This window comes from Bacillus siamensis (assembly GCF_051628075.1).
Taxonomy (GTDB): Bacteria; Bacillota; Bacilli; order Bacillales; family Bacillaceae; genus Bacillus; species Bacillus siamensis.
The window spans coordinates 1,822,769-1,879,917 of sequence record NZ_CP155579.1 but is presented as its reverse complement, the minus strand read 5'-3'; the positions used below and the strand labels follow the sequence as shown (position 1 = coordinate 1,879,917).

The window sequence follows — 57,149 nt, the reverse complement described above, 5'->3', positions numbered from 1 at the left end:
CAATTATGCACAAAGCGGCGATTATTCCTTTTTCCAATCAAATACGTTTAAAACAACGAAAAAAATCACATTATATCATCAAGGAAAACTGATTTGGGGAACAGAACCCAATTAGTTAGCTTTAGGCGGACATCAGCAACACGATGTCCGCTTTTATGATCTTAAAAACAGCAATACAAAGAAGTTTACGTGTCGGATGAAACTCTGAAACAGTCTATAGGCCTGTACAAATGCACATATGGAGATATGACGAAAAAGGTCGTTGCGGCTGAATTGAAAAGCCCTTGTACATGTACGAGACCCATGTGTAGGGATTTTTTATTTTTGGATATACAATTTTCCCTTACTGGCTTATTTGGCAACGTTAATGGCATTGTGACCGAACCGCTGAATGATTTGGAAATCAAACTCACTGAAACAGTTTGTATATATCTGCATGTGTGCCGAATGAGGGCTGATGGATATCTCCGGCCTGATATTGACGCCTAGGCTATACCATAAGATTAGCAAGTACTTTGCTGACTTTATGTATCATGGGCTGCTTGAAGATCATAAATATTCTGAAATTTTTAGCGATCTCAAGAAAGCAAAGGAGTAGATATGACTCACTGAACATAGGATGTAGTATTCAATGTATGTATTTCACATTCGCCACTTTTATTCATTAAGGGGGAACAAGAGAATGAAAACTTATGACACATTTCCAAAACCAATTGGCGGCTATACCGTCGGCCGAACCCAGATGGATTTTGAGTACACGGCATCAGATCACTCAAAAAGAGAACTGACGGCGTTTGTGTACTATCCGTCCGACAGCAGCGAAGGGAAGACTACATCAACGTACATGTTTCCTGAAGTCTGCGAAATGCTTGATGAGCAGCCACTTCTCACTGCGTTGAAGGATGCTTACTCTATAGATATCAAGACCCAATGTTATGACGACCTTGCTCTCTCCGGGAAAGAAAAGCGTTATCCGGTGTTATTCTATGTTTGCGGCGGAGGCGGTTCTCCAGAATGGGGCACAGTGATCTGTTCAGACTTGGCAAGCATGGGATATGTTGTGGTAAGCATCGGCCATCAGAATAGCACGATGTATAAGCGTAAAGATGGGCGTCTGTTTAATATATCAAAGGATTTTTCGGATGTCATTTTGGCGTTTTCTGAAGATCCGGAAATGCTGGCGTTGGCTGGTAAGATGGAGATGCGGCCAGACGATGAAACAGCCATTGAAATGTGCCGTAACGTGCTTTCACTGCCGATACTTGACAAGTTAACAAAGTATAGTGAATTACAGGCGGAAGATGTAAGGTATGCAGCCGATTATCTTTACAAACTGGACTCTGGAGAGCTGAATTCCATCTTTAAGGACAGATTGCTGCTTGACATCGGCATGGGCATAGTCGGACATTCTTACGGAGGGCCTACGACGGCGATTGTTTGCCGGGACGACGACCGGTTCACCTGCGGGATTGGTCTGGATAGCGGTGCGTTCGGCCTTCTCGACAGCGACCTTAAAAAACCCTTTTTGCTGCTGTTTTGTGAACCGAACTATAACATGATTGCGATAATTGGCGCTAACAATAGCATGGAAACCTATTATTTCTCAGTTGATCGTGCTGCGCATTTAGATTACTGCGACATCGTGTTTACCAGTGTGAATGCGGAACTCAGAGGCGAACGGGATGCTATGGAGATGCGGAATCTTATTACAAACTATACGAAGAACTTTTTTGATCATTACATACTGCAAAAGGCTGCAAGTGTGGAAAGTCTAGCATACGATGGCGTGGAATTGATCAAGAAGACCGGCATCGAGTGACATAACCGATTAAAATACTCAAACCGAAAAACCTTTATGACCAATTTAAGGACGTAGAGGTTTTTTAATAGTACACTGCAAAAAGGGAGTGCTGTTAGAATGGATCGATTATATTCTCTTCATAATTTTTAGTTTACATAATATATATTCTAGGAAGTTAAATAAGGAGATGAATTACCTGTCTCATAAACTAAGTATACTTTAGTCAATGAGACAGAAAAGAAATGTATAGCAAAATAACCGCATATTCCGTTTGCGCTTATTATTATTCATCTGTCACGCACAAATTTAATTCCGGTTGATACAGCTGAATCAAACCTAACGCTGCAAAAGTAATTTTTATTATCCAATCAACACACAAATAAAAAATTCATGTCTGGTAATACTTTTTTACACTTTCCTTGCTCATTTTCGAAGATTTTTTGCACTGGCTCCCCACGCAGTGAAAGTATAACAGTTGTCAGCCTGAGCGCTGTTGCGAAATATAATTCAGCTCTGAGCCCCAGCTCCAAATATATTGAACCGCCAAGCGATTTCAAGTTAAATGACGAATGTTGAGTACAATACAATTACGATAGCGCTTCCATTTCATAATTTCAGGATGTTTCTATATTTACATGATAAATAAGCCGTCTTGAACAGACGGCTTTACAGCTTGTTATTTGCTTTGCTTACCTGCGGATGTGTGAGTGATCCGATACTGCACAGTTAAAAACTTCAGGCCGAACAGCCACATATGATGAATGGCCTTCAAGCTTGTTTCGCTCCGGGCCGCAATAAGAAATGTCTCTGCCAGAGGAAGATGGCATGCTCCCCATTTCGTCTGCAGATAAATCCCTTCATCACCCGCTCCGCTTTTTCGGCGTCTGCTCGTCAAAACAAGATTCTGCTTATGTGTATAAGGTTTTAAAATGCCCGTCATTTGGCCATACGGCAGCGGGAGAGAAATATTCATGTATCCCTCCCCTTTTGACCTGTACGCTGAATACAGCGCAGTAAAAACGGTTTCCTGCTTGTCATTTGTTCTGATCCACGCCCGGACATTTTTTCTGCCGTCTCTGTCAGAATCGACTCCTTTCATGCTAGAGTGCATGGTATACCAATCCGGATTCATTGACAGGTGGATCTGCCCCGCTCTTCTGCTGAACGGCTCGTACATGCGCGCGAACGGACGAAACCATCCGCTCCACGTCACTTTTGCCTTGATGTCATAATCGATTGTCTCTTCATAAAAGGAAATAACGGCCGGAGCCAGGTTTTCAGTTGAAAAGTCTTCAGAATGCAGTTCTCTCATCTGATCCTGAATGCCGGTATAATGGATTTCATTTGCTGCATGAATGTCAGTCAAAAAATCTTTGCCTATCGTTCCCTTCCCGTAAATTCGGCTGAACGTTCTTTCACTGTTCTCATCGAACGGTCTCGGATTTTCCAACCTCCATCCCGCCAAAGCCGGCAGAATAACGCCGAATGCATTGACGGCCCCGTGAATCCAAATCATCTGACTGATCGTGAGCGTTGCCGCCTCGCGGTAGACACCGAACGAATATATTAAAGAAAAAGCAATTGTAATCATTAACACAGCCGAAGAACTCCTGATCAAGAACCTGGCTGTTTTCACAGCAAACGGCGCCTTAAAGACGAGATACGCATTAACATACAGACCCGTCAGATACAGAGCGACAGCAATCACATCAAGTGTCTTTGAAAATGTAATCCCCAGGGCGATAAGGATCGGCGAAATCAGGAGGATGACCGTACTCAGCATGTAAAGAACGCGGTTCTCCCGCAGGATTCTGCCGAGCAATCCGTTAAAGATCGGAATGAGAAAAGCCGAATAGTGAAAGTGCACCGCCGTCAGCAGCACGATAAGCGGACCGAAATCCATGATAGGAATCTTAAGGATATATGCAAAAAACCAAAATCCGCCGCCGGCCAAATAAATGAAACCCATCATAACAGACATCTCTTCCGTTCTGTGGATATTTGTTTTCATGAGCCGCCATACAGCATACAGTGCAAGTCCAAGCGTATAAATGAGCCAGACAAAGGCAAAAAAGCTGAAGTCTGTAATCAGCGCAAGCACTGCACATAAAGCGGCAATGGGATAACTCCGTAATAGCACATTCTCTAAGGTCTTTGACGGCCGAAACGCAAAGCCGAATACAGCAGGAACGAAAAATAGTACGGATAATAAAACAAACGTCTCAGCAGCTGATAGATGCGGTGCTTCAGCCGCCGCAAAACCCAAAAAGCAAACCGCGCCTACCATGAGATGACGCTTCAGCATGTTTCTCCCTCTGTTTCCCGGAAAGTCCCCCGGTAAGAGAAAATTGTGCCGAGTATCCGGTTTTTCACGTGAACCTTTATGCTGAAACAATTCATTTCCTCATCATAAGACTCATAAACGGTTGAACTGCCGCACAGCCAAGCCGGAAGCGGGATTTTCTTTCCGCCTATCAGGAGCCACTGCTTTCCGGATGTAATAACAAGCCCTCCGTCTGAAGACGCTTCTAAATGCAGTTCAGACAGCAGGATGTGAGGTTTGCCGAAGTAATCAAGAATTCTGTTTTCCCGCTCGTCATATTCCATGACCGCATCAAAAAAACGTGTTTTACCTTTAAAGAAAAAGGTGCGGTTCCACTCCACACCATTTTGCCTGTTTTTGTTCTCAATGGTAAAAGGGATATCTGTTCCCCTCTCTGAGAAAAAACATCTGAAAAAAACGCCTGTCTTTAAAAGCATTCTGACAAACAACGAGCCTCCCTTAATTTCTGACATAACCCCTTCTCCGCAAAACGTGCGTGATCCGGCAAGCTTGTACCGTTTCTGCAGCATCGGATGCAGGAATTGATAATGAATAATCGCTTTTTCATACATTGAATCCGTCATTTCACTTCTCTCTCTTTCGTTTTGTATGCGCGGCGCTCGGCAGCAGGAATGTAAGAATCATACCCGCTATCGTAAGTAATCCTAATGGAATGGCGAATCCGCCGCCGGAATACAGCATTGCCGTTATACAAAAGAAGGCTGACTGTCCGGCGTGGATCAGCCGCTTTCTCCGCATAGGCAGCAGCCATAATATCCCTAATCCTGTCTTCAGCGCTCCTTTCACGATCTCTGCATCGGCACAGCCATCATGAAAACCTTGAAAAAACCAATACAAACTGAATACGAGACACATCAGGACATAGACAAACCCGAAACGGACTGATATCCTCGGATGTCGGCTTTGTTCTATCCAAAGCCGCAACGCATCAAAGCTCCATGCGGTAGCCCAGCCGAGCAGCGGACGAAATAAAAACCGGTCTATCCATCTTCCCGGCAGACCCCAGGCCGTTTCATATTGATATTGAGTCAAAAATGTGATATCCCCGTTATCCCGCTCTATATACCTCCAGTAGCCCCGGCCGTCTTTTATCAGAGACAGCGGATGATCAGATGCAAAAGCAAGCGCCGACACCCTTTCTGACGATTGAGGCCTTATGTCACCCATTGATTCACCCGTGCCGGACACCTTCAGCCCAAAACCGATTCGCGTTTCATATAGGAATCTCTGCGGTTCATCCGGTAACTTATGAAGATATGTAATGTGAGAAAAGCGCAGGTCCCATTCCTTATGAAGAACCGGGTTTTGCGTATATTCCCAAAGCGTTTCTATATCAGACGCCATATTGATTTCGACATATATCGGCTTCTGTTTCATACTCCCTCCTATCCCCTTCTTTTGTAAACAATTCCTATATTATCATAGGGATGTATGAAATTCCGCAATAAGATTTCAGGAATATAAGCCGGTTTTTAACATAAAAAAACCCTTCACATTAAACGTGAAGGGTTTCGTAAATGATATGCATATTCCTTAGTTGGCAGCCTTGTGTTCAGGGCTTGTACTTTCTTCTTCCGCCCATGTTTCAATATGCTTGAGTTCCGGAGTATTCTCAGCTTTAAATACGGGATCAAGTCCTTTTTTGCGCTGAGCGGCATAATCTTTATAGATCTTATAGGCTACATTACTCAGCAGCAAGATTGCCACTAAGTTAATGAGGGCTAAGAGACCCATGAACAAGTTTGCCATGTCCCAGACAATCTTGAAGTCAGCCAAACATCCGTATACCACCATCACTACGACGAATACGCGGTAAATATTAAGCCATGTTTTGCTTGTTTTAATAAATTCGATATTCGTTTCACCATAGTAGTAGTTGCCGACGACTGAGCTGAATGCGAATAAGAACATCGCAATTGCAATAAACGTCGGGGCCCAGCCTCCGAGATGGTGCTGCAGTGCGGCTTGTGTCACTTGGATTCCGTCGCCTTTAGGCGTAAAGCTGTACAATAAAATGATAAAAGCAGTCGATGTACAAACGATAAATGTATCAAAAAACACGCCGAGCGTCTGGATTAATCCCTGCTTAGCCGGATGCGATACGTGTGCAGCTGCTGCGGCATTCGGCGCGCTCCCCATACCCGCTTCGTTTGAAAACAGGCCGCGCTGCGCACCGATAATAATGATGCTTCCTAAGCTTCCGCCGACGATCTGCTCAAGACCAAACGCATTTTTCACAATCGTCATAAGCAATTCAGGTACCGCGGTAATATTCACAATTACAACATACAACGCGATCAGAATATACATACCCGCCATGACCGGAACGATAAATTGCGAAACGGATACAACACGTTTCAGCCCGCCGAATATAATGAAAGCTGTTAATACAGCTAAGATGATGGCGATAACTGTTTTATTCACATGGAAAGCCTCATCAAACGCGACAGAAATCGTATTTGACTGCACGGCATTAAAGATAAGTCCGAAAGAAACGGTAATCAATACGGCAAATAAAATACCGAGCCACCGGGCGCCGAGACCCTTCGCCATGTAATATGCCGGACCGCCGCGGAATTCATCGCCGGAGCGCACTTTATACAGCTGCGCCAAGGTACTTTCCACAAAGCTTGAAGCCATACCGACAATCGCTACGATCCACATCCAAAATACTGCGCCGGGACCGCCTGTTGCAATCGCCAGCGCGACACCGGTCAAGTTTCCGGTACCGACACGCGAAGCGGCCGAGATAAAGAATGCCTGCATTGAAGACACTCCTTTATTTCCTTGCGGCTTCTCCCCGACGATTCTAAACATTTCAATAAAGTATTCGAATTGAATGAAGCGAAAACGGAATGTAAAATACAATCCGATTCCTACTAAAATATAAACAAGATACTTCCAAATAAAATCATTTGGAACATTTATGATTTCACTGATGAAAGCCTCCATGTTTAACCTCCCTTTTACATATCTTTTACTGTCATTTTTGCTGCATATGTTAGATCTTTTAACACAACGGGTATTATTATATCACAACAACAGATGTTGAGAAGTTTTTTTAAGAAAATGTTTCGGTTTCTTCATCATGCTTATTGCTGGTATGCCCCGTTTCTTTATCCTGTAACCAGAAAAATGTTGTCACATCAGAAGAGTTTCGTGCATATCATAACAAATAGGCCTTTAAGAAAAAAAGAGATGAAAAGACAGACGGAATGGTATATACTTAACCAGCATAATAATTTTTTAAATTTAATAAATGTGTTTACTTTCAATTTGAATTAGGGTATTATAATAAAAATATTCAGACTTATGAAGGGAGGAGAACATTTGAAAAAAATCTTGGTTTTAAAAGCTTCTATTTTATTTTTAGCGATTGCAAGCTTTCATTTGCTCTCCATTCCCCATGCGTTTGATACTGCTCATCATTTTAAAGCCGTAGCCGATCAGCAGGAAATGCACGAAATGAAGGCCGGCCAAAATGCTGACGATGAGAAAAAATCGCTGACGGGCTCATTTATTTTGACGGCGCTTTTTGCCGCTTCTGTCTCACTGATCGTGATATCAGACAGAAAGCGCCCCGCTTCCCGGAGAAGACAGCGAAAGAAAAGCTTTTTAATCGCTAAATTTTATCAGTCCTCGTATTTCGATGAGCTTCATGTTCAACATCGCCTAACTATGTAACATAAAATGAGGAGGTTGTTCAACATGTTGTTTATCTTACGAATGGTGATTTTAGGCTTATTTTCATTCACTGCATTAAATTTATTTGTGTGGCAGGGAATTGAAGTCGTTCACGCTATCACGGACTTATTCGGCAGTCACGAGAGCTAATAAATAGCAAAACCTCCGCTTTAGGACCAATTGAGCGGAGGTTTTTTTTCATTTTATTTTATTTTTACTCTTAAACATCAGATGCGGGGATACGCCATACATCTGTGACCGGCCCTGTCTCATCTTCATCTGTAAAGAAGGAGCCGTTGCTGTATCGGTCATTAGCCCGCAAGGATTTCACGGAGGCTTCAATTCTCTCGCCTTTTTCGGTTTCCGCAGCGATCATGTCGGCTAAAGCGCACGCGAATACTCCGACAACACGATGCGGATTCTTTTTAAGCTCACGCAGCATGATGACACCGCGCTTAGCCCTTGATGTTCTTTCGAATTCAGAGAGATTCATCCGTTTGATGGCTCCCCGCTGTGTGACGAGGACAAGCGAATCTGTTTCATGCAGGATTTGTCCTGATACGACGGTATCACCGTCTTTTAAATTAATACCCTTTACGCCGGCCGCACGGGCTCCGACTACATTTACTTCATCTTCACCGAACCATAAGCCGTACCCGAGGCGGGTGGCGATAAACAGCTGGCAGCTGCCGTCTGTGACATGAACATCAATCAGCTCATCGTCCCCTTTAAGGTTAAGAGCAACAAGCGCTTTTGAGTAACGCTGTGCTTTGTAATGCGTCATTTCAGTTCTTTTCACCATACCGTTTTTCGTCATAAACAATAAATATGAAGATGGATCAAATTCTTTTACCGGTATAGCTTTTACGATGGTTTCGTCACGGTCCATCGTGGTGATGTTCGTGACGTGCTGCCCCATGTCTTTCCACCTGATATCAGGAAGCTGGTGAACCGGACAATATATATAGCTTCCCTTATTGGTAAAGAGCAGGAGCACATCCGTGGTATTCATTTCAAATTGGTGAATCAGCCTGTCCGTGTCCTTCATCCCGAAATCCTGGCCGTTGGAAGCAGCAAATGACCGCTGGCTTGTTCGTTTTACATAGCCGTCTTTCGTGACTGTCACATAGACGTCCTCCGAGGCAACCATAACTTCGAGATTGATTTTAATTTCTTCAATCTTCTCTTCAATGACCGACCGTCTGCTGTCAGCATAAGTCTTTTTCACTTTTTTCAGGCTACTGGTAATGACTTTTAACAGCTTTTTATCATCACTTAAAATGGCTTCAAGCTCCTGAATTTTCTTGCTGAGCTCTTCCGCTTCCTCTTTTAATGCCGTAATATCCGTATTTGTCAGACGATACAGCTGCAAAGATACGATCGCTTCCGCCTGAGGCTCCGTAAATGCGAATTTAGACATTAAGTTTTGTTTCGCATCTTTCTTGTCGCTGCTTGCCCGGATGACAGCAATGACCTCATCCAGCACAGACAGTGCCTTCATCAGTCCTTCAACGATATGGTGCCGCTCTTTTGCTTTTTGTAATTCAAAGACGGAGCGGTTTGTCACAACTTCCTTCTGGTGGGAAATATACGCATCCAGGATGGCCGTAAGACTCATCAGCATCGGCCGGCGGTTATGTATGGCGACCATATTAAAGTTATACGTTGTCTGCAGGTCAGTGTTTTTATATAAGAAATTCAAGATGCCTTTTGCATCGGCTTCTTTCTTTAACTCAACGACCACCCGCAATCCCGTGCGGTCCGTTTCATCCCGGACTTCAGAAATACCTTCAACTTTTTTGTCTATGCGGTATTCGTCCATTTTCTTCACGAGATTGGCTTTGTTTACTTCAAACGGGATTTCTGTAATGACGATCTGCTCCCGTCCGCCTCTTACGGCTTCCACTTCAGCCTTGCCGCGGATAATAATTTTGCCTTTACCGGTTTCATAGGCCTTCCGAATGCCGTCGACACCTTGGATGATGCCTCCTGTCGGAAAGTCAGGCCCTTTAATCACCTGCATCAAGTCATCGACGGTGCAATCGGGCGATTCAATCCGCTTAATGACAGCATCAATGACCTCACCCAGATGATGAGGGGGAATATCAGTCGCATAGCCCGCGGAAATCCCGGTAGATCCATTGACCAGCAAGTTAGGAAACATAGCGGGCAAAACAACCGGTTCTTTACTTGTGTCATCAAAGTTCGGAACAAATTCAACCGTATTTTTATCGATGTCCCGCAAAAGCTCTGATGCGATAGAAGATAATCTCGCTTCCGTATAACGCATGGCAGCAGGCGGATCACCGTCAATGCTTCCGTTGTTGCCGTGCATCTCAATCAGGACATTCCGCACTTTCCAATTCTGGCTCATCCGCACCATCGCTTCATAAACGGAGCTGTCTCCGTGCGGATGATAATTACCGATAACGTTCCCGACCGTTTTTGCCGCTTTCCGGAAATTTTTATCGAATGTATTTCCGTCTGCGTGCATGGCGTATAAAATTCTCCGCTGCACCGGCTTTAACCCGTCACGTGCATCGGGCAGCGCCCTGTCCTGGATAATATATTTACTGTAGCGTCCGAAACGGTCGCCGATTACTTCTTCTAACGGTAAATCATGAAATAACTCTGGCTGTGCCACTATTAAACCTCCTCAGCGACCGACAAGTTTTCATTTTCCAAAATATTGCTCTCCTCGTCTAATCCGAAGGCAACATTCTTTTCAATCCATTTTCTTCTCGGTTCTACTTTGTCTCCCATTAATGTCGTTACGCGGCGCTCTACGCGTGCCGCATCGTCAATCTTGACTCTGACGAGCGTTCGCGACTCGGGATTCATCGTCGTTTCCCAGAGCTGGTCTGCGTTCATTTCTCCCAGACCTTTATAACGCTGAATGGTATAGCCTTTGCCGACTTTCTTTAAAACGCCGTCCATTTCTTCGTCGGACCAAGCATATTCAATAATCTCTTTCTTGCCGCTTCCTTTACTGACTTTGTAAAGAGGCGGAAGCGCGATGAAGACTTTTCCGTGCTCAATTAAAGGTTTCATATAGCGGTAGAAAAATGTTAACAGCAAGACTTGAATATGCGCGCCGTCGGTATCCGCATCGGTCATGATGACGATCTTGTCATAGTTAATGTCGTCGATCTCAAAATCTGCGCCGACTCCCCCGCCGATCGCATGAATAATTGTATTGATCTCTTCATTTTTGAAAATGTCTGCAAGCTTTGCTTTCTCTGTGTTGATGACCTTTCCGCGAAGGGGCAGCACGGCTTGAAATTTCCGGTCTCTTCCCTGTTTTGCAGAACCTCCGGCAGAGTCACCCTCCACGAGATACAATTCATTCTTCGCCGGATTTCTGGAACCGGCCGGTGTGAGTTTTCCGCTCAGCGTCGCTTCTGATTTTTTGCGTTTTTTACCGCTTCTCGCTTCTTCTCTCGCTTTACGGGCAGCTTCACGGGCCTGGCTTGCTTTAATCGCTTTTTTGACGAGCAGGGTCGCTGTATCGCGGTTTTCTTCCAGGAAATAAGCAAGATTCTCAGAAATGACTGCGTCCGTGGCGGATCTCGCCTCACTTGTGCCAAGTTTCCCTTTTGTCTGGCCTTCAAATTGCAGCAGTTCCTCCGGGATACGCACGGAAATGATCGCGGACAACCCTTCTCTGATATCGGCGCCTTCAAGGTTTTTGTCTTTCTCTTTTAAAAGCGCGACCTTTCGCGCATATTCATTAAACGCTCTTGTCATTGCCGTTTTGGCTCCTGATTCGTGGGTGCCGCCGTCCTTTGTTCTGACGTTATTAACGAATGACAGCATATTTTCTGAGTATCCGTCATTAAATTGGAAAGCAAAATCGACTTCAATGTCGTGGTGCTCGCCTTCAAAGGAAACCACTTCGCATAAAGCGTCTTTTTCTTCGTTTAAATAGGCGACAAATGCTTCAATTCCGTTCTCATAATAAAATACTTCTTTTACGTTGTTCCGCTCATCAATTAATTCTATTTTTAAGCCTTTTAATAAGAAGGCGGATTCGCGCAGACGTTCCGACAGCGTGTCAAAATTATAAACCGTTGCGCTGAACATTGACGGATCAGGTTTAAAATGGGTAAGCGTTCCCGTTTTCTTGGTCGTACCGATTTTTTCAAGTGAAGTCACAGGCTTGCCGCCGTTTTCAAACCGCTGTTTATAAACATAGCCGTCACGCTCAATGGTAACTGTCAGCCACTCTGATAAAGCGTTTACGACAGATGCGCCGACACCGTGCAGACCGCCGCTTGTTTTATAGCCGCCCTGGCCGAATTTCCCTCCCGCATGCAGCACGGTAAAAATAACTTCCGGTGTCGGCTTTCCGAGCTTATGCATTCCGGTCGGCATTCCGCGCCCTCTGTCCTGCACGGAGATGCTGTTGTCCTTATGTATCGTTACGATAATATGATCTCCGTAGCCGGCAAGGACTTCATCGACGGAATTGTCGACGATCTCATATACCAGATGGTGCAGGCCGCGTGCGTCCGTCGAACCGATATACATTCCCGGTCTTTTTCTGACGGCTTCCAGGCCTTCAAGCACCTGTATGGCATCTTCGTTGTAATCAAATTGCTGTTTTCTAGCCAAACGTACAAACCCCTTTCAAAAAACCTGCTCTTAATCATTCTCTTTTTAAATGTTTTCATGTCTTTGTTTTTCAGTATGCGCAAGCTTCGGTCCAATTCTCCTCGGACTCACAATTATAACCAATATGCTTGATTTCGCAACATCTTTAAGCGAATGGCTCGTTTTTTAGGCCGCAAGACATACATTCGAACGGCTTTTCATCTTTTTGGTGCTCTTTTCGGGAGATAGGAACTTATGTTCGCTTTCTATTATATAGATTTCTGCCGTCCATCGCAAACAGACTGCAGCCCCCTTTCATGCAGGGGTTTCTAAAAAAGCTGTTCATGCTTTATTGTATCTGTTTCAACTTCATACGCAAAGAGTATTCTTTCAATAAAAAAACAAAAACCCCTGATTTGCCAAGGATTTTTGCCTTTTTTGTTCCTATTTTATAACAGCGCGGGCGACTTTTATACATAAATCCATAATGGCCGTCCGCCCTTTCTCTGTAATCATGCGGTACGCTTCTTCATTTGCCAGGCCCTGCTGCGCCCAAAAAACGGGAGCATCCGTCTGTAAAAACTCTTCAGCGACGCCGGGAAGCTGCTCAGAGCGTCTGAACACATTGACGATATCAATCGGTCCCTCAACGTCTTTTAATGAAGCGACGGCTTTAACGCCAAGCGCTTCATCAATCGTCGGATTGACAGGAATAATCTCGTACCCTTCATCCTGCATCGCTTTGGAAACCATGTAAGAAGTCCGGTCGGGACGGTCTGACAGCCCGACGACGGCGATACGTTTGCTTCGGTCAAGAATGTCTTTAATCTCTGACTTTGAAGGATTTTGCATCTTTACCATCTCCTTTTGTATTATTGTACACGACAGCTTCACCGGATTCAAAAAAAGCGGTTTGTCAGCTTAATTCTCAAAAAACTTGTCATCAGACGATAACAACTCGTGTTAAAATAAAGTGAAGGGACATTGAAAAGGAGAAATGTAGATGTTGATTGCTTTATTGATTATTTTGGCCTATGTAATAGGCAGCATCCCGTCAGGTTTAGTCGTAGGCAAACTTGCGAAAGGGATTGATATTAGAGAACATGGAAGCGGTAATTTGGGTGCCACAAATGCTTTTCGCACGCTTGGCGTGAAAGCGGGATCTGTCGTCGTTGCAGCCGATATTTTAAAAGGCACCTTGGCCGCGGCGCTGCCGTATTTATTGCACGTTCCCATTCACCCTCTTCTCGCAGGAGTGGCAGCAGTGATCGGCCATGTATTCCCCGTGTTCGCAAAATTCAAGGGCGGAAAAGCCGTAGCCACTTCAGGAGGCGTCCTGCTGTTTTATGCTCCGCTGTTATTCGTAACGATGGTTGCAGTGTTTTTCGTATTTTTATTCCTTACGAAATTTGTTTCTCTGTCTTCAATGTTAACAGGGATTTATACGATTATTTACTGTCTGTTTGTAAAAGATCCTTATTTATTAATCGTAGTGACGCTCTTGACCGCGTTTGTTATCTACAGACACAGGGCAAACATCAAACGGATTATGAACAAAACAGAACCGAAAATCAAATGGTTTTGATGAAACTTCAATTTTGACATCAAAATGCCATATGCGTTTATAATAGAGATAATTTCTTTATGAGAAACAAAAAGGGAGTGTTCCGGATGAACATGAAAGTAACGAAAGGCGCGCTGGATTGGTACAAAGAAGAGCTAGAACTGGAAACAGGCGATCAGGTCCGTTTCTTTGTCCGTTACGGAGGATGCAGCAGCGTCCAGAAAGGCTTTTCTCTCGGTATTTCAAAAGACCAGCCGATGAACGTCGGAATCAGCACGGAAGTTGATGGCATTACCTTTTTTATTGAAGAAAGCGACTTATGGTACTTTGATAATCACGATCTGTCCGTCACATATTCAGATCAGTCAGAAGAGCCGGTATTTGATTACGTGTAAGAAAAAAGAACGCAGCGGATGCGTTCTTTTTTTACAGTTTGAACCTTCTGATATGATCAGTCAGATGTTCTTTTTCTAAAATGCGTTTCTGCGTTTCACCGAGCAGGTCAAAGTGGGGAAATGCATTTTTATGATGAATCCACTCAGGCTTCAGCCCGTATTCTGATCCCCATCGAATCAGCTTATTGAGATCGCTAGAACCGGCCTTCGTCACGGTCTTAGCCTCCGGAAAGCGGTCGTCCAGCCAATAATGCGTTAAAAAAGCGATTTTTCCTTCCGATACATCCTGCTTCCATCTTTCCAGTTCTCTGCGTGTAATTCCAAATGCCATAACTTGAGCCGCTCCTTATTTTTTTGCCTTTTCGTAAGCGGCGTGCCAATCAGGAAAGGCCTTGCGGAACTGAATCGGTTTGAAGCTCTGTTTATCGACGCATATGTGAGAGGATGACGCTTCGATCGCAAGTTCTTGATCCGGATTATAGATGCGGTAGCCGTAAATGGTTTTAAATCCGTTATATTCTTCAATCCACGTATGTACTTCGGCTGTTTCTCCGTAGCGGAGCGGCTTTTTATAAGAAATGCTGAGATCCACTACAGGTGACAGCACCCCTCTTTCTTCCATGTCCTTGTACAGAAATCCGAGGTCCTTAATGAGCGCCGTTCTCCCGACCTCCATCCAGACTAAGTAATTGGCATGATAGACGATACCCATTTGATCTGTTTCCGCATAACGCACTTCTATTTCTTTTTTTGACACATGCAACGTTCTCTGCTCCCTTATTATCAGATTAGCCCTATTTTATCACAACGTGGCGGAAAGAGAAAAAACCAGGTTTCCCTGGTTTTTATTACGATTGATAGCCGTTTTCTCTCGCAGCCGATTCATCCTGAATTTCACTTCGGAATGATTCAATGCTTTCATTGCGTCTGGCATTCTTCTCTTGAATGCGCTGTTTTTCCTCTTCTGTCGCAAATTCCATTGATTCTTTCGCTTCTTCTATATTTTCGATTGTATTCTGTACCATATCCTGAAGCTTTTCAACGTTATCAGAACGGTCGTCCGGGTTCGGTTTTTGGTTATGATTTGTCATCATGTCTGCTCTCCTTTAATGATATTATTCGCCTTTCGTCTGCATGACAATCGGATGTCCGTTTGACTTGTCATGAAACTTTTCCCCTTTGTTTCGTTTATATTTAACGGGTTTTGTCCCTAAGTGGCTCGGAGCGTACTGCGGCTGGCCGTCTTTCTTGTTTGTGCCCATGTTCATCCCTCCTTAAGAGTATATTTCGCAAAAGGAGGCGCAAACATGACTGCAAATTAAAGGTTATTTTTGTTTAAACCGCTGCTCCAGCTTTTCTTCAAGCTGATTCAAATATTCCGTATTGGTCATCAGCTCACGTTTATTCTCCATAACCAATTCATGAAAAGAACGTTTTCTCATTTTTTTCAATCTTCTCACCTCCGTGTTTTCATTCATTTTTTCCAATTTTTTAAAAGATAAGCCATTCGCATAAAAAAAACTGAACCTCTACTTGAGATCCAGTTTTTCTTTCATTTCTTTTTTTGTCATCGTGCCTACTCGGATATGCTGAATGGTTCCTTTTTCGTCTAATATGTATGATGTCGGATAAGAAAGCACGTTGAAATCTCCGTTAATCCCGCTTTTGTCAATCAAAATTGGAAATGTCAGCTGATAAGTATCAGCGAATGATTTCACAGCCTGTATATTTTTTTCAGAGGACGTAAAATTAACGGCTACTACCGCAATATCCGGATATTCCATCTGCAGCTCCTGCATATCGGGCATTTCCATCCGGCATGGCTTGCACCACGTCGCCCAGAAATTAAGGAGCACTTTTTTACCTTTATAATCAGAAAGGGAGCTGCTTTTTCCTGACAGTGTGTCGAGTGTAAAGTCAGGAGCCTTCATCCCTTCTTCTGTCCCTTCTTTCGGACTTGTTTGTGCAGAATAAATGTTCCAGCCCGCATACACTAACAACCCGATAAGTAACAATACGCCCAGCCATTTAGCAAGCATCTCAAGGCCTCCCGTATAAAAAGAGAGAAAGCAGTCCGCTTTCTCTCTTTTGTCTTTCTGCTACTGTTTCATTTTATCGCGAAGCACCATTTGTAAAATGCCGCCGTGACGATAGTAATCAATTTCCACTTCACTGTCGAAACGGACAACGACTTCAAATGTTTTTACCGTACCGTCTTCACTGATAGCTCTGACAGTCAGCAAGTCGCGTGGACGTACAGTTTCATCAACATCCACCTCGATAACTTCCTTACCGGTTAAACCGAGTGTATCCGCATTTTCACCCTGTTTGAACTGGAGCGGCAGCACACCCATGAAGACGAGGTTGCTTCTGTGAATTCTTTCAAAGCTTTCCGCAATGACTGTTCTGATGCCTAGCAGGTTTGTTCCTTTTGCAGCCCAGTCACGTGAAGAGCCCATTCCGTAATCTTTGCCGGCCAGGACGACAAGACCCGTTTTATCTTCTTTATACCGCATGCATGCATCATAAATAGATGTCACGTCACCGGTAGGCCAGTGTGTAGTGTATCCGCCTTCTGTGCCAGGCGCGATTTGGTTTTTAATGCGGATGTTGGCGAATGTTCCTCTCATCATGACTTCATGGTTTCCGCGGCGTGAGCCGTAAGAGTTAAAGTCCCGAGGAGAAACGCCTTTTTCCTGCAGGTATTTGCCCGCCGGCGTGTCTTTTCCGATCGCTCCGGCCGGAGAAATATGGTCAGTCGTCACGGAATCTCCGAATTTGCCGACAACGCGAAGCCCTCTTAATGGCTCAACTTTTCCCGGTTCTACAGACATTTCTTCAAAGAACGGCGGGTTTTGGATGTAAGTAGAATCCTTATCCCACTTGTACAGTGCTTCATCCGTCGTTTCGATTGCATTCCAGCGCTGGTTGTCGTCAAATACCGTTTCATATTCTTTACGGAATAATTCCGGCGTCACAGTCTGTTTGACGAGGGAGTTGATTTCATCCATTGACGGCCAGATGTCATCGAAGTAAACGTTTTGTCCGTCTTTTCCGACACCGATCGGGTCAGATTTCAAGTTAATATTCACAGTGCCTGCCAATGCGTACGCGACGACAAGCGGCGGCGAAGCAAGGTAGTTTCCTTTGACAAGCGGATGGATCCGGCCTTCAAAGTTTCTGTTGCCTGACAGAACAGAAGTGATCAAGAGGTCATTTTTAGCAACTGCTTCTTCAATCTCTGGAGAAAGAGGTCCGGAGTTTCCGATACATGTCGTACAGCCGTAGCCGACAAGATTAAAGCCGAGCTCCTTCATATATGGAAGAAGGCCTGAATTGACTAAGTATCCAGTAACAACCTTAGATCCCGGTGCAAGTGATGTTTTCACATAATTCGGCACTTTCAATCCTAATTCTACTGCTTTTTTGGCTACCAATCCGGCACCGATTAATACATAAGGATTAGATGTGTTTGTGCAGCTTGTAATGGCGGCAATTGCAATTGCCCCTGTTTTCATGACCGTATCTTCGCCACTGTTAAGTTTAAATGAAATTTCTTTGTTCTCTTCAGCAGCATCCATTCCGAATCCTTGGTTGCCGGCCGGGCTGACGAGATGTTTTTTAAACGTTTCCTGCATGACAGAAAGCGGGATTAAATCCTGCGGACGTTTCGGGCCTGAAAGGTTCGCTTCAATTTTTGACAGGTCAATTTCTACAATGTCTGTAAAAATCGGCTCTTCTGCGTCAGGCGTATAGAATAAACCGTTGTTGCGGCAGTATGCTTCCACGACATCGATCTGCTCTTCTTCACGGCCGGTCAGACGCATGTAAGAAAGTGCTTCCTCGTCAACCGGGAAGAATCCGCAAGTCGCTCCGTATTCCGGCGCCATATTGGCAATAGTCGCCCGATCCGCAAGCGGAAGCTCAGCAACACCAGGGCCGAAGAATTCAACAAATTTATTGACTACGCCTTTTTCTCGCAGCACTTGAGTGACTTTCAGCGCTAAGTCAGTTGCCGTCGTTCCGTTAGGCAATTTTCCGACAAGTTTCGCGCCGATGACCTCAGGAACAGGGAAATATGAAGGCTGGCCGAGCATTCCCGCTTCCGCCTCAATACCGCCGACACCCCAGCCGAGAACGCCGATTCCGTTAATCATCGTGGTATGGGAATCTGTTCCCACCAAAGTATCAGGATATGTCACAAGCTCTCCGTCTTCATCTTTCGTATGAACGACACTTGCCAAAAACTCAAGGTTTACCTGGTGGACGATACCTGTTGCAGGCGGAACGGCCTGATAGTTGTTAAACGCTTTCTTTGCCCAGCTTAAAAATTTATAACGTTCTGCATTTCTTTTGAATTCTAAGTCCATATTAATGGCTAACGCGTCTTCCGTACCCGCTTTGTCGACTTGTACGGAGTGGTCAATGACCAGGTCAACCGGAATTTCAGGATTGATTTTATCAGGATCTCCGCCGACAGAAGCCATGGCTTTTCTTAAAGATGCCAGGTCAACTACGGCCGGAACGCCGGTAAAGTCCTGAAGGATAACACGTGACGGTTTAAACGGCACATCGATATCTTTTAATTCAGCAGTACCCCATCTTGCTAAATTTTCAACATGTTCTTTCGTAATGACGCGTCCGTCTACCTGACGCAAAACAGATTCCAAAAGAACCTTAATAGAATAAGGAAGTTTTGAAACATTGCCGACCCCTGCGTCTTCCAATGCTTTTAATGAATAGTAGTGGTATGTTTTCCCGTTTGAAGAAAATGTTTTTCTTGCTTGGAAAACGTCTTGTGTTGCGACTTTTTGCTGATTTGTCATTCTCCAAAATCCCCCTTCAAAGATCAAGATCGTTCTTTAGATGAATGTTCACATTCCATCACAATTTTCTCACAATTTCATCTTAGTATAAAATCATACATAAGTAAATATCAATGTTTTTATTAAATACAATAAGATCGTCTTATCAGAATAATTTCCGGTAAATTTTGTCCTGTTTTATGTCTCATACAACGGGCTGTAAAGAGCCATATTAAAGTTGAGGTGATGATCATGGTAAAACGAAAAGCCAATCATGTGATAAACGGCATGAATGATGCGAAAAGCCAAGGCAAAGGCGCGGGTTATATTGAAAATGACCAGCTTGTCCTGACCGAAGCAGAACGGCAGAACAATAAAAAAAGAAAAACAAACCAATAGCCGTCACCCCTTAAAAAAGGAGGCTTTAACATGACAAATAAAAATACGAGCAAAGATATGCATAAAAATGCTCCGAAGGGCCATAATCCCGGCCAGCCGGAACCGTTAAGCGGAAGCAAAAAAGTGAAAAACCGCAACCATACAAGACAAAAACATAATACAAGCCACGATATGTAAAACAGACCTCGGTGTCTGTTTTTTTGTGCCTTTCACCCATTTAAAGCTTCTGCATACGTTATAGCAAGGCTTTTTTAATATGGAGGGATGCTTCCATGAATCATTCAAATCACGCTGAAGAATTTGATGATATCGAAGAATGGCTGCGGCAGTTTTACGAGGACCCGTATGCTTGGTATGACGAGGCGCTTCCGATCGATCTATATGAAACAAGCCGTCAATACATCATTGAAGCTGACCTGACGGCGCTGAAGCCGGTGCAGGCGATGACCGTCACTCTTTCGGGAAATGAGTTCATGCTCTCTGTTAAAACGCTTGAACAGACGTTAAACAAACAAATGATGCTGCCTTTTTATCTGAACGACAAACATATTTTCACTGATTTCACAAACCATATTCTGACTGTCTCCATGAACAAGGAGCCAAATGAGACCCCAGCCTCTTTTTCCTTTCAATTTCCTCTATAACATAAAAAAGCCGTTTTCATCCCTCAATGAAAGCGGCTTTTTTGTCCGGTCATATCAGTCATATACCCTCGAAGTGAATCTCCCATGGCCAAATAGCAGAATCACTATACGATAGAATATGTTCTAGCAACCGGATTGACTGGACATCTATCATTTTTTCTATTCTTTTTTCATGTGTTCTTCTATTCTGTCTTCGTTTACAATATGGTTAAAGTAAGGAGGAGATAAAACAATGCTTGAAGGCTGGTTTATGTGGTTTATTTTATTTTGGGTCATCGTAATGATCGGATTGCTGTCCATCGGGGGGTTTTTTATGTTCCGAAAATTTTTAAAACGCTTACCGAAAGAAGACGGCCGGTCAGAACTGGATTGGCAGGATTATTATATTGAAAAAAGCAGACACCTATGGAATGAAGGCGACAAGGCGTTTTTGGATGAACTGGTCGCCCCCGTGCCAGAGCTCTTTCGGGATGTAGCCAAAGCTAAAATCGCCGGAAAAATCGGTCAAATCTCTTTACAAGAGGAAGCAGAACAAATAAACCGGGATTTAATCATCAGGGGTTACATACTGGCCACCCCTAAGCGGGATCACCAGTTTTTGAAAAAACATCTCCGCGAAAAACAGATTGACCTTACTCCTTATCAAACCCTGCTCAAATAAAAAACCTTTCCGGCGGACGGAAAGGTTTTAATTCATCTGAATATCAGCGGTCTTCAGTTCATTGGCAAGTTTGCGGTACGACATAAACATCGCGATGCGCCACGGGACAATCATTCCGAAAGCCAGAATCCAAAACATTCCGCTTAAAGCTCCGTAATCAATCGTCGTGCTCAAAATGGATTTCATAGCGATTCTGATAACCAGCAAACCAATTAGGATAAACACAAATGCTTTTGACCGTTTTAAATAGATTTCATTATTTTTAATCTCAAATTTAGATGTTTTTATCAGAAAAATAGAGAAGATCACGCCCAGCGTAATGGCCTCCAAAAATTCTTCGCCCGTCACTCTGAAAATCGGAAAAAGAAACATCAGCGCTCCCGTACTCATGAAAATCGGCGGGAGAATTATTTTTTTTGGTGAAGCGGGCTTATCGGAGGATTTAATCCTCACAATCATTACAGAGATTGCCATGGCCGCTGCAATAACGGATGAAATTATAATCATCATCTTTATCATTCCTTTGCTTGCACGGAGTTTGATACTATATACTATACTCCAAAAACATAAAAAAACCAATGTGAAAAGAAAATACGTTTATGTTCCCGTTACCCTGCCTACGGCCTCCAGCACTTTAGAACCTTCAAACGGTTTAACGATAAAATCTTTAGCGCCCAGTTCAATCGCTTCCAGAACGATCCGCTGCTGCCGCATGGCGGTGCACATAATGACATGGGCTTTCGGGTCAAAAGCTAAAATCTCCTGCAGCGCCTGTATTCCGTTTTTAACCGGCATGGTAATATCCATTGTCACCAGATCGGGACGGATTTTTTGATAAACGGCCAGAGCTTCCTCGCCGTCAGCCGCTTCTCCGGCCACTGTATAGTTCGCCGATTCCAGAATCTCTCTGATTTTCACTCTCATGAACTTGGCGTCATCTACAACTAAAACTCGTGTCATATTCCCCTCCACATATTTAACATTAACTAGTCTTATTGTACCAAAAAAGAAAGGGTATATAATAGTTCAAAAGTTATCAATCTCTTACAGCCCCTTGAACCCTCCGAAAAGATTTGACAGAACGATCAGAATATAACTCATCCAGTTAAAAAACAGCATAATTCCGATGACAATCATAACAATGCCGCCGGTTCTCATGATAAGCAGCTGGTGCTTTCGAATCCAATTCATTCTGGTAATAAAAAATGAAAGAACTAGAAAAGGAATGGCAAATCCCAAAACATATAAAAACATATACGGCACCGCTGAAGAAGGATTTGTACCGGCCAGTGAAAACACGGCGCCTAAAATAGGCCCGCTGCACGGCGACCAGCCGGCTGCAAACGCCAGACCGATCAGAACAGAGCCGATAAACCCCTCGGGCCGGTGCTTAAAATGAATGCGCCGCTCTTTCATCATGATTTTCGGCTGAAACACGCCTGCCGTAATGAGCCCGAAAAGAACCAGCATGATAGCGCCAAACTGGCGGATCGCTTCATGATAACGGGTAAAAAAACTGCCGATGAACGAGGTTCCGTATCCAAGTGCAATAAAAATCACGGAGAAACCAAGCAAAAAACAAAGTGTATGCACGAGCCCCCGTTTTTGCAGCATCACCTTTTCCGTTTTCACCTCGTCCATGCTGACTCCGGTTATGTATGACAAAAAAGCGGGGTACAGCGGCAGACAGCAGGGAGAAATGAAAGACAGAAACCCGGCCCCGAACGTCAGAAAGTAATTAAAACTCACCATGACACACTCCTTTCGAGTTATGACAAAATCATTTCATTTTTTTAACACTTTCCCATGAAGGATTACTTTTTATAGAAAAAGCTTATATAATTTAATTTGACATCAAGATATTATACTCCTTCTTATTTGAAAAACAGTATAAATGTGGATATAATAATAGCGATTCAGTGAAAGATTTATGTATGAAAGGATATATCCCTGTGATTAGAGAGCATCTATTAAATGAAATTGAAAAAAAACGGGCAGAGCTGCTTAAAATCGTCATGACAAACGGAATGACATCAAACATTACGATAGAACTCAGCCAGGAGCTTGACCACCTTCTCATACAATATCAAAAGGAACTGCACACCGGCAGTTGGGGTGAAACATGACGCCAAAATAAAAAACCCTCTCCGGGTTTTTTATTTTTATAACCATGTATCTCTATATCATAATCTTTACGTATTATTTCGCTTGATTATTCATGGCTTTCATCATTTGATTAATTTTCTTTTGAGAAGGTTTCATTCCCATTTGCATCATCATCATGCGTAACATTTGTTCATTAATAGGCGGATTCTTTTTCAAATAGCTCATCATATATTTACGAGCAATAAAAAACCCGAGTGCAACACCTATGAGCAATGCGACAACGCCCACTAGGATGCCAACCCATAAAGTCATTTTATTTCCTCCTTCATGTTGTCTAGTTTAAAGTGTACTAAACCAAAGGCTATTATACAACAATTACATCTCTTTTTGCTCGTTTTTAGACAAAATTTCTTTCTCTGACCGGATTTAACCACCCATAACGCCTTGTCTTAAAATCCATCGCAAGAAAGCAGGGGCTGATTTTACGGAGAATCTCAAAGAAAATCGTTTCCGCCTCATAATCTCCCGAAGCTGCAATCTCAATCAAGCTGTCTTTCATCATGAAGGTGGCGCGGCCCTTTTCTCCGGGCAGTGTAAGCTGATAAATTGAATCTAAACGGCTGTAACTCATTCGGTTTAAATGAAGCTGGAGACGCTGATGCATATGTACCACCGGAATCGGTTCTGTTATATAGTGAACTTGCTTTTTTGTCAGTTGATATTCTTGGGGTGTCAGATTTGTCCAATGATAGTCTCGAAACAATTCAAACATAGCGGTTTCCCGCCCGAAGTAGTGGTTCGCAAACTCATCCTTAATCAGGTGCGTATAGTAATGACGTTCCATTTCCTCATCCCCTTTTACAGCGCTGCGTATTGCTTTCTATTATACAAAAGGAGAAAAGAAAGAATTGTCTATTACTGTTACGGCGCCCCTTCTATTTTTGTCGTATAAACAGGAAAAAGAGGATGATTTGACTCATCCTCTTTTGTTTCTTTATTTGTTTAGCAGTTTCTTCACGCGGTCAGCCACGTTTTCTGCAGTAAACCCGTATTCTTTCATAATTGTTTCTCCCGGAGCTGAAGCACCGAAACGGTCAATTGCGAGAACGTCTCCTTCAAGACCGGTAAATTTGCCCCATCCGAAGCTTGATCCCATTTCAATCGCAAGACGTTTCGTCACATTCGGAGGAAGTACGCTGTTTTTGTACTCGGCCGATTGTTTTTCGAAACGGTCCCAGCTCGGCATGCTGACTACAGATACATGAATATTTTCGTCAGCAAGCTTCGCCTGTGCTTCAATCGCAAGTCCGACTTCAGAACCTGTCGCCAAAAGAAGGGCGTCCGGTGAATCAGTTTTTGCTTTGGAAACGGTATAAGCCCCTTTTTCTACTCCGGCATACGCTTCTTCAGCCTGCTGATCAATTGTCGGCAGGTTTTGGCGTGTCAACACAAGAGCTGTCGGATGATCCTGGCTTTGAACGGCTAGCTTCCACGCAGCTGCGGTTTCATTGCCGTCAGCAGGTCTGATCACAGAAAGATTAGGAAGCGCGCGTAAAGATGCAAGCTGCTCAATCGGTTCGTGAGTCGGTCCGTCTTCTCCTACGGCAATACTGTCATGCGTAAACACATAAGTGACAGGAAGCCCCATTAATGACGCCAGACGAATAGCAGGTCTTAAATAATCTGAGAACACAAAGAATGTGCCGCCGAATACGCGGAGGCCGCCGTGAAGCGCCATTCCGTTTAAAGCAGCGCCCATCGCAAATTCACGGACACCGAACCAGAAGTTTTTCCCGGCGTAGTCTTTGGCCGTGAAGTCCCCTGCGTTTTTGATTGTCGTTTTGTTTGAACCCGCAAGGTCAGCAGATCCCCCGACAAAGAAAGGAATTTTCTTGGCGATGCCGTTCAGCACCTCACCTGAAGATGCGCGGGAAGCAAGGCTGCTGCCCTTTTCATAGACAGGAATTTCCTGATCCCAGTCTTTCGGCAACTCGCCTTTCATGCCGAGTGACAGCTGTTCAGCAAGCTCAGGATATTTTTCCTTATATGCCGCGAACTGTTCATTCCATTCCTGTTCTTTTTTCGCGCCGGCTTCTTTTACAGCTTCGTTGAAATGCGCGTATACTTCTTCTGGAACATAAAAATCTTCTTCAAACGTCCAAGCGTACGCTTCTTTAGTCAGCTTGCTCTCTTCTAGTCCTAGCGGAGCGCCGTGAACACCGGATGTGCCCGCGCGGTTTGGAGAACCGAAACCGATTGTCGTTTTCACTTCAATTAATGTTGGTTTTTTATCATTCTGGCGCGCTTTTTCAATTGCAGCCGTCAATTCAGCGATGTTATTTCCGTCCTCAACATAAAGGACTTCCCAGTTCATGGCTTCAAAACGCTGTTTTACATTTTCAGAGAAAGAGCGATTTAAATCGCCGTCTAAAGAAATATCATTAGAATCGTATAATACGATCAGGCGGCCTAATTCCAGATGGCCTGCTAGAGAAGCGGCTTCAGAAGAAATGCCTTCCATCAAATCGCCGTCTCCGCAAATACTATATGTATAATGATCAACTACGTTGAATGAATCACGGTTATATGTTTCAGCCAGATGGCGTTCTGCAATTGCCATTCCCACTGCCATAGCGATACCCTGTCCCAAAGGCCCGGTCGTTGCGTCGACTCCGGCTGTATGCCCGAACTCCGGATGTCCCGGTGTTTTGCTTCCCCATTGACGGAACTGTTTCAGGTCTTCAATGCTGAGGTCATACCCGCTTAAATGCAGCATGCTGTACAAAAGCATTGAACCGTGTCCTGCTGATAAAACAAAGCGGTCACGGTTAAACCATCCCGGATTCTGCGGATTTACATTCATAAACTTCGTCCACAGCGTGTAAGCCATCGGAGCAGCTCCCATCGGCATGCCCGGGTGTCCGGAATTAGCTTTTTCAATTGCGTCTATAGATAATGTACGTATGGTGGCAACTGATTTCTTTTCAATTGTATCCATTATAATCCCCTTCCTTATTGTTGTACCTTTTCATCATAAAGCGATGCTGACTTTTTCTCAACTCTTTCAGCTTAAATTTGAGATAAACTTGTTGAAAATTGTCGCAAATCACAGCCTGATATTAGTATATACGAAAAAAGAATACGTATTGCCGTATTCTTTCTGTTTAATGAAGATTATTTTTCTGTTGTTCCCTTTTTAATTTTTCAGGAGTGACATCATTACCCTCCGGATCAATAACTTTTACGCTCTTTAACGTATTTTTCATTGAGGAGCGGAACCCTTTCAAATACTCCTGGCGAAGCTTTTGCTGTTCGGCTTTTTCCTCATCTGTTATCGTGTTTGATTTAGCTTTTTGAGCCAATTCGTTAATTCTTGCGATTTTTTCTTTAGAAATCATAATAAGCTCCTTTGGTGCGTGTTGATTATATACTACTAAAACATCATCTTTTTTACAACTGAAGCATGTCAGCTGCCTTCGCTGTCTGCGATATATTCCTGAAAACGCCGGTGAACCGTGGCTTTGGATACATCATAGCCGAATCCTCTTAAGGTGGCGGCGATTTCTGCAAAGGTAAGCTTGTTGGCTCTCAGCCTGATAATTTCCGAAACAGGAACCTCTTTTTTTTCTTTTCCGCTGTTTTCATGTCTGTTTTTCAGATTCCGTTCAGGCTTATAGCCGTTTTTTACGGCTCTTTTCATTCCCCGCCGGATTTTCATATTGTGAATTTTCCTTTGATATTCCTCAACAATACTGACGATTTCGAGTACCATCGTATCAGCTTCGGAAAGCTCCAGCTCGCCTTTATGAGCCGTCGTATATATTTTTACGTTCTCCCTGTAAATACAATGCAAAAGCGCGATCTTGGCGTTTCCTCTTCCCAGTCTTGTTTCATCCTGCACCAATATCGCGTCAATATGTGACTTTTTAATTTCATCAAGCATTTCAAATACTCCGTCGCGGTCCATTTCGTAACCGCTGGCTTTCTCTGAAATGACTTTTACGACTTCCATGCCGTTTGCCGCAGCGATCTCACTGAGCTCCTCTTCCTGTCTTTTTAAAGACGTCTGCTGCTGTTCTTTGTTTGTGCTTACCCGGGCATAAATGAGCGCCTTCATTTCTCTCTTTCCTCTCTAATTGACAATGGCCAGCTGATATACGGCCGGATGCTCCTTCTTAACCGGAAGAATAAGTTCGTCTCCGGGCTTTATATCAGCAGTTTGGAGATGATTATTCTCCGTCACCCACTCAATGAAATCTTCTTTGTTAATATTTTTCTTCTTTGCTACTTGATCCGCAAGTGACCACAGAGTATCTCCGTCCTGAACCTTTATTTTAACATATTGGCTGAACGCCTGATCATTTCCCGTACATGAAACAAGTAAAATAACGGCACTTAAAATCGCAGTAAACAGTCCGACAAATATGATAGATTCCTTCGCCATTTAAACAACCTCCAGAATGTTTGTTCGCTTTTTATACCTTTCAGTATATACGAACAAATGTTTCTGTCAATCGTTTTTTTCGAACCTATGTTTGTACTGTCAGGAAAATCATGCTATAATCTACTTAAAATCGACGTTTTGAGGTGCGAAATATGACGAAGCTATCAAAAAGGCAGCTTGATATCCTGCGTTTTATTAAAGAAGAGGTAAAAACGAAAGGATATCCGCCTTCTGTAAGAGAGATAGGAGAAGCAGTAGGACTGGCTTCCAGTTCAACCGTGCACGGACATTTGGCGCGGCTGGAGACAAAAGGCCTGATCAGACGGGACCCTACTAAACCGAGAGCGATTGAGGTATTGGATGAAGAAGAAGTCCAAATTCCGAAAAGCCAGGTTGTCAATGTCCCGGTCATCGGAAAAGTGACGGCAGGTATCCCGATTACAGCTGTTGAAAATATCGACGAGTATTTTCCACTTCCTGACCGGATGGTTCCTCCGGGAGAACACGTATTCATGTTAGAAATCATGGGAGAAAGTATGATTGACGCCGGCATTTTTGACAAAGATTACGTCATTGTCAAACAGCAGAACACGGCCAATAACGGGGAAATCGTGGTGGCTATGACCGAAGATGATGAAGCCACGGTCAAGCGCTTCTATAAAGAAGACAATTATGTGCGGCTGCAGCCGGAAAATCCGACGATGGAACCGATTATCCTGCAAAACGTAAGTATTTTAGGGAAAGTGATCGGCGTATTCAGAGCCGTTCATTAATTCTATTAAACTTTATTTATCGTAAAGCCCCTTTCAGAGGGGTTTTTCTTTTGCATAAAAAAGAGCAGATTCGCCCTGGCTTAAGAAACGAACCTGCTAAGGAGGAAAAACTTACATCTTTATTATCCGGCATCTCACTTTTGAAGTCAATAAATAATGTTTCTCTAAGGAAACTTTTTATCCGTTTTTCAACTTTTGTATTTGTGCGGGCTGATTTTGATATATAACTATCTTTACTTGGAGCGGACGGATTACATTTTATTCATGAATATTTAGTGCATAGTACAATAAGTTTTGACGAGATGTAAAAAAACCCGCTGCCTTTGCGGGTATCTATTTTCAATCAAAATGATAATATTCCACGCCGTATAACCCTTTAATATGGACAGGTTCACAGTCGTTTGAAGAGCTTTCAATCAGAATCCTGTATTTATGATGCGGATCAATTGATTTTTTGTCCTGGGCACTTAGGTTTAACCAGCTGCCGCTGTAGCTTTTAGAACTTAATGTATAAAAGTTTCCGTTCAGTGCCATCCGTTGGAGTTTCACGTTTAAATTGCATGAAGAATTGTTTACAATGGTGAACTTGTATCCTAATAGGTAATCATCAGCTGATACAGCCCCCGGATTTTCAATAAAAAACTCTTTTACATCTCCCTCCATAATGAAGCTTGTTTTTGATCCGAATCCAGTGGTAGCCGCTTCAGCTGAGTGTACTCCGCAAAAACATAATAAAAAAACAGCAATACATATCCACCATTTTTTCAATTTTGCACCCCCTTTTTTTACATATTTTAACTTGTGAATATGGTGATGTCTATTTACATTTTATTAAAACGCACACTTTATAACCACTATATACCAGTTTAAAAATTTGCTGATTGCCTACAATGAAGACTAAACGAAATAACGAAGGTGGTTCAAATGAAACATGTAATTGCTTTCGCTTCTAAAACGGCGCTCACACTTGCTTTGCTGTACATTGTTCTGGATCTAATGTACCAAGTAACTTTTTTAAACGTTCTGTTTATTACCTTGATCTTAAGTTTGATCACTTACTTTTTGGGTGATTGCATGATTCTGCCGAGAACAAGCAATTTTACAGCCGTTGCAGCTGATTTCGGAATTTCATTCATTATATTATGGATATTTCTAATGAACATTGGCGGGTTTAATGTCTCTCCTGCCGCGGCATCGGTTATCTCTGCACTTTGCATTTCTGTTTTTGAGGCATTTTTTCACCGATATTTGCAGCAATATGTGCTTCCCGAAGATTATCAGGACACAACAGAGACAGATAGCACGCTATGGAGCTATCAAACCGAGGCGTCTGAAGAATTGGTAGCGGAAAAAGACCCTCAGGAAAAAACATAAAAAGGAGGCATCCGCCTCCTTTCTTTTTATTTTTGCTTCTGATCGTCAAGCGGCAGCTGCAGCAATGAGTCTGTGCCTGTCGCTTTCGGTGTTTTTCCGTCCCATTTTTCAATCCATTTATATTTGATCATTTCATCAGACATTGATTTTTTTATGATTTGGTTATAATCAGCGATCCCTTCCGCTTCAATTTTTTTCTTTTTCGCTTCTGCTTCAGCTATTTTAATTTCAGTCTGCGTCCGTTCAAGCTCCTGTGAAGACTTCACTCTTGCATCAATAGCTTCCTGTGTGGCTTTATCCGGCTTCGGTACGCCAAGCGTCAGATCATCGATTAAAAATCCAAGGTTCTTCATATCCTCAGCAAACCTTTTTTGAACATCGGCAGCGGCTTCTGCAGATTTTTGCCCGTATGTGTCAATAACCGAGTATTTGCTGATTGATTTTCGCGCCGCGTCCCACAGCCTTGTTTTTAAATATGTATTTTCAATCGTTTCAACGTCTACCGCCCCGAATTTGTTAAACAGATCGACTACTTTATCAGGCTGAACAACATAGTTGTAAGCGATATCCATTTCAATATTTTTACCGTCTGAGGTTGCCACTTTTATATTTTCATTATTTACGGTCTGCATACGCACCGGATATTCCGTTACTTTATTAAACAAACCGACTAAGTGCCAGCCTTGATCCAAAGTTTCGGATTTTACCCCGCCGTTCGGTGAGTATACGACTCCGACATAACCATTCGGTATTTTTTCAATAAATAATGAGGCCGTAACGCCCGCAATTAAAAGGGCTGCACCTATAATCACACCGCCGAGAATTTTTTTTGTGTTTCCGCGCTTATTTTCGCTCATGCTGATCTTTTTCCTCCCATGACTTTTTAAATTTTTTGGCCCCGCTTCCCACTTGTTTAAAGATTGGACTAAGCATCAGCCATAAACCGAATCCGATGATGACAAGAAGAATGATAGACCCGATCATCACTTTCATTTGCCCACCTCTTTTCTTTCATCCTGTCAGTTATGTATACGATCTTAAGAACTTAAAGTTTCATAAATTTCAAAAGAAAAAGCTCCGCCGGCAAAAAGCGGCGTGCTTATTTATAATTGTCATTGATAAAATCAGAAATCGTTTTTGTGAATTGGAGAAAAGTATCGTTTTGTGTGGACGCTCTGCTTTTAAGCGTAAAAGTATCAAACAGTGATTTTCTAAAACCGGTGCTCATTTCGATTTGAATACTTAATCCGGATGAAGAGTGATTGGCAAGATTGTTCGGACTGACACCTGCGTATTTATCATTTATGCCAAGAAGAACGGCAGGATACCCGTTCCGTTTCAGCACATCTGTCAAAAGTTCGGCCCGTTCTCTGTCTGTACCGCCGATTTTTATCTTTTTATCGTCGCTGCCGTAACCGTGTAATGAAATGACATTAGAGTGCTCTTTCACCATTTGAACGGCTTTAGGTTCGTCGAAATGCGAACTGGTCAAATGCAGCTCAGCATTGCCGGCTGATTTTAACCCTTCAAATAAATACAGGCTCCGGTTTTCGGCAATTTTTCTGGCCAACTCACTGGTCCCCGGCTCTATGCCTCCGCCGTGTATAGCTAATATGAGAACAGAAGGGTCATGTTCTTTCGATGAAATAGAAAAAACGGAGGGGGCCTCATGCAGTTTTAATTCCTCGAAACTGCCGTAAGTATCTGAAGCGGCATCAGCCCGTAAAAACGGCAGAAGCAAAAACGATAAAATCGAAACTAAAATTCCTTTTTTGGTTATTGATGGCAATTGTATGTTTATGTTACAATACAAATGCTTCAGCCTTTGAAGCGAACGGCAGAACAGGGTGACTTTGGACGGTTTCTTCTGCTCTGCCTCTTTGCCAGCAGCTTTACGGTCTTCTCTTCTAACCCTTTTTTTCATAACATCATCCTTTCTTTTGTTTACACTTTTGTCACAATATTATATACGTTGGACAAGACCTCCGTTCATCTTAAAGAATAAAAACATCAGAGCATCTTCTAGAAAGACAGAATGCTTAAGAAGGAATATCGGGAAATCAATCATCAATATGCCAGCGCGGCTGGCGCTTCGAAATCACAAAAAGACTGCTTAACAGCAGTCTTTAATCGTTTTACTTTGTGCCTGTTGATCCCAGACCGCCGCGGTCATTGTTTCCGAGCTTGTCCACTTCGATCAATTCCACTTGAGGCATTTTCTTCATGATTCTGAATTGGCAGATCCGCTCTCCCTTGGAAATATCGGTATCCCGAAGTGCGTATGCCGGGAAAAACCAGAAATCATTGTCACCTTTATAAGATTCATCGATGACACCCATTGAATTTGTCTGAATAATACCGAAATGCTTATATGTACTTGAACGCGGAACGACATGGGCCTCATATCCTTCCGGCAGCTCCATCGCAACTCCGAGCGGGATAAGTTTGAATTCACCTTTTTTGATTGTTATATCCTCTGCAGCCCGCAGATCGATCCAATCGCCCTGTTCAATTTTACTGATTCTCGTTTGTGTATCATCTGAATATTTAATTTTAATTTGTAAAGTCATGTTCGCCGCTCCTTTTGATTCCTATTTTAGTCGTATTAATGACCAATCCGTGCACCATTATACCATTTTAACTGAGCAGCTGAGGAAAGGATTTAATGCGAAGAAAAGAAAATGCTGAATTGAGAAGAAACCGATAAGCGGGATATCCCACTCTGGCTTTTAATTACTGTTGGTCGTAATAATCATTATACTTTTGATCAAATACTTCTTCACTTCCGCAGAGATAAATATGAGGAAATTGAAGTCCAGCAAAACAAAAGATAGAGAATCCCTTGTCCGATTCTTCCTTAATAAAACATATGAATGCCGGAACCGCCTAGAAAAAATGCTAATATTGCAGCCTTATCATAACGTCCTCCCAACAATCTTTTTCTATCGTTTTCACAGGACAGCTCCGCTTATAATACACACTCTTATAAAGGTGAATTTTATACTCGTTTTCAAAAACTTTCTTCGTTTTGATCTTTCACCTGAAATATTGGCGTTTTTTTGAAATTCAATCTGATTTTAAAAGGGATTTCGTTCTCAACAAAGAATTTGATGAATAAGCGCATAAGGCGCGCGGCTTTTTTGTTCTCCTCTGCGTCAAGCGCTTATATCAAAAGAAAGAGGTGTCTTTAGAATGGTTCAATTTAAAAACTTTCCTGATCCGTCTTTAAACGCCGCATTGCAGTCTCACCCTTCGCATTCCTCTGAATTGGAACATCTCAAAGCAAGGATGCAGAATTTTATTAAGCATTCCGCAACAGATGATAATCTTGAGATCGCAGATGCCCGGGTGACGGCGGAAGGAATGGTCACCTCACTTTTAAAAGAACGGCTTGATACAGAATACGAAATGCTTATGAATAAAATCACCCGGGAAGTAAATGTGGAGGATTACGGAGCGGTCCCTGACGGCCGGGACAATACGGAAGCCTTTCGGAGAGCGATCGGGAACGGCCGCGTCAAAGTAAATGTTCCCGCAGGAGAATTTTTGGTTCAAGGGATAAAACTTCCGTCGTGGACTACCATCTCCGGTGAGGGACAAGGGATTACCGTGATTAAACTCCATGAGGACACTCCCGCATATGAATGGGTTATTACCAATGATAACTACGAAAATGGAAACCGTAATATTTTTGTCCAGGGCATGACTCTAGACTGGAATCCGGATCGTCAATGCGGAGTCCGAAACCCCGGGGGACAATTTTCCAGCTGTTTAACGTTTGCCAATGTGCAATACGGCTGGATCAAGAATGTTGAAGCGGTTAACGCAGGTCTGCATGGTATCGATATCACATCCCCGGCTTATGATCATTTGCCTGAAACAGAATGGACGAAAGACGGCTGCCGTTATATATGGATAGATAACTGTGTGGCGTACGGCGCCGGAGACGACGGCATTACCACCCATTACAGCGAATATATTTTCATTTCCAACTGTCATTCAGGGAACCCGCGCGGCACAGAGCATGCCGAGGGCAGCGCAAATTCGAATGGCATTGAAATTGATGACGGCTCTAAACATGTATGGCTTTTGAATAACTATACGAGCGGAAATATCCGCGGAATTGAAGTAAAGGCGCACAGCCTGTGGCCGGCTTCCCAAAATGTTCATATTATCGGCCATGTTTCGTATCGTGATGTACGTTCGTTTGATATTCGTCATATCGGACACCATCAGGCCTCAGACCCCGAAAGCACGACGGCTTATGATGTTACTTTAACCGACTGCACTGCGATTGAACCGGTCTTCAACGCTCTCTATGACAGCGTGACTCCAAGGGCGCTCGTTATCTCTGCCTATAAAAACGTAAATGTAAACGGATTCACAGCTATTGGCGATCCTTCATATGATTATGGCGGGAATCCTGTCGTAGCCCTTCAATACCGCAGTCAAAATATTACGATCAGCGGCGTTAAAATACGCGGGTTTACACAAGCCGGTGTTGACATCAATATATCCGGCGGATCAAATAAAACCGATTATGTTAAAATTTCAAATTTTGATATTTACAAGTCTTCCCCCAAAGGCATCTCAATTGGCGGAGGGCAATATAACGTAAATATTATGAATGGAACGATGATCGGAGATGGCGGTGCTGTCGGCATTACGTCCCCTAACAGCCAGGCTGTCATTCTCGGCGTGCAGGCGGAAGGCTACAGCGCTGCCGCTTCTATAAAAGGACAGACTTACGAGCAGATCCCCGTCAATTTAAAAGGCGGCGCACAGCTTGCGACAAGCTCTGGTTTTGCATTTAACCCGACAAGCGCCGTTATTGCGGGCACAGGCGATATTACGGCAAGGGGTGACAGAAATGCGATCATCAGCTCTTCCGGAGGTTCAAGTTCTGAAGGTTCAAGGGCATTTATCGCTGCTTCAAACAATGTCCATGTTACGGGCAGCAAAGTCTCCAGAACCATTCTGTCATCAGAAAGCATTACATTGGAAGAACCGTACACCGTTGCCGGAGGACATCAGTCCATTAAGTGGAAACTGGACTCAGCGGGCGGCCACGGAACTTTCGCCGGAGCCGTCACCTCTTCCCTGTCAGGGTACGGAGAATATTTTGAAAGTGTAAACGGCCAGACGATTCCCGCCGGGACGGTCGTCACAGTGAGGGGAGAAAAAATCGAGCCGGCTCACGTTGGTGATTATATGCTCGGCGTCATTTCAGAAACAGCCGCTTTTATATCAGGAGCCGCAAGCTTCGGATGGCAAAGCCGTTTTTTGACAAACGAGTTCGGCGGTTTCATATATGAAAATGTGACTGACGAAGAAACAGGAGAAACGATACGCGTGCCGAAACAAAACCCAGACTGCAGTCCGGCTCTTGAAGCTGACTATGAAGCGCGCGCCGCCAGAGACGAATGGCATATTGTCGGACTCAGCGGCCGGCACTACGTACGGGTAGACAGTACGGTAAACCCGGGAGATTATATCACGGCCCATAACGGAATCGGTACAAAAGCCGCGGAAGGCTGGAAGGTATTGAAACTGACGGCCTTATACAGTCCGGAAAAAGGGTACGGCATTGCAATAGCGGTTATCAAATAGTGTTTTCATATCAGGATCATTTCCTCTCCTATCTATCGTACGGGTATGATCCTGTTTTTTTATAGCAGATGAGACGCCTCTTTTACAGCATATCGTTTCATTTGTCCAAGCCATCTGTTCCTTCTGTCATAGAATACTACCGTCAGATGAAAAAGGAGGAAGATGAGTATGGATATGGATATGGATATGGACGGACATTATGATCACGGTGAAAAGGAAGAAAAGCAGCCTAAACAAAAAAAGAAAAAGAAACAAGACAAAAAGCATCTTGATTATGATTACATCGTTGTCTATAAAAGAAAATGCAAAAAACATTGCTGACATGATATATTAAAGCTTTTTACACCCGGTGAACTCCGGGTGTTTTTGTTAATTTGTATTTCTAAATAAGATTTTGATCGTAATAATCAGCATATTGAATGCCACAGACCTTAATGCGAAAAAACTTGCGGCAGCGCACCGCAAGTTTTTTTATTTTTGCACCGAGATACTGCTCATTTTTCTCTTTTATATGGAATATACTTGAAATGGTCTTCGATCACCGATCCGGTAAAGTCTTTCAAAGTGAGGGTATGTCATGTCAAAATGTTTAAAAATAACTCTGTGGAGCATATTTGTGTTGATTATCTTGTTAGTGATTATTGGAATCGTTTCTTACAATCAAACTCCTTCTGCAGGAGACGCAGCTGAAAGATTGCTTTATAGCGTCTCATCAACGTCCTCATTCAGTATAGAATATACACGTGTATCATGGGGCTGTCCGTTTTGATACATATACCCTCTCAAAATTCCTTCTGATTGAAACGCTGCATTCTCAATGAAAACAACAGCGCCTACCTGTTCCATTGAATCAAAAGGTTCCAAACCATAATAGCGTGTTACGATTGCATCCTGAAAAACAAGAAAATATTTGCTTTGCATCTTTCTTTTCAACTTCTCTAAGAATAAGTCTGTCCGTTTCTATTACAGGAAGCATTTATGATTCCCCCTTTAGAAGATGGAAATGTGAGAAGAAAATATATGCAGACGAACTTTTTTTCAAAAATAAACTAGCATCCCTATCAAACTTTTACATTCAGCATAATATGTATTAATCCTCTTAAGGGAGGTGAGATCATATGGGCGATTATGGTAGCTCCTTTGCGTTAATCGTGGTGCTATTCATTTTATTAGTCATCGTCGGTGCTTCTTTCCTCGGCGGTTATTAAGAGTCCTCCTTACCTCCGCATCCATGTCAGCATTACCTCTATGATCGTAAGGCGCCATAATGAATTCATTATGGCGCTTTGCTGTTTCCTCATTTAACTAACTCTTTCAAACGAAAAAGATCGGCGATGCATGAATGCAGCCGACCAATGGATTTCATAGATTACTGTGTAAGGTTCACGTCAATAACGTTATAGAAGGCATTGGAAGTATCCGCGACATCCCATACCCCTAAAATGATATGATAACCGCTTCGATCAGTCGGCACAAAAATCCTATGAGTCAGATTCGTATCTGCCTTGGAGCCATCGTGGTTTACCGTTCCGATTAATTCGAATTCATCCCTCGACAAAGGTTTATTCGGATTCCAATTTTTCTTGGTGATATAATAGTGCCACTTTGATGTCGCATGGGGTGCAGTGTAGTGCCAAGTAAAAGAATTAAAGCCGCCGCGTATATTCTGTTTTACCCAATAATCTGCAGTCTGCTTGTCCAGACCGAAATCAATTTGTCCCGATCCTCCGTTTGCAGATGCAATTCTTCCATCCGGCGGACCTGCAGCCGGAAATCCTTTCGGCCCTTCAACAGACTGAGGATTATCAATGACGGAGCCATATTTCTGAGCAGCCGCCGTCCAGCCCATTGTTTGTTTCTCTAATGCTCCCATGTACGCTCTGCTGACGGGATCTTTTATATACCCGTGTGCAGATGCATCACTTGAATAGAAAGCGCCTCCAATACCGAGAGTAACAGTTAAAACTGCAGCTTTGACTAAACCCTTCATCTCTACATCATCCTCCCTCTTTTGTAAATAAAAACCTTTCAGTATATACACTTCACGATGGAGGATGAAATGACCTTCCTTTTCTTGATAGGAAAAAGCAATGAGGTTCGCGCTCTTCCCTTTGTTTTTTATAATCATAAAAAAAGCCGGACCGTTTCTGATGTCGAGTCCGCGATGTTCAAAAACCGGCCCGCTCCGCCTGACTCCATTTAATCTTTGCCGGTTTCTCTTCGGATCACCGGTGCTACTTCTGATGCTAATCGTTCGATGTTTTCCGCAGCTTTTTTAAACGGCATACCGCCTATATCGATTTGCGCGAGAAACCGCTGATGGCCAAAGAGCTCATATTGGCGCATGATTTTTTCAATGATCTGCTGTGAGCTTCCGACAAATAAGGCTGTTTCTTTACCGGACGCCCGCTCAAAATCTTCCCTCGTTAAAGGTTCATGAATCCCGTGGTATGAATGAACATGAGACCAATAATTAGAATGATACGGGTAAAATTCTTGTATTGCCTGTTCATTCGTTTTTGAAATGAACGTATGCCCGGTTACGGCAACTTTCACATGTTCCGGCGGATGACCGGCTTTAGAAGCTGCTTCTCGGTATTTGTCAACAAGTGGTTTAGATGATTTCGGATCACCGCTCAATACAGCTAATGCCAGACCGGCACCTGCTCTTCCGGCCCGCTCCGCACTTTCCGGAGTTCCTGAAACACCTAACCACAGCGGAATGCTTCCGTGAAAAGGCTGAGGGGAAATTTCTGCGTCATTCAGCGGCGGCCGGTAACGTCCTTTCCAGGTGACCGATTCTTCCCCCGAATTTAATTTCAAAAAAAGCTCAACGTGTTCTTCAAACAGTTCTTTATAATAACCCACATCATAACCGAAAAGAGGAAACGAGTCTAAAAATGCACCGCGTCCCGCTATGATCTCCGCCCTTCCGTTTGATATCAGATCAAGCGTTGCAAAATCCTCAAATAAACGGACGGGATCTGCGGTGGATAATACAGTCGTGGCACTCGTAAGCTTAATGTTTTCGGTGAGCTGTGAAATCGCTGATAAGATGACCGGCGGCGACGACACTGCATAATCAAGACGATGATGCTCGCCTACGCCGAATACATCAAGCCCTGCGTCGTCAGCCAATTTCGCCAGCTTTATCAATTCCTCTACCCGCTGCTTTGCGCTGACTGTTTTCCCTGTCAGAGGATCGGGGTATAATTCTGCAAATGAATAAATTCCAATTTCCATACCATCATGATGTTCAGCCCTCACGTTTCTCTCCTCCTGCACTGTGTAAAAAAACTTTTATGCTGTTATTCTATTCAGCCGTTTTACAAAATGGAATTCATCCAAATAAATACAGCATCTTAGCATCCAGAAGTTCCATTACATTCCTCCTGCCAAATGCGAAACCGCGCAGGCAAGAACACACCTCGAAAAAGCTAATTCGAATGCATGCGTTCACTTTCAATCCAATCGTAATATTGGTCATAAAGCGCACCTATACTTCCGGCATCAAGGGCGATAACTTCACACCCTCTGTCATCATATACAAAGAAAATAATGTCTTTTGCAATATTCACAAAGAAAACATCGGGATAATCAACGGTGTAACCCCCAAATCTTGGCTTCAGAGGAAAATCTTCGTGAGCAGCTGCCTTAAGTAATGGGGTAATACGCAAATCCTTCCGTTTACATAACAAAGAAAACTGCTGCATCTCGTATTCTTCTGCATCATCTTCTTCGAACGGATACGGACAGGTCTCCACCTGAATCCGATATAAATCATCCTTGCACTTCAGAAACGGCTGATAAATTTTTAATTTTCTGGCGTCATTACCTTGAGCTTTGTGCTTATATATGTTTGCAACAAGGAATAAGTCATCGTTTTGTTCAAACAGCTCATTAAAAATTTCGGTCATTTGATGATGGACACACTGAAAATACTCAAGATTCAGCTCACCGTTTTCATTAAATGGATATATATTACGGCCAAGAGAAAAGTGAATTCCAACGTCCCATTGATGATAAATGCTCGGCATTAATTTTAAAGCCGGAAACCTTTCCTTCAGATAATCCTTTATTTTCATTCAAAACATTCTCACTTTCTGTTAATGATCGACCCACTTTTTATTTTTTCGCCTTGTAATATTATTCCGATTGGAATACAATGAAATAGAACACTGTGAACCCCATTAATCAGGGTGGATGCTGGTCACATTCATCCTGATCCTTTTTTCACAAGCTCACCTCACTGCAAATCCTTCCATTCAAACTGCAAAACGCTAAAAACTTTGGATCTTTCGTGATATGGTAAGAGTTATTTAGGCTTTCCATCACATTCACCCTCTCCTCGAATTTTACAACGTTACGGTAAATGATTTTCATTGCTTTGCCAAGCTGAATCTCATTTGATCGTTACTAAACTAGCATTTTTTTCAATTCCGTAATCCATTGGTAATATCGGTAATTTTATTGAAGGATTTAACTTAAACGCAAAAAAACCTGCCCCCGGCAAGGTTTTTTCCGTTAACTTTTTTGTTTTAACCATTCTTTCTTTAGCAGTGCGTATTGGAAAGTGTTTTCATATTTAGGTGTTTCATCCTCATATTTTGTAAATGAAATAAATTCAAGAAAATAACCTTCTTTACGCATACCTAATCTTTCACATAATTTTTGTGACTTGCCGTTATCATCTTCAACGTATGCATAAAGCCTTCTTGCGTCTTTTTGCATAAAGAGATACTCAAAGAAAGCCTTTGCACTTTCACTGGCGTATCCCATCCCTTCAAATCGAGCATTGAAATTCCAACAAACGGAATATGTATCAGGCTCTTCTTTTAAATAAAATAGTTCTCCGATCAGATCATTACTGTCTTTTAAACAAACAGCAATATAAGAATCATCTCTGCTTCTTTTTTGAACGTTTAAGACGGCTTCTTCTATCGTAGAAATTTTGTCATCAAGAAAGCAGTTCACTCTCGGATGTGCCGAATATTCCAAAAGGCCGTGCGAATCTTCCTCGGTAAAATTTCTTAAAACTAAGCGAGGGGTTTCAATTTTTTGCATTTGTTAGTCTCCTATTTTTGAAATGATTCTTCAACAGGCCTCGCCCGTTTGTTAAAGAACGATCTCAATCTATTTTTACTATATATGTTATCTTTTTTGTCCGAATCAATAATGTTTAATGCTGACGTTTTTTTAAATGATCCTCATTAAAGCTTATTGAGTAACTTTTCAAACTTATTCACGCTCATAATTTCATGAGTGAGAAATTTTCCATTATAAAATACGCTGGCGCTGAAAGTTGTCCAGATGGCCGGTGATGTTTGTGCCTTATCTTTGGAGGATAATCGATGAGCCTGAAAATGAAGCCCTTTCTTTTCAGTCAGTTCCTTCAAATCCCCTAACACTCCGACTGCGAATGGACATTGAGCTGTATAAAATATTGTCCCCTCATCATTAACGAAATAACGTTTAACCTGTTTTTTAAATACAGGAGGAGCCGCATGTTCATTCCAGGTCAATGACATTAACTGAAAATAGGGTTTTGCTTCATCTTGCAAAGTAAATCCCATATGCTCGAAGAAATGCTTATCACTTAAATAGGGAAGTTTTTTCTTACCAACTATATGAACAATTCCATCCATACCGCGGGATTTGGCATCTTCCGCACATTTATCTAACAAGTGTTTCGCATGTCCGCTGTTCTTATATCTCCCCGAGACCCAAAGACAATTAATATACATAAAATTAGGAGCGCTTATCGGAACCCACGCTTTTTCTGCAGGTAAATATTCAATAAAAACTTTTGCCCGCTCGTTTAATCGATAGAACACCAAACCATCAGCCATTCGATCTTTAAGCCAGCTTTTCTTTTCCGCTACGGCCTTCTCATATTGTTTCGCACCTAGTGCGCAGCAAATATGATTGTCATCAATATTGTCCTTATTCAATTCAATGTATTCCATTATGATCTCCCCATTCCAAGATCAGCGTTTAACCCGACATTGTTAAGCTCATGATTTTTCTATAAAAAACTGCTTTCTCAGAAATATAGAGTCCCAAAACCAATAGATTAACGCAGCAGTAATGCTCATCATGTAATAAATGAAATTCTCGAAAACTCTAACATTAATGGACTGACTCCCCATGCACCAGAACAAGAACACAGCTAAAAAAGCGACTGCTGTATAAATGAAAAGATGAATCAAACTACACTTTTTCGGCTTCTTTCTTAACCAAAATTGCACAGGAACAGCAAATAAAAAGTAAGTGACGAAAGCGTAAAAAGCAATGATAACCACAGTGACTAATGCGAATGGCACAAAGCCCGAGTATACAAACATATACAATCCAAAAACCAGACCAAATGATAAACTTGAAAAAGCCAATGTGAAAGCATAACATTTTAAGCTGCTCCGCGCCGCCCCTTCCATTATTGCACCCGCCTTTTAAAATTCAGTTCTCTAATTTTTCATTTTCTTCCTGTTATTTAAATCAGTATATATTGATCACTTTAAAAGATCTATATTTTTTGAAATCTTTTTTTGCCCATAAAAAAGGTCAAGGAGATACCTTGACTATGATCTTCACCCGGTTCATCGTGTTCAAATCCAAAGGCCGGTAAGTATCAATATAACGGAACTGACTTCTGCAAGAAAGTTCCGTTACATGACTAATCCAAATTTTGATCAATCGTTCCTTCAAAATAGTCATCGCTGACCTGTTCATGTGTTTCAGCCAATCCTTTTTCCAGTTGCGTATTTCCCTCATAATCTGATGTGTCAAAATATTTCCCTGCCGTATTTGTTGTTTCAGTTTCTTTATGATGAGTTTGTGTTTCCGTGTCTGCCTCGTTTGTTTTAGTATCGCCGGCTAAAGATTGCTGCTGAGAATCATAGTCCTTGTCCAAAGAAGAAAATCTTTTGTAATCGTCCGGTCTGTCTGCGCCATGTTGTTCAGCCATGTTATTCACTCCATCTTGATCAATTTTGTTTGACGGGTGTAACTAAGTGTTTTCAACTGTTCTTATTGTGTCTATGGGAATCATATTCATACGCTATTCGGTGGATTTTCTAAAAAGAAGCTTTAGAAAATCGCTTTGAATTAAGGCTTTCAAGGATAACCTTTGCCTATAAATTCTCCTTATCAATTAGCCCATCACACCCAATAATCGCACTTCATAAAAAATAAAATCCCCTCCTTCTGAGATGGGGAGTTATCTGTTTTTCTCCGAATGTAAGGGTTTTCAAAAGAAGGGTATTGTGATAAATTGTAAGATAAGTACCAATTTTCTGCAAACATTCAAAAGGGGTGTATTTTGTGAAAGCAGTAGTAGCAACCAAGGACAAAAATATAGCGATCGTACAAAAAGAATTGCGTCCTTTGCGACACGGTGAAGCCAAAGTTAAGATGGAATACTGCGGTGTATGTCATACTGACTTGCATGTTAAAAATGCTGATTTCGGGGATGTGACAGGCGTCACTTTAGGTCATGAAGGAGTAGGCATTGTAACCGAGATTGGTGAAGGCGTAACAAACCTGAAAAAAGGAGACCGCGTCTCCATTGCATGGATGTTTGAAAGCTGCGGCCGCTGTGAATATTGCTTAACAGGCCGTGAAACCTTGTGCCGAGATGTGAAAAATGCCGGCTATACAGTTGATGGCGCAATGGCTGAAGAAGCAATCGTGGCGGTTGATTATGCAGTGAAAGTGCCTGAACATTTAGATCCGGCAGCCGCAAGCAGCATTACCTGCGCAGGTGTCACAACTTATAAAGCAGTAAAAGTCAGTGAAATTAAACCTGGTCAGTGGATCGGTGTATTTGGAGTCGGCGGTTTGGGCAACTTGGCTGTTCAATATGCAAAAAATGTCTTTAACGCTAAAGTAATTGCTTTCGACATTAGCGATGAAAAATTAAACTTTGCTAAGAGCTTAGGCGCTGACGCGGTTGTAAACAGTTTAAACGAAGACCCCGTCAAGGTGGCTAAAGAAGTGACCGGCAATTTAGGTCTGGATGCCGCGGTCATTACTGCTGTCTCAAAAATCCCTTTCAATCAAGCGATTGATGTTGTAAAAGCCGGTGCGCGTGTAGTGGCTGTCGGTTTACCGGTCGACAAGATGGAATTAGATATTCCCCGTCTTGTGTTAGATGGTATTCAAGTAGTAGGTTCATTAGTAGGAACCAGAGAAGACCTGAGGGAAGCTTTTCAATTTGCTGCAGACGGTAAAGTTGTACCTAAAGTGACAAAACGCCCGATCGAAGACGTGAATGATATATTTGAAGAAATGGAGCAAGGGAAAGTGACCGGCCGTATGGTTATCGATTTTACTTCCTAATCATTAAGGCTGCCGGGAATGATACGGCAGCCTTTGATCTCTATTCTTGCGCAGCGCCCTGGCCTTTGTCATTTTAGTTCTGACCAATCGGCGATTATTCATTTTACAATTACTGAACTAACCCTGATACCAATATAATACAAGGTCATTCATTGCTGAAGCGTAACCCTGCTGTCTTAACATAGTTGTTATGCTGCCTCGATGATAAGTGCCATGATTGGCAACATGGAATAAAATTTCTGAGTAAGCCGTTTCTCTAGAACCTAACCAAGGATTATTTATGTTCATTTTTTGTTCTAAATCTGTTTGGTAATTCATCCATTCTTCAAACTGTGAAGCCAGTTCATCATAGGACGCCGCAAATTCATCTGCTGAATATAAATGAGTCCTTTCTGCATAAGCGGCAGAACCTTCCACTGCTTCCTGCATGTCTATTCCTTTAAGTACTTGCAGCCACATAGCATCCGCCGCGCAGATGTGACTGAACGTTTGAGCAATTGTAGGATATGAACTGCGAACTTCTTCATAAAGAACGTTACTTGGTAATTCCTTTATTCTTTCTAATAACGCTTTATTCGCCCAAACATGGTACTGATACATATTTTTTGCATGGTTCATTTAACATCTTCTCCTTTAAAGTTGATACTTATGATTATAAAAAAAGATATATGACAGCAGATCGTCATACATCTTGATAAACTTTCATTATTTTTTTGGCTTCAGCGATTAATTTTGATTGCAGCTGCATCGGTTTTATTATTTTAGCTCCGCTGCCAAAACTTAAGAGAATTGATATAAGCCATCCGGCATGCAGAGGCTGATAAACAGAAATGGTAAACGTCATACTTCCATCACTGTTCATGACTTTAGACGCGTTCTGAAATTGATCTAAAGCTTTTGCCAGAGAATTGGGATCAACCCAAATGACAACATCCTCAAACCCTTCCGCATTGGAGTCTGAATAAGATGAATCATCTTTCACTTTGTGACTGTGCATAAACTCTTCTTGAGTCAGCGTTATATTCATCATACGTGACACTTTAAATTCTCTGACATCTTGACGTTCTCTGCAATAACCATATACATACCAATTACGGAACTTATAATGGAGATGGATTGGTTCTGCTTCACGTGAGGTAAATTCATTTTTATTGCTGACATAATCAAAGCGTACCACCTGTTTTTCATGTATAGCTTTTCGCAGCTGCCTTAAGGAATTCGGTTCTGTTCTAAGGCTTTCCAACTCAACATACAACGTCCTGTTGTTGCCGCTTGTATCCAGAGGTTTTAATCTATCTATCGTATGTTCTACTTCCTTATCTTCAAAAAGACTCGATAAACTGCTTAATACAGTGATTAGATTTAATACATCGTGAGATCCGATTAACTTTTATCAAATTTGTATCCTTTCATCATCCCGAAACCGCCGTTAGCACCTTGATATGAAACGATCGGTATTCCAGCAGCACAAATCGCTTCGATATCTCTATAAATTGTCCGCGATGATACTTGAAATTCATCAGCTAAACTGGAAGCAGATAAAATTTCATTATGTAAGAGCTTGAATATGATTGATAATAAACGTTCTAATTTCAACTCTCAATTCCTTTCCCATCATTGATTAAGATCAGCGGTAATCGTTGTTAAGATCTTGTTTTGTTCATTTCATCGACATTTCCGCCTTATAGATGGTAAAATTTTTTAAAACAAGCAAAGGAGCACTGTTATATATGAGTCTTATCATTCTAGCATCCATGCTTTTATGGGGTGCAGTGATCCACGAACTAAGCAAACCTTCCAAAAAGCAAAGTAAACGAAAAATGATCTCTTTGGTATCCTTGGGTTCTTTGTCTACTTTAGTCATTACAATTTCGCTTTTTTCTAATTTGAATTGACCGACATATATCATGAGGAAACTCTGGCGAGTTTCCTCATGACACTGACGATCTACTCACTACACTTTTTACAGTAAACCTTATCAGCGAATTTACTTAACACTCTGTCCATTCTCCCCACAGGCATCATCTTCTCACTCGGAAGGGTAATATGAGCTGTCAGCCCATCACCAGATTTTAATGTTTTCCCGCAGATGGAGCATTTTAACTCTATATTAAAGAAATCTTTTATTCCCATTCAAAAGCCCCCTTATTTATTTTTATAAAAGTAATACGTTACTGCTTTATAAAAGTTTCAGGCTAAAGCTTTACTCATGACCGGGGCAGTTACTTCGTTCTGGTTGATCTGTGCCCGCCCCACAGGTTAATCATGATTGGCTACCAGCATTACCTTGCTCTGTGTCCAATCTTTTTCGTTCACTTTAATGCGTTCTCTTCCAAAACGAAATGTTAACCAAAAAGGAAAATACCTGTTATTTGTCGTATACTGCGCTTGCCCGGGAAATGATGAATCATTCTTTCTTGATTATTTCTCATTATCTAATTCATTTCGTGCGAGGTTAACTCCGCTTCCATCGTGAAGTAAAACGGCATATCTAAAGGTTCTTACTCTCAACTAAACATGCGTGTGCAGCCTAAGGAGAACCGAAAATGATATTTCATTCATCAGTCCTTCATTTAGACAAAAACTTCATTTTTTCTCCTTTAGACTAAAATCCATGTCGAAATTTATCGTTCGGCATAGTATATACTATCCTAACAAGAGGAGGTGGCAATATGAGAAACTACGGTGGCAATTATGGCGGAACTTCTGGTTATTCAGGCGGAAGCACTTTCGTCTTGATCGTTGTGCTTTTCATTTTGTTAATCATTGTAGGTGCTGCTTTCCTTTAATAGCACATTGACGAACCATATTCGTCTCCCAAGAAAATTGCATCTCACAGTTCGGACAGACGCCATAAGATCTTTTTATGGCGTTTTCACTTTTGGAAAGAAGACCATAAAGTAAATATTTCATTTTTACTCTAAAGGTTTTTTATAGAATGCGGATTTCACATAAGAAAAGCCGGACTCCTCATTTAAGAGGTTCCGGCTTTTCTTATTGTTCGACCTTTGTTATTACCATTGGTACAAATGCGGGAAATACTTGATGTCCCGCTGCACACACCCGCTATTATAATATTTCAATACAGCCTTCTGTTCCATGTACGCGGATTCGTTGCCCATCTTTTATCAATTGGGTTGCATTTTCAACTCCAACAACTGCAGGTAAACCGTATTCACGCGCTATAACCGCTCCATGGGTCATCAGTCCGCCAACTTCAGTGACCAGGCCTTTTATGGATACAAACAATGGTGTCCAGCTGGGATCGGTAAACGAAGTAACTAATATATCCCCCTCTTCCAAATTGGCATCTTCCATGTTTAAAATAACACGTGCCCGCCCCTCTATGACTCCCGAGGAAACGGGCAGCCCTGCAATCGCTCCGGCCGGGAGATTTTCTCGTTTGTACTCGCCTGTAACGATTTCGCCGTCAGACGTGATAACACGCGGCGGAGATAGTTTTTCATATACTTTGTACTCGTCTTTTCGTGTGCTGATGATTTGGTAATCCAATATATTTGTGCGTACGACTTCTTGAAGTTCTTCAAAAGTAAGATAGTATATGTCTTCTTTTTCTTGAATAATACCCGCTTCGGCGAGTTGTTCGGCTTCTTTCAGTAAAGCCTGCTTATAAACGAAATAGCGACTGACCATGCCGTATTTTGGATATTCCCTGAACCCGCTGAAGTTCCGGATGATGCGGATCATTCGTTCGGTTTCTTTGGCTTTTTGTTCACCATCCGGTAATTGCTTCAATCGATCTAATAACTCTTGTTCTTTCTTCAACGCCTCCTGCCGCCCTTGCTCAAACTTCCGACGGCTGGCATTTGGCTCATAGTTTTTGAGGTTATTAAGAATCATAGGGACAAGTGCAGTTGGTTTTTCGCTCCATCGAGTTCTTGTCATATCAATTTCTCCGGCACATCGCATTCCGTACTTGTTGAGGAAAGCATAGATGGCGTCATGGATTTCCTGTCCGCCTTCAAACTTCACCAGCTCATCCAAAAAGGAATCATCTTTTACATCCTCTAAATAAGCAATGACTTCTGGATAAGGACGGATCACATCGGCGACGTCTAATAGCGCAAGCCCCATTTCTGAAGTAATATTATGGGGTACAGATTGAGAAAGCGTGTCTACTGCGTTTTTTTCACCTAACCACTCGTTCATTTTTTCGTTAATCCATGATGAAGCATCCATTGCAGTTCGAATCAATACCGAACTTTTTGGGTTAAATAAAATCTTCTTTAATTCCTGGATATCTTCCAAAATAAAACGAAATAAATCAGATCCTGATTTCGTCTGGATGTTTTGTTTTAACTCTTCTATCGATGTTTCACTGCTCTTAATCAAATCAGAAACAATTGCCGGATCGTTTTCAGTTTGATCCGGCATATCTGTATTGCCTTTGCCGGGAATCGGTGCCGTTTTATCATGTATCGGCTTAATGAAATCACTCCGCTCTATTATGGTCATAAGTGCGTCTTTTAAGAGCGGATCGTGCTGCCCCATGCCTTTTAAGAAAACTTCTCTGACATTAGCGGATGCCAGCTGATGTGTGACATCAACAAATAGCCTTCCTCCGGCTTTACGCATGGGTGCAGAAGTCGTCATCAGAAAAAAAGACAATCCAAGGGGTTTTATGGGGTCCGTCATCATTTGTTGATGACCAACAGAGATATAGACGTGATTTTCTTGATCGTTCGCTTCAGGAACGGGGTATAACGTTGTGATCGGACGACTCTGGACAATATAAAAAGTATCGCGGTCCAAACACCATTCGATATCTTGCGGCTGGCCGAAATGAGCTTCGATCTGCCTCCCGATACGTGCCAGCTGTAAAATTTGTTCATCAGTCAGTGTTTGAATCTTTTGCTGATCAAGATCAATCGCTTGTGTTTCCGTTCCGCCTTCTTTTCGTCCATAGACAGCCTTTTTTTTAGTTTCTATTCTCTTATCGACGATTTGCCCGTCCTGTACTTTATAACAATCGGCGGATACTAAGCCGGAGACCAATGCTTCACCAAGTCCAAAACCGGCATCAATGGATAGCAGCTTTCGATTTCCGGTCAACGGATCAGCGGTAAATAAGATCCCCGAAGCCTGAGGGAAAACCATCCTTTGGATGATAACGGATAAATAAACTTGGCTGTGATCAAATCCATTTTGCATACGGTAAATGACTGCGCGATCAGTAAATAGGGACGCCCAACATTTACTGATATGCTGCAAGATTGCATCGACACCGGTAATATTTAAATAGGTGTCTTGCTGACCGGCAAAAGAGGCGTGCGGTAAATCTTCAGCAGTTGCACTAGAACGCACGGCATAGGCATGTTCTTCGCCATACCGGGAGAGATAGCAAGCAACTGATTTAACTACATCGGAAGGAATTTCTGCTTCCATAATGGTTTGCCGAATTTCCCTGCTGATTTTACCGATTTGATCCCGATTCTCCACTTTCAGCATGGTCAGTTGATCAAACAGCGCTTGTAACGCTTCATTTTGTTCAATGGCTTTTTGATATCCTGCTGTTGTGACACAAAATCCTTCTGATACTTGTATTCCTTGAATTTTTGATAATTCCCCTAAATGCAACCCTTTTCCTCCAACGAGCAAAGGCTGTATTTTTTCAATTTCGTGGATACCGAGAACCAAAGAACTCATTCTATATCTCCCCTTCAAAAAAAAATTGACAAGAGCTTTCCAGCATGATATAATCATAATATAAGATGGATAACTATGACCTTTAACATAGAGAGCACGCGTGATCTGATTATATCACCGTGTCTGTTTTTGTGCAATATAAAAAGAACCTGGCCAAATTGGCGGGGTTCTTTTTTAATTTTCTAAGGAACTCCTGAAGTTGAATGATATCTGTGAATCCATTGCAAAAAGGTATCTCCACGGAGTCAGAATGATTATCTGTTTCCTCCGATAAATGACATTATTTATAAGCAGCTTTGCCATCAAAGCTTTTTAGCTGTTAATTGTTTTTTCATTGATCTCCCGGCAAAAACACTCTCTTGACGAACCGCACTTATCATTCATTTTCCCGAAAACTCTTCAATGCTGTATTGAGATCCTTTGTGTGAGTGTAAATGTTCTTATACAAATCGAATAGTGTTTTATATTTTTGAACATTTTGTTCTTTCGGATAGAATACAGCAGCCTCACGTATGAATTGCTCTGCACACTCTTCAAGAGATTCAAACCACCCGCTCCCGAAAGCAGCTAACATAGCAGCTCCCATGGCCGGACCTTGTTCGTTTTCTAACCTAATCACCCGCGTATTGAAAATATCAGCTTGCATTTGAAGCCACGTTTCATTTTTAGCTCCCCCGCCAATAGAGACAACAGAATCAACTGATTTTCCCGCTTCGCGGAATAGCTCAATTGATTCATTCAAAGAGAATGTGATGCCTTCCATTACCGCCCTCATCAAATGCTCTCTTTTATGGGCCGCATCCATTCCGATCAAGCTTCCCCGAATAGATGAATCAGCATGCGGCGTTCTTTCACCAACCAAATAAGGAGTATACAGCAGTCCATTTGCTCCTACCGGAATAGCTTCCACCCCATCCAATAATTGTTCAAACGATTCGTTTGGCGCAAACGTTCTTTTGAACCAGTCTAAGCTGTATCCAGCAGCGAGCGTGACTCCCATCGTATAAAAAGAATCCTTTTTTCCATGATTAAAATAGTGCACTTTCCCTTTAAAGTCTCTTTCTTTGTCTTCTTCACAGGAAAGTATGACCCCTGACGTCCCAATACTGCATAATGTTTTTCCGGATGAAAGAATACCGGCTCCAATTGCACCGCAAGCATTATCCGCTCCCCCGGCGTACACTTTTGTTTTTTCCATCAGCCCTGTCTCCGCCGCGACGTTCGGAAGCAGCGATCCTACACAATCATGTGATTCAACAAGCGGAGGACAAATATCTGCAGAAATACCAAATTGATTGCAAATCTCATCGCTCCACTCCTTGCGGATAATATGCAAAAGTAACGTTCCCGCCGCATCGGAGTATTCAGTGTGAATGGCACCGGTCATACGGAATCTCACATAGTCTTTCGGAAGCAAAAAAACAGCAGTTTTTTTAAAAAGTTCAGGCTCATGTTCCTTGACCCATAACATTTTAGGTAATGTAAACCCTTCCAGGACACGGTTTTTTGTGATATCAAGCAGATGATCGCCAAATGTCTCGGTCATTCTCATACATTGAGGAGTCGTTCGGGTATCATTCCAAAGAATCGCATGACGCAGCACCTGTTGATCTTGGTCAAGCAGGACTAACCCATGCATTTGTCCTGAATAGCTTATCCCGTCTATATCTTCGGCTTGAACGCCGGATTCAGAAACCAAATCAGCCAATGCATCAATTGTTTGCTGCACCCAGTCTTCGGGATTTTGCTCACTATACCCCGCCTTCTCTTGAATAAGCGGATATCTTTTAGACGTTTCTGCACAAACCTTGCCGTTTTGATTGACTAAAATGGTTTTAACGGCGCTCGTTCCAAGATCTATTCCAATGACATACTTCATTTTTTCACTCCTTTCCCTCTCAATAGATCCCCATTGAAACTTCCCGCCAGAACGGGAAGCTCCGGGGCAACTCGGCTTTTTCCTGCTAAAACTTTTTAGCGGATCAAGCTTCTTTGTTATACCTCTAAAATGTATTGGTTCAATATCGCTTTTAACCGCTCCTGTCTCCCTGATTCATTTTTAATTGGCTGATTGTTTAGCGCATATTGCTCAAGTGTCTTAAAATCAGCTCTTCCTTCTGCAATTTCAAGACCGATCCCTTCGGTAAAGCTGCGATAACGATGCTGAATCACATCTTCAAACACACGGTCTTCGATTAATTTGTGAGCGACTTTCAATCCCCTTGCAAATGCATCCATCCCTGCAACATGGGCATAAAGTAAATCATCAGGCTCAAAAGAAGATCTTCTGACCTTTGCGTCAAAGTTTAATCCGCCGCTTCCAAGGCCGCCATTTTGCAGGATTTCGTACATGGCTAATGTCGCAGAATATAAATCTGTCGGAAATTCATCTGTATCCCAGCCTAAAAGCGGATCACCTTGGTTCGCATCAACAGATCCAAGAAGGCCATGCACTCTCGCCATACGTAATTCATGTTCGAATGTATGCCCGGCTAAAGTGGCATGATTGGCTTCGAGATTTAATTTAAAATGGCTGTCTAAGCCATATTGCTTCAAAAAGGCAATGGTTGTTGCCGCATCTGTATCATATTGATGAGTGGTCGGCTCTTTCGGTTTTGGTTCAATCAAAAATTGCCCCGTATACCCGATTTCCTTCGCATAATCCACTGCCATATGCATGAATCTGGCCAAATTATCAAGCTCAAATTTTAAATCCGTATTTAACAATGTTTCGTATCCTTCACGTCCGCCCCAAAACACATAGTTTTCGGCGCCAAGCTCTTTTGCTGTTTCCAGCCCTTTTTTTACTTGTGCTGCGGCATACGCAAACACATCTGCATTGCAAGAAGTCGCCGCACCATGAACGAAACGGGGATTCGTGAACATGTTTGCAGTATTCCATAATAGCTTCACGCCGCTCGTTCTCATGTACTCTTTCATCATGCTCACGATAATATCTAAATTTTGATTTGTCTCTTTTAACGTACTTCCTTCAGGTGCGATATCCCGGTCATGGAAAGCAAAAAATGGCGCATCCAGTTTTTCAAACATCTCAAATGCTGCTTCTACTCTCGCCCTCGCCAGATCCATGCCTTTATAATGATCCCACGGTCTTTGCATCGTAGCTGCTCCAAACATGTCTGTACCGTCAGCGGTAAATGTATGCCAATAAGCAATAGAAAACCGCAGGTGCTCTTTCATTGTCTTTCCGCCGATTACTTCTTGAGGATTATAATATTTAAATGCTAAAGGATTCGTGGAATCTTTCCCTTCATAAATCACTTTGTTTACGCTTTCAAAATAGCCGGCTGTACCGGAATGAGACTGAGCCATGACATTTCCCCCTTAAAAATAAATTCAAGCGCATTTTAAGTCACATTACATATTAGTTTGTTGCCTAAACAAACTAACTTATTTTCATCTTATATAACCTCATCAGTATTTTCAATATTTTTTTTAGTTTTTAACGAATACATTAGATATAATAAGGTTGGAATCGCTATGTGTGACGCTTCGCATGATAACACAGAAAACTCAACTTAATTTAAAGATTATACAAATGGAGTGGATGAAGTGGATATCGCTGATCAAGCCTTTGTCAAAAAAGTAAACCAAAAGTTATTATTAAAAGAAATACTTAAGAATTCACCTATTTCAAGAGCAAAATTATCTGAAATGACCGGATTAAATAAATCAACCGTTTCATCCCAGGTAAACACATTAATGAAAGAAAACCTTGTATTTGAAATCGGTCAGGGACAATCAAGCGGCGGCAGAAGACCTGTCATGCTTGTTTTTAATAAAAAAGCAGGATACTCCGTAGGAATAGATGTCGGAGTGGATTATATTAACGGCATTTTAACAGACCTTGAGGGGACAATTGTTCTTGATCAACATCACCATTTGGAATGTAATTCCCCTGAAATAACGAAAGATATTTTAATTGAGATGATTCATCACTTTATTGCGAATATGCCGCAATCTCCGTACGGGCTTATTGGTATAGGCATATGCGTTCCCGGATTAATTGATAAAAATCAAAAAATTGTTTTCACTCCGAACTCCAACTGGAGAGATATTGACTTAAAATCTTTCATAAAAGAGAAGTTCAATGTGCCTGTTTTTATTGAAAATGAGGCAAATGCCGGCGCATATGGAGAAAAAGTATTTGGTGCTGCAAAAAATCACGATAACATGATTTATGCAAGTATCGGTACCGGGATAGGAATCGGCGTTATTATCAACAATGATTTATACAGAGGGGTTGGCGGCTTCTCTGGAGAAATGGGACATATGACAATAGACTTTAATGGTCCGAAATGCAGCTGCGGAAACCGAGGCTGTTGGGAATTGTACGCTTCAGAGAAGGCTTTATTAAAATCTCTTCAGATGAAAGAAAAAAAAGTGTCCAATCAAGATATCATAGACCACGCCCATCTGAATGATGTTGAAACTTTACGTGCATTGCAGAATTTTGGCTTCTATTTAGGGATAGGCCTGACCAATATTTTGAATACATTCAATCCGCAAGCCATCATTTTAAGAAACAGCATCATTGAATCGCATCCTATGGTTTTAAATTCAATCAGAAGCGAGGTGTCGTCCCGGGTTTATTCCCAATTAGGCAATAGTTATGAATTATTACCATCTGTTTTAGGAAAAAATGCATCGGCATTGGGAATGTCCTCTATTGTAATTGATCATTTTCTTGATATGGTTAATCATTAAGTTTTACGCTGTTTTTTCACATAGGACACGATATGAAAAAGGAGTTCTAAAATAGAAGCTCCTTTTTCCTGTGCACATTATTTTTCTTTATAACGAAAATATCTGAAGTCAGCCGGAATGTGGTGACCGCTGGTATCTTGGCACTGCATTCCTACAAAAGCTCCTGTAAAGAATCCTCCTCCGCGGATGTAATCATCTGATAATTTTTTCGATTCTAAGGTAATGTCAATTTTATGCCAGTCGTCTTTGTTAAACGAATAGAAATAATAATATTTTTCCTTTTCGATATTCACTTTTAAATAGACATACTTTACTTCACGGGGAATCACAATTTTATTTTTTAATGGCTGTGAAAAAGAAAAGTTATCACATATTGTTAATTCAAGAATACGGCCGAGTTCTTCATCATGCGTAACTTGAAGAGCCGTCCAGTTCTCTGTATTGTAATAGTTCACCAGACCAGCGGCTTGCTGAAAATTTTCCGGGAAAAACGCTACAGCTGTTTCCGCTTCAAAATGGAGACTTTGCCAGCGTCTGGCTACAAATGCCTGAGTAAATACCGAGGTTAATGATTCATGACCGTATAATCGCAAATGATTTGGCACTTGAGTCAATGAACCTAATTCTTTCGTGAACGGAATCCTTAACGTTTGAAAATTGATATTTAATGTTGAGTCCTCGAATTCATCAACTTCCGGGTACGTTGCTTCAAATATAGTTTCAGGTATAGAAGGCGCTTCCACCTCCAAACTTCCTTCTTTTCCGCCAGCTACATAAGGCCATTCATCTTTCCAATAGAGTTTTTGAATAGCTGTTTCTCTGCCCAAAGGACAATAACCTCGCTGCTGAAAAATTGAATCATCGTCCGGATGAATAGGACGTCCCGTTAAATGAGCTAAATACCACTCACCTGTATGTGTTTGAACGATGGATGCATGCCCGCATTTTTGCAGCGGATTTTCCGGATCATGCCATGACGTTAAAATAGGATTATCAGGATGAACTTCATATGGCCCCTCAATATTTGCAGAACGGGCAATTGTAGCAGCATGTTCGAACCGCGTTCCTCCTTCTGCGGTTAATAAATAATAATAGTTCCCGATATGATAAAGGTGCGGCGCTTCCGTCAGCTTTCTTTCAGTTCCTTTAAATATCACTTTCGGTTTTCCAATTAATTTTTGCTCCTCATCAGAATATTCCTGCATGACAATTCCTCCGAATGAGTGCCGATCAATACGCTGATCCCATAACATATTTAATAAATATTTTTTTCCATCCGTATCATGGAATAAAGAAGCATCAAATCCCGAGCTATTTAATGTGATCGGCTCCCCCCAATCACCATCAATCGTGTCACAAGTCACTAAATAATTGTGGCAATCTTTCCAGGCGCCATCTACTACCTTAACATCCGTATAGATCAGCCAAAACTTCCCGTCGCTGTAACTTAAACATGGCGCCCAGACCCCGCCTGAATTAGGGTTTCCTTTCATGTCTAATTGCGAAACTCTCTGTAATGGATGTGCAACTAAGTGCCAATTCACTAAATCTTTTGAGTGGTGTATCTGGACTCCTGGAAACCACTCAAATGTAGATACAGCGATATAATAATCCTCTCCTACCCTGCAAATACTTGGATCGGGATTAAATCCTTTAAGTACCGGATTGATAATCTTCATGCGGAACGCCTCCTCAGCTATTTTCTGTTGATTCATCATATTTTAAGCTTTGAAATCATCTATATGATCCAAATAAACTTTGTCTCTATTCTCTAATTCTCGAACCATGTTTTTATATTTTTTCTCATCTAAGTTATAGAAATTAATATCAATCATGGCTAAAACCAGTAAGAACACGGGAATAATGGTGGTTGTAATTAAAATTCCCGTCAATGCCTCCGCCGTTTGCACCTGATTTGCCACATATCCAAACTTATCTAAAACCAGCCCAGGTATAACCCCTCCCAAGGCCATGCCGAATTTAAAGAAAAATCCGATAATAGCGTATATGAGCCCGCCCATTCTTTTCCCGGTTCTGTACTCTCCATATTCTATTGTTTCAGGAATGAGCGCCCACATATATCCCCCGGCAGTGAGACTTCCGGCAGCAGCAATTAATCGAAAGAAGAGTATGAGGAAAACATTACTTGACGGAACAAACAATAAAGCTAAGAGGCCGATCATATTCAGTAATAATGCGTAGTTTAGTAATTTCTTCTTCCCCAATAGTTGATGAAGCTTTGGAATAAAAGGTAAAATGACCAGAGCGGGCAAACTTCCTAACAAACCGTACCATTTCACTAAATCCGCTCTTTCTAAGTTATACGTCACGTAATAGATGCCGACCGAATTACTTATTGAATTCACTCCAAAAATAATAATAAAGAAAATACTCAGTACAACAAGCGGACGATTAACACGAAATTGCTCAAATATATCCGAAAATTTAATTTTTTCTTCAGATTTTTGAAGAGTGACACGCTCTTTTGTGCTTTTAAAACAAAAGATTAAAAGACACCCGCCTATGAATCCCATAATGGCCATGGTTAGCTGCCAGCCAAGAGATTCGCTGCCTGAAGTATCGCTTAAATAAGCAGCCAGTAAGGGAACAAAAAATGCAACGACAAGTCCCCCAAGATTTGCAAATAACATACGGACAGATGTTATACTAACAACTTCTTGATTATTTCTGGTCATGGCAGAAGTTAACGCGCCATACGGAACGTTTATCGCTGTGTATGTAAGCGACAAGCCGACATATGTTATATAGGCATATATTAATTTCCCCATATCTGAAAAATCGGGGGTTGTAAAACAGAGGATGGCCAGTATGACAAATGGAAAAGCTCCGAATAAAAGATACGGTCTGAAGCGCCCAAACCTGCTATTCGTTCTGTCTACTATTGTTCCGATAAAAGGATCAGCGAGGGCGTCGATGATTCTGACCACTAAAAACATCGTACCGGCGGCGGCTGCCGATAAACCAAATACATCTGTATAGAAGAACAAAAGATAAGTAGACACCGTTGCATAAATTAAATTACATGCAAAATCCCCAGACGCATATCCAACTTTTTCAGCCATGCTGATCTTCTTTACATTTTCACTGAGCATAATTTCCTCCCCTTTTCGATCCTTTCATAAGGAACCAGTATGAAAGGATATAACATGTCTTCAAATTTATTGGGCAGTACGCACTTCATAAAAGCGCTTTCATAAAA

The 57,149-nt window shown here is 42.1% G+C and carries 62 protein-coding genes and 3 pseudogenes (1 of these 65 cut by a window edge); 20 read left to right on the top strand and 45 right to left on the bottom strand.

The window, feature by feature from the left end; all coding sequences use genetic code 11:
- Both ABDB98_RS09340 and ABDB98_RS09335 read left to right on the top strand, forming a co-directional pair.
- Nucleotides 1–115: the end of a cellulase family glycosylhydrolase gene (locus ABDB98_RS09340; RefSeq protein WP_438422059.1), read on the top strand. 1,385 nt of this gene lie to the left of the window's left edge; 115 of the gene's 1,500 nt are visible here — the last part of the coding sequence; the start codon falls outside the window, past its left edge; the stop codon is at nt 113–115.
- Between the two features lie 567 nt (nt 116–682).
- Entirely contained in the window at nt 683–1,819 is a 1,137-nt protein-coding gene (locus ABDB98_RS09335; protein WP_438422057.1) for a choline esterase, read from the top strand.
- Between the two features lie 658 nt (nt 1,820–2,477).
- Here the strand turns inward: ABDB98_RS09335 and ABDB98_RS09330 are convergent.
- The 4 genes from ABDB98_RS09330 to ABDB98_RS09315 form a co-directional block, all read right to left on the bottom strand.
- Nucleotides 2,478–4,106 carry a YndJ family transporter gene (locus ABDB98_RS09330; RefSeq protein WP_438422056.1) on the bottom strand — a complete coding sequence of 543 codons (1,629 nt, stop codon included), beginning with the start codon at nt 4,104–4,106 and terminating at the stop codon, nt 2,478–2,480.
- Nucleotides 4,100–4,708 (bottom strand): DUF4166 domain-containing protein, encoded by a 609-nt coding sequence (locus ABDB98_RS09325; protein ID WP_438422055.1) that lies wholly within the window; start codon nt 4,706–4,708, stop codon nt 4,100–4,102. The genes ABDB98_RS09330 and ABDB98_RS09325 overlap by 7 nt, the downstream gene beginning before the upstream one ends.
- A gap of 1 nt (nt 4,709) precedes the next feature.
- Nucleotides 4,710–5,522 carry a hypothetical protein gene (locus tag ABDB98_RS09320; RefSeq protein ID WP_438422054.1) on the bottom strand — a complete coding sequence of 271 codons (813 nt, stop codon included), beginning with the start codon at nt 5,520–5,522 and terminating at the stop codon, nt 4,710–4,712.
- Between the two features lie 156 nt (nt 5,523–5,678).
- Entirely contained in the window at nt 5,679–7,097 is a 1,419-nt protein-coding gene (locus ABDB98_RS09315; protein ID WP_060962674.1) for an alanine/glycine:cation symporter family protein, read from the bottom strand.
- Nucleotides 7,098–7,475: 378 nt separating this feature from the next.
- Here ABDB98_RS09315 and ABDB98_RS09310 point away from each other — a divergent pair, with 378 nt between their 5' ends.
- On the top strand, nt 7,476–7,829 hold the full coding sequence (locus ABDB98_RS09310; RefSeq protein ID WP_438422052.1) for a hypothetical protein: 354 nt from the start codon (nt 7,476–7,478) through the stop codon (nt 7,827–7,829).
- A 24-nt stretch (nt 7,830–7,853) separates the two neighbouring features.
- Nucleotides 7,854–7,979, top strand: a complete 126-nt coding sequence (locus ABDB98_RS09305) for a hypothetical protein (RefSeq protein ID WP_013352436.1) — start codon at nt 7,854–7,856, stop codon at nt 7,977–7,979.
- 70 nt (nt 7,980–8,049) lie between these two features.
- Here the strand turns inward: ABDB98_RS09305 and parC are convergent, their stop codons facing one another.
- From parC to ABDB98_RS09290, 3 genes are all read right to left on the bottom strand, one after another.
- Nucleotides 8,050–10,473, bottom strand: a complete 2,424-nt coding sequence (gene parC, locus ABDB98_RS09300) for a DNA topoisomerase IV subunit A (RefSeq protein ID WP_438422049.1) — start codon at nt 10,471–10,473, stop codon at nt 8,050–8,052.
- Nucleotides 10,474–10,475: 2 nt separating this feature from the next.
- Complete coding sequence (gene parE / locus ABDB98_RS09295) at nt 10,476–12,443, bottom strand: DNA topoisomerase IV subunit B (protein ID WP_060962677.1); 1,968 nt, start codon at nt 12,441–12,443, stop codon at nt 10,476–10,478.
- Between the two features lie 423 nt (nt 12,444–12,866).
- The gene (locus ABDB98_RS09290; protein ID WP_060962678.1) at nt 12,867–13,274 is read right to left on the bottom strand and encodes a CoA-binding protein; all 408 of its coding nucleotides are present in this window, start codon (nt 13,272–13,274) and stop codon (nt 12,867–12,869) included.
- Nucleotides 13,275–13,425: 151 nt separating this feature from the next.
- On the opposite strand from ABDB98_RS09290, the gene plsY reads away from it, so the two are divergent.
- Entirely contained in the window at nt 13,426–14,007 is a 582-nt protein-coding gene (plsY, locus tag ABDB98_RS09285; protein WP_016935965.1) for a glycerol-3-phosphate 1-O-acyltransferase PlsY, read from the top strand.
- A gap of 86 nt (nt 14,008–14,093) precedes the next feature.
- Entirely contained in the window at nt 14,094–14,381 is a 288-nt protein-coding gene (locus tag ABDB98_RS09280; RefSeq protein ID WP_438422046.1) for a HesB/YadR/YfhF family protein, read from the top strand.
- Nucleotides 14,382–14,412: 31 nt separating this feature from the next.
- On the opposite strand, the gene ABDB98_RS09275 is transcribed toward ABDB98_RS09280, so the two are convergent.
- The 7 genes from ABDB98_RS09275 to acnA form a co-directional block, all read right to left on the bottom strand.
- A complete protein-coding gene (locus ABDB98_RS09275; RefSeq protein WP_438422045.1) occupies nt 14,413–14,712 on the bottom strand; it encodes a hypothetical protein in 300 nt (99 codons plus the stop codon).
- A gap of 15 nt (nt 14,713–14,727) precedes the next feature.
- On the bottom strand, nt 14,728–15,144 hold the full coding sequence (locus ABDB98_RS09270; protein WP_438422043.1) for a YbgC/FadM family acyl-CoA thioesterase: 417 nt from the start codon (nt 15,142–15,144) through the stop codon (nt 14,728–14,730).
- A gap of 85 nt (nt 15,145–15,229) precedes the next feature.
- Nucleotides 15,230–15,472 (bottom strand): small acid-soluble spore protein Tlp, encoded by a 243-nt coding sequence (gene tlp, locus ABDB98_RS09265; RefSeq protein ID WP_438422131.1) that lies wholly within the window; start codon nt 15,470–15,472, stop codon nt 15,230–15,232.
- Between the two features lie 24 nt (nt 15,473–15,496).
- Nucleotides 15,497–15,643, bottom strand: coding sequence for an acid-soluble spore protein N (locus ABDB98_RS09260; protein WP_013352427.1), 147 nt, complete (start codon nt 15,641–15,643; stop codon nt 15,497–15,499).
- A 63-nt stretch (nt 15,644–15,706) separates the two neighbouring features.
- Nucleotides 15,707–15,832, bottom strand: a complete 126-nt coding sequence (locus ABDB98_RS09255; protein WP_012117651.1) for an FbpB family small basic protein — start codon at nt 15,830–15,832, stop codon at nt 15,707–15,709.
- 78 nt (nt 15,833–15,910) lie between these two features.
- Nucleotides 15,911–16,420: a TlpA family protein disulfide reductase gene (locus ABDB98_RS09250; protein WP_438422042.1), complete on the bottom strand. Its 510-nt coding sequence runs from the start codon at nt 16,418–16,420 to the stop codon at nt 15,911–15,913.
- Nucleotides 16,421–16,480: 60 nt separating this feature from the next.
- Nucleotides 16,481–19,207 (bottom strand): aconitate hydratase AcnA, encoded by a 2,727-nt coding sequence (gene acnA, locus ABDB98_RS09245; protein ID WP_438422041.1) that lies wholly within the window; start codon nt 19,205–19,207, stop codon nt 16,481–16,483.
- Between the two features lie 231 nt (nt 19,208–19,438).
- On the opposite strand from acnA, the gene sspO reads away from it, so the two are divergent.
- The 4 genes from sspO (at nt 19,439) to ABDB98_RS09225 (ending at nt 20,890) form a co-directional block, all read left to right on the top strand.
- The gene (gene sspO, locus ABDB98_RS09240; RefSeq protein WP_003244839.1) at nt 19,439–19,585 is read left to right on the top strand and encodes an acid-soluble spore protein SspO; all 147 of its coding nucleotides are present in this window, start codon (nt 19,439–19,441) and stop codon (nt 19,583–19,585) included.
- Between the two features lie 30 nt (nt 19,586–19,615).
- Nucleotides 19,616–19,762: a small acid-soluble spore protein P gene (locus ABDB98_RS09235; RefSeq protein ID WP_003153984.1), complete on the top strand. Its 147-nt coding sequence runs from the start codon at nt 19,616–19,618 to the stop codon at nt 19,760–19,762.
- A 95-nt stretch (nt 19,763–19,857) separates the two neighbouring features.
- Nucleotides 19,858–20,229, top strand: coding sequence for an Hsp20/alpha crystallin family protein (locus ABDB98_RS09230; RefSeq protein ID WP_060962684.1), 372 nt, complete (start codon nt 19,858–19,860; stop codon nt 20,227–20,229).
- A gap of 232 nt (nt 20,230–20,461) precedes the next feature.
- Complete coding sequence (locus ABDB98_RS09225; RefSeq protein ID WP_438422040.1) at nt 20,462–20,890, top strand: DUF2621 domain-containing protein; 429 nt, start codon at nt 20,462–20,464, stop codon at nt 20,888–20,890.
- A 27-nt stretch (nt 20,891–20,917) separates the two neighbouring features.
- Here the strand turns inward: ABDB98_RS09225 and ABDB98_RS09220 are convergent, their stop codons facing one another.
- The 3 genes from ABDB98_RS09220 to ABDB98_RS09210 all read right to left on the bottom strand — a co-directional run bounded on the left by ABDB98_RS09220 (nt 20,918) and on the right by ABDB98_RS09210 (nt 22,642).
- Entirely contained in the window at nt 20,918–21,409 is a 492-nt protein-coding gene (locus ABDB98_RS09220) for a CcdC family protein (protein WP_095240656.1), read from the bottom strand.
- 78 nt (nt 21,410–21,487) lie between these two features.
- The gene (locus ABDB98_RS09215; RefSeq protein ID WP_016935975.1) at nt 21,488–21,850 is read right to left on the bottom strand and encodes a response regulator; all 363 of its coding nucleotides are present in this window, start codon (nt 21,848–21,850) and stop codon (nt 21,488–21,490) included.
- Between the two features lie 84 nt (nt 21,851–21,934).
- On the bottom strand, nt 21,935–22,642 hold the full coding sequence (locus ABDB98_RS09210) for a cytochrome c biogenesis protein CcdA (RefSeq protein ID WP_016935976.1): 708 nt from the start codon (nt 22,640–22,642) through the stop codon (nt 21,935–21,937).
- Nucleotides 22,643–22,842: 200 nt separating this feature from the next.
- On the opposite strand from ABDB98_RS09210, the gene ABDB98_RS09205 reads away from it, so the two are divergent.
- Complete coding sequence (locus ABDB98_RS09205) at nt 22,843–23,016, top strand: aspartyl-phosphate phosphatase Spo0E family protein (RefSeq protein WP_012117647.1); 174 nt, start codon at nt 22,843–22,845, stop codon at nt 23,014–23,016.
- 73 nt (nt 23,017–23,089) lie between these two features.
- Here the strand turns inward: ABDB98_RS09205 and ABDB98_RS09200 are convergent, their stop codons facing one another.
- The 6 genes from ABDB98_RS09200 to yneA form a co-directional block, all read right to left on the bottom strand.
- Nucleotides 23,090–23,308 carry a YneF family protein gene (locus ABDB98_RS09200; protein ID WP_003153994.1) on the bottom strand — a complete coding sequence of 73 codons (219 nt, stop codon included), beginning with the start codon at nt 23,306–23,308 and terminating at the stop codon, nt 23,090–23,092.
- A gap of 85 nt (nt 23,309–23,393) precedes the next feature.
- Nucleotides 23,394–23,840: a sporulation inhibitor of replication protein SirA gene (sirA, locus tag ABDB98_RS09195; RefSeq protein WP_438422039.1), complete on the bottom strand. Its 447-nt coding sequence runs from the start codon at nt 23,838–23,840 to the stop codon at nt 23,394–23,396.
- A 150-nt stretch (nt 23,841–23,990) separates the two neighbouring features.
- Nucleotides 23,991–25,994: a transketolase gene (gene tkt / locus ABDB98_RS09190; RefSeq protein ID WP_016935978.1), complete on the bottom strand. Its 2,004-nt coding sequence runs from the start codon at nt 25,992–25,994 to the stop codon at nt 23,991–23,993.
- Nucleotides 25,995–26,160: 166 nt separating this feature from the next.
- Nucleotides 26,161–26,394: a DUF896 domain-containing protein gene (locus tag ABDB98_RS09185; protein ID WP_003153997.1), complete on the bottom strand. Its 234-nt coding sequence runs from the start codon at nt 26,392–26,394 to the stop codon at nt 26,161–26,163.
- A gap of 68 nt (nt 26,395–26,462) precedes the next feature.
- Nucleotides 26,463–27,113 (bottom strand): YneB family resolvase-like protein, encoded by a 651-nt coding sequence (locus tag ABDB98_RS09180; RefSeq protein WP_016935979.1) that lies wholly within the window; start codon nt 27,111–27,113, stop codon nt 26,463–26,465.
- Nucleotides 27,114–27,128: 15 nt separating this feature from the next.
- The gene (gene yneA / locus ABDB98_RS09175) at nt 27,129–27,440 is read right to left on the bottom strand and encodes a cell division suppressor protein YneA (RefSeq protein ID WP_438422038.1); all 312 of its coding nucleotides are present in this window, start codon (nt 27,438–27,440) and stop codon (nt 27,129–27,131) included.
- Nucleotides 27,441–27,592: 152 nt separating this feature from the next.
- On the opposite strand from yneA, the gene lexA reads away from it, so the two are divergent.
- Together lexA and ABDB98_RS09165 are read left to right on the top strand one after the other, a co-directional pair.
- A complete protein-coding gene (gene lexA / locus ABDB98_RS09170) occupies nt 27,593–28,213 on the top strand; it encodes a transcriptional repressor LexA (protein ID WP_007611720.1) in 621 nt (206 codons plus the stop codon).
- A gap of 50 nt (nt 28,214–28,263) precedes the next feature.
- On the top strand, nt 28,264–28,440 hold the full coding sequence (locus tag ABDB98_RS09165; RefSeq protein WP_438422037.1) for a hypothetical protein: 177 nt from the start codon (nt 28,264–28,266) through the stop codon (nt 28,438–28,440).
- Between the two features lie 112 nt (nt 28,441–28,552).
- Here the strand turns inward: ABDB98_RS09165 and ABDB98_RS09160 are convergent, their stop codons facing one another.
- Nucleotides 28,553–28,981, bottom strand: a complete 429-nt coding sequence (locus ABDB98_RS09160) for a hypothetical protein (RefSeq protein WP_438422036.1) — start codon at nt 28,979–28,981, stop codon at nt 28,553–28,555.
- Nucleotides 28,982–29,137: 156 nt separating this feature from the next.
- Here ABDB98_RS09160 and ABDB98_RS09155 point away from each other — a divergent pair, with 156 nt between their 5' ends.
- Nucleotides 29,138–29,587, top strand: coding sequence for a YndM family protein (locus ABDB98_RS09155; protein WP_438422035.1), 450 nt, complete (start codon nt 29,138–29,140; stop codon nt 29,585–29,587).
- 26 nt (nt 29,588–29,613) lie between these two features.
- On the opposite strand, the gene ABDB98_RS09150 is transcribed toward ABDB98_RS09155, so the two are convergent.
- The 5 genes and pseudogenes from ABDB98_RS09150 to ABDB98_RS09130 form a co-directional block, all read right to left on the bottom strand.
- Nucleotides 29,614–30,444, bottom strand: coding sequence for a prohibitin family protein (locus tag ABDB98_RS09150; protein WP_438422034.1), 831 nt, complete (start codon nt 30,442–30,444; stop codon nt 29,614–29,616).
- Nucleotides 30,431–30,580: a hypothetical protein gene (locus ABDB98_RS09145; RefSeq protein WP_167388673.1), complete on the bottom strand. Its 150-nt coding sequence runs from the start codon at nt 30,578–30,580 to the stop codon at nt 30,431–30,433. Before ABDB98_RS09145 ends, ABDB98_RS09150 begins: the two co-directional genes overlap by 14 nt.
- A gap of 106 nt (nt 30,581–30,686) precedes the next feature.
- On the bottom strand, nt 30,687–31,511 hold the full coding sequence (locus tag ABDB98_RS09140; RefSeq protein ID WP_438422033.1) for a poly-gamma-glutamate hydrolase family protein: 825 nt from the start codon (nt 31,509–31,511) through the stop codon (nt 30,687–30,689).
- 211 nt (nt 31,512–31,722) lie between these two features.
- Entirely contained in the window at nt 31,723–32,157 is a 435-nt protein-coding gene (locus ABDB98_RS09135) for a dUTP diphosphatase (RefSeq protein WP_016935986.1), read from the bottom strand.
- A gap of 163 nt (nt 32,158–32,320) precedes the next feature.
- Nucleotides 32,321–32,522, bottom strand: a pseudogene (locus ABDB98_RS09130) (TM2 domain-containing protein).
- 257 nt (nt 32,523–32,779) lie between these two features.
- Here ABDB98_RS09130 and ABDB98_RS09125 point away from each other — a divergent pair.
- Nucleotides 32,780–35,197, top strand: coding sequence for a peptidase G2 autoproteolytic cleavage domain-containing protein (locus ABDB98_RS09125; RefSeq protein ID WP_438422032.1), 2,418 nt, complete (start codon nt 32,780–32,782; stop codon nt 35,195–35,197).
- A 168-nt stretch (nt 35,198–35,365) separates the two neighbouring features.
- Entirely contained in the window at nt 35,366–35,518 is a 153-nt protein-coding gene (locus ABDB98_RS09120; RefSeq protein ID WP_438422181.1) for a hypothetical protein, read from the top strand.
- A gap of 378 nt (nt 35,519–35,896) precedes the next feature.
- Here the strand turns inward: ABDB98_RS09120 and ABDB98_RS09115 are convergent.
- A pseudogene (locus tag ABDB98_RS09115) lies at nt 35,897–36,173 on the bottom strand (GNAT family N-acetyltransferase).
- Between the two features lie 142 nt (nt 36,174–36,315).
- On the opposite strand from ABDB98_RS09115, the gene ABDB98_RS09110 reads away from it, so the two are divergent.
- On the top strand, nt 36,316–36,405 hold the full coding sequence (locus tag ABDB98_RS09110; RefSeq protein WP_082761591.1) for a YjcZ family sporulation protein: 90 nt from the start codon (nt 36,316–36,318) through the stop codon (nt 36,403–36,405).
- Nucleotides 36,406–36,566: 161 nt separating this feature from the next.
- Here the strand turns inward: ABDB98_RS09110 and ABDB98_RS09105 are convergent, their stop codons facing one another.
- From ABDB98_RS09105 to ABDB98_RS09075, 7 genes are all read right to left on the bottom strand, one after another.
- Nucleotides 36,567–37,187, bottom strand: coding sequence for a lytic polysaccharide monooxygenase auxiliary activity family 9 protein (locus ABDB98_RS09105; protein ID WP_438422031.1), 621 nt, complete (start codon nt 37,185–37,187; stop codon nt 36,567–36,569).
- 209 nt (nt 37,188–37,396) lie between these two features.
- On the bottom strand, nt 37,397–38,464 hold the full coding sequence (locus ABDB98_RS09100) for an LLM class flavin-dependent oxidoreductase (RefSeq protein ID WP_060962697.1): 1,068 nt from the start codon (nt 38,462–38,464) through the stop codon (nt 37,397–37,399).
- Between the two features lie 170 nt (nt 38,465–38,634).
- Nucleotides 38,635–39,282 carry a DUF3885 domain-containing protein gene (locus ABDB98_RS09095; protein ID WP_438422030.1) on the bottom strand — a complete coding sequence of 216 codons (648 nt, stop codon included), beginning with the start codon at nt 39,280–39,282 and terminating at the stop codon, nt 38,635–38,637.
- A gap of 439 nt (nt 39,283–39,721) precedes the next feature.
- On the bottom strand, nt 39,722–40,261 hold the full coding sequence (locus ABDB98_RS09090) for a GNAT family N-acetyltransferase (protein ID WP_438422029.1): 540 nt from the start codon (nt 40,259–40,261) through the stop codon (nt 39,722–39,724).
- Nucleotides 40,262–40,407: 146 nt separating this feature from the next.
- On the bottom strand, nt 40,408–41,163 hold the full coding sequence (locus tag ABDB98_RS09085; protein WP_438422028.1) for a GNAT family N-acetyltransferase: 756 nt from the start codon (nt 41,161–41,163) through the stop codon (nt 40,408–40,410).
- A 48-nt stretch (nt 41,164–41,211) separates the two neighbouring features.
- On the bottom strand, nt 41,212–41,631 hold the full coding sequence (locus ABDB98_RS09080) for a UPF0715 family protein (RefSeq protein WP_438422027.1): 420 nt from the start codon (nt 41,629–41,631) through the stop codon (nt 41,212–41,214).
- A gap of 239 nt (nt 41,632–41,870) precedes the next feature.
- Entirely contained in the window at nt 41,871–42,161 is a 291-nt protein-coding gene (locus ABDB98_RS09075; RefSeq protein WP_060962702.1) for a YozQ family protein, read from the bottom strand.
- Nucleotides 42,162–42,517: 356 nt separating this feature from the next.
- Between ABDB98_RS09075 and adhP the strand changes: the two genes are divergently transcribed.
- Nucleotides 42,518–43,534, top strand: a complete 1,017-nt coding sequence (gene adhP, locus ABDB98_RS09070) for an alcohol dehydrogenase AdhP (RefSeq protein WP_438422025.1) — start codon at nt 42,518–42,520, stop codon at nt 43,532–43,534.
- Between the two features lie 117 nt (nt 43,535–43,651).
- On the opposite strand, the gene ABDB98_RS09065 is transcribed toward adhP, so the two are convergent.
- The 3 genes and pseudogenes from ABDB98_RS09065 to ABDB98_RS09055 form a co-directional block, all read right to left on the bottom strand.
- On the bottom strand, nt 43,652–44,152 hold the full coding sequence (locus ABDB98_RS09065; RefSeq protein WP_438422024.1) for a DinB family protein: 501 nt from the start codon (nt 44,150–44,152) through the stop codon (nt 43,652–43,654).
- Between the two features lie 64 nt (nt 44,153–44,216).
- A pseudogene (locus ABDB98_RS09060) lies at nt 44,217–45,130 on the bottom strand (helix-turn-helix transcriptional regulator).
- Nucleotides 45,131–45,481: 351 nt separating this feature from the next.
- Nucleotides 45,482–45,667 carry a hypothetical protein gene (locus ABDB98_RS09055; protein ID WP_438422022.1) on the bottom strand — a complete coding sequence of 62 codons (186 nt, stop codon included), beginning with the start codon at nt 45,665–45,667 and terminating at the stop codon, nt 45,482–45,484.
- A 539-nt stretch (nt 45,668–46,206) separates the two neighbouring features.
- Here ABDB98_RS09055 and ABDB98_RS09050 point away from each other — a divergent pair.
- Complete coding sequence (locus ABDB98_RS09050; RefSeq protein WP_438422021.1) at nt 46,207–46,323, top strand: YjcZ family sporulation protein; 117 nt, start codon at nt 46,207–46,209, stop codon at nt 46,321–46,323.
- Between the two features lie 280 nt (nt 46,324–46,603).
- Here the strand turns inward: ABDB98_RS09050 and ppsA are convergent, their stop codons facing one another.
- The 3 genes from ppsA to xylA form a co-directional block, all read right to left on the bottom strand.
- Nucleotides 46,604–49,201, bottom strand: a complete 2,598-nt coding sequence (ppsA, locus tag ABDB98_RS09045; protein WP_438422019.1) for a phosphoenolpyruvate synthase — start codon at nt 49,199–49,201, stop codon at nt 46,604–46,606.
- Nucleotides 49,202–49,577: 376 nt separating this feature from the next.
- Nucleotides 49,578–51,080 carry a xylulokinase gene (gene xylB / locus ABDB98_RS09040; protein WP_438422017.1) on the bottom strand — a complete coding sequence of 501 codons (1,503 nt, stop codon included), beginning with the start codon at nt 51,078–51,080 and terminating at the stop codon, nt 49,578–49,580.
- Nucleotides 51,081–51,196: 116 nt separating this feature from the next.
- On the bottom strand, nt 51,197–52,534 hold the full coding sequence (gene xylA, locus ABDB98_RS09035; protein ID WP_438422015.1) for a xylose isomerase: 1,338 nt from the start codon (nt 52,532–52,534) through the stop codon (nt 51,197–51,199).
- A gap of 240 nt (nt 52,535–52,774) precedes the next feature.
- Here xylA and xylR point away from each other — a divergent pair, with 240 nt between their 5' ends.
- On the top strand, nt 52,775–53,929 hold the full coding sequence (gene xylR / locus ABDB98_RS09030; protein WP_438422013.1) for a transcriptional repressor XylR: 1,155 nt from the start codon (nt 52,775–52,777) through the stop codon (nt 53,927–53,929).
- Nucleotides 53,930–54,006: 77 nt separating this feature from the next.
- On the opposite strand, the gene xynB is transcribed toward xylR, so the two are convergent.
- Together xynB and ABDB98_RS09020 are read right to left on the bottom strand one after the other, a co-directional pair.
- Nucleotides 54,007–55,608 (bottom strand): xylan 1,4-beta-xylosidase, encoded by a 1,602-nt coding sequence (gene xynB, locus ABDB98_RS09025; RefSeq protein WP_438422011.1) that lies wholly within the window; start codon nt 55,606–55,608, stop codon nt 54,007–54,009.
- A 42-nt stretch (nt 55,609–55,650) separates the two neighbouring features.
- Entirely contained in the window at nt 55,651–57,042 is a 1,392-nt protein-coding gene (locus ABDB98_RS09020; protein WP_438422010.1) for an MFS transporter, read from the bottom strand.
- Nucleotides 57,043–57,149 lie beyond the last annotated feature (107 nt).

Coding starts and splice junctions, on each gene's coding strand:
- ABDB98_RS09335 (WP_438422057.1), top strand. CDS start 683: ATGAAAACTTATGACACATTTCCAAAACCAATTGGCGGCTATACCGTC.
- ABDB98_RS09330 (WP_438422056.1), bottom strand. CDS start 4,106: ATGCTGAAGCGTCATCTCATGGTAGGCGCGGTTTGCTTTTTGGGTTTT.
- ABDB98_RS09325 (WP_438422055.1), bottom strand. CDS start 4,708: ATGACGGATTCAATGTATGAAAAAGCGATTATTCATTATCAATTCCTG.
- ABDB98_RS09320 (WP_438422054.1), bottom strand. CDS start 5,522: ATGAAACAGAAGCCGATATATGTCGAAATCAATATGGCGTCTGATATA.
- ABDB98_RS09315 (WP_060962674.1), bottom strand. CDS start 7,097: ATGGAGGCTTTCATCAGTGAAATCATAAATGTTCCAAATGATTTTATT.
- ABDB98_RS09305 (WP_013352436.1), top strand. CDS start 7,854: ATGTTGTTTATCTTACGAATGGTGATTTTAGGCTTATTTTCATTCACT.
- ABDB98_RS09290 (WP_060962678.1), bottom strand. CDS start 13,274: ATGCAAAATCCTTCAAAGTCAGAGATTAAAGACATTCTTGACCGAAGC.
- plsY (WP_016935965.1), top strand. CDS start 13,426: ATGTTGATTGCTTTATTGATTATTTTGGCCTATGTAATAGGCAGCATC.
- ABDB98_RS09280 (WP_438422046.1), top strand. CDS start 14,094: ATGAACATGAAAGTAACGAAAGGCGCGCTGGATTGGTACAAAGAAGAG.
- ABDB98_RS09275 (WP_438422045.1), bottom strand. CDS start 14,712: ATGGCATTTGGAATTACACGCAGAGAACTGGAAAGATGGAAGCAGGAT.
- tlp (WP_438422131.1), bottom strand. CDS start 15,472: ATGACAAATCATAACCAAAAACCGAACCCGGACGACCGTTCTGATAAC.
- ABDB98_RS09260 (WP_013352427.1), bottom strand. CDS start 15,643: ATGGGCACAAACAAGAAAGACGGCCAGCCGCAGTACGCTCCGAGCCAC.
- ABDB98_RS09250 (WP_438422042.1), bottom strand. CDS start 16,420: ATGCTTGCTAAATGGCTGGGCGTATTGTTACTTATCGGGTTGTTAGTG.
- acnA (WP_438422041.1), bottom strand. CDS start 19,207: ATGACAAATCAGCAAAAAGTCGCAACACAAGACGTTTTCCAAGCAAGA.
- sspO (WP_003244839.1), top strand. CDS start 19,439: ATGGTAAAACGAAAAGCCAATCATGTGATAAACGGCATGAATGATGCG.
- ABDB98_RS09235 (WP_003153984.1), top strand. CDS start 19,616: ATGACAAATAAAAATACGAGCAAAGATATGCATAAAAATGCTCCGAAG.
- ABDB98_RS09230 (WP_060962684.1), top strand. CDS start 19,858: ATGAATCATTCAAATCACGCTGAAGAATTTGATGATATCGAAGAATGG.
- ABDB98_RS09225 (WP_438422040.1), top strand. CDS start 20,462: ATGCTTGAAGGCTGGTTTATGTGGTTTATTTTATTTTGGGTCATCGTA.
- ABDB98_RS09220 (WP_095240656.1), bottom strand. CDS start 21,409: ATGATAAAGATGATGATTATAATTTCATCCGTTATTGCAGCGGCCATG.
- ABDB98_RS09215 (WP_016935975.1), bottom strand. CDS start 21,850: ATGACACGAGTTTTAGTTGTAGATGACGCCAAGTTCATGAGAGTGAAA.
- ABDB98_RS09210 (WP_016935976.1), bottom strand. CDS start 22,642: ATGGTGAGTTTTAATTACTTTCTGACGTTCGGGGCCGGGTTTCTGTCT.
- ABDB98_RS09200 (WP_003153994.1), bottom strand. CDS start 23,308: ATGACTTTATGGGTTGGCATCCTAGTGGGCGTTGTCGCATTGCTCATA.
- sirA (WP_438422039.1), bottom strand. CDS start 23,840: ATGGAACGTCATTACTATACGCACCTGATTAAGGATGAGTTTGCGAAC.
- tkt (WP_016935978.1), bottom strand. CDS start 25,994: ATGGATACAATTGAAAAGAAATCAGTTGCCACCATACGTACATTATCT.
- ABDB98_RS09185 (WP_003153997.1), bottom strand. CDS start 26,394: ATGATTTCTAAAGAAAAAATCGCAAGAATTAACGAATTGGCTCAAAAA.
- ABDB98_RS09180 (WP_016935979.1), bottom strand. CDS start 27,113: ATGAAGGCGCTCATTTATGCCCGGGTAAGCACAAACAAAGAACAGCAG.
- yneA (WP_438422038.1), bottom strand. CDS start 27,440: ATGGCGAAGGAATCTATCATATTTGTCGGACTGTTTACTGCGATTTTA.
- lexA (WP_007611720.1), top strand. CDS start 27,593: ATGACGAAGCTATCAAAAAGGCAGCTTGATATCCTGCGTTTTATTAAA.
- ABDB98_RS09155 (WP_438422035.1), top strand. CDS start 29,138: ATGAAACATGTAATTGCTTTCGCTTCTAAAACGGCGCTCACACTTGCT.
- ABDB98_RS09150 (WP_438422034.1), bottom strand. CDS start 30,444: ATGAGCGAAAATAAGCGCGGAAACACAAAAAAAATTCTCGGCGGTGTG.
- ABDB98_RS09145 (WP_167388673.1), bottom strand. CDS start 30,580: ATGAAAGTGATGATCGGGTCTATCATTCTTCTTGTCATCATCGGATTC.
- ABDB98_RS09140 (WP_438422033.1), bottom strand. CDS start 31,511: ATGAAAAAAAGGGTTAGAAGAGAAGACCGTAAAGCTGCTGGCAAAGAG.
- ABDB98_RS09135 (WP_016935986.1), bottom strand. CDS start 32,157: ATGACTTTACAAATTAAAATTAAATATTCAGATGATACACAAACGAGA.
- ABDB98_RS09125 (WP_438422032.1), top strand. CDS start 32,780: ATGGTTCAATTTAAAAACTTTCCTGATCCGTCTTTAAACGCCGCATTG.
- ABDB98_RS09120 (WP_438422181.1), top strand. CDS start 35,366: ATGGATATGGATATGGATATGGACGGACATTATGATCACGGTGAAAAG.
- ABDB98_RS09110 (WP_082761591.1), top strand. CDS start 36,316: ATGGGCGATTATGGTAGCTCCTTTGCGTTAATCGTGGTGCTATTCATT.
- ABDB98_RS09105 (WP_438422031.1), bottom strand. CDS start 37,187: ATGAAGGGTTTAGTCAAAGCTGCAGTTTTAACTGTTACTCTCGGTATT.
- ABDB98_RS09095 (WP_438422030.1), bottom strand. CDS start 39,282: ATGAAAATAAAGGATTATCTGAAGGAAAGGTTTCCGGCTTTAAAATTA.
- ABDB98_RS09090 (WP_438422029.1), bottom strand. CDS start 40,261: ATGCAAAAAATTGAAACCCCTCGCTTAGTTTTAAGAAATTTTACCGAG.
- ABDB98_RS09085 (WP_438422028.1), bottom strand. CDS start 41,163: ATGGAATACATTGAATTGAATAAGGACAATATTGATGACAATCATATT.
- ABDB98_RS09080 (WP_438422027.1), bottom strand. CDS start 41,631: ATGGAAGGGGCGGCGCGGAGCAGCTTAAAATGTTATGCTTTCACATTG.
- ABDB98_RS09075 (WP_060962702.1), bottom strand. CDS start 42,161: ATGGCTGAACAACATGGCGCAGACAGACCGGACGATTACAAAAGATTT.
- ABDB98_RS09065 (WP_438422024.1), bottom strand. CDS start 44,152: ATGAACCATGCAAAAAATATGTATCAGTACCATGTTTGGGCGAATAAA.
- ABDB98_RS09055 (WP_438422022.1), bottom strand. CDS start 45,667: ATGGGAATAAAAGATTTCTTTAATATAGAGTTAAAATGCTCCATCTGC.
- ABDB98_RS09050 (WP_438422021.1), top strand. CDS start 46,207: ATGAGAAACTACGGTGGCAATTATGGCGGAACTTCTGGTTATTCAGGC.
- ppsA (WP_438422019.1), bottom strand. CDS start 49,201: ATGAGTTCTTTGGTTCTCGGTATCCACGAAATTGAAAAAATACAGCCT.
- xylB (WP_438422017.1), bottom strand. CDS start 51,080: ATGAAGTATGTCATTGGAATAGATCTTGGAACGAGCGCCGTTAAAACC.
- xylA (WP_438422015.1), bottom strand. CDS start 52,534: ATGGCTCAGTCTCATTCCGGTACAGCCGGCTATTTTGAAAGCGTAAAC.
- xynB (WP_438422011.1), bottom strand. CDS start 55,608: ATGAAGATTATCAATCCGGTACTTAAAGGATTTAATCCCGATCCAAGT.
- ABDB98_RS09020 (WP_438422010.1), bottom strand. CDS start 57,042: ATGCTCAGTGAAAATGTAAAGAAGATCAGCATGGCTGAAAAAGTTGGA.